Origin of the sequence: Allorhizobium sonneratiae, assembly GCF_023700755.1 — a bacterium.
Lineage (GTDB): Bacteria > Pseudomonadota > Alphaproteobacteria > Rhizobiales > Rhizobiaceae > Allorhizobium > Allorhizobium sonneratiae.
In genome coordinates this window covers 230,686-288,356 of record NZ_JAMKOJ010000003.1, presented here as the reverse complement: position 1 = coordinate 288,356, position 57,671 = coordinate 230,686, and the positions used below count along the sequence as shown (strand labels likewise).

52 protein-coding genes (2 of these 52 only partly in view) are annotated in these 57,671 nt (G+C 57.0%); 31 read left to right on the top strand and 21 right to left on the bottom strand.

Annotated features, from left to right (window positions below):
- Together NAC44_RS06970 and NAC44_RS06965 are read right to left on the bottom strand one after the other, a co-directional pair.
- Positions 1-74, bottom strand: the 5' end (the start) of a protein-coding gene (locus NAC44_RS06970; protein WP_250939467.1) for a DNA polymerase III subunit chi. Its footprint begins 376 nt before the window's first position; only the first 74 of its 450 coding nucleotides appear in the window; it begins with the start codon at positions 72-74; the stop codon falls past the left edge of the window.
- A gap of 6 nt (positions 75-80) precedes the next feature.
- Positions 81-1,571: a leucyl aminopeptidase gene (locus tag NAC44_RS06965; RefSeq protein ID WP_250939465.1), complete on the bottom strand. Its 1,491-nt coding sequence runs from the start codon at positions 1,569-1,571 to the stop codon at positions 81-83.
- Between the two features lie 395 nt (positions 1,572-1,966).
- Between NAC44_RS06965 and NAC44_RS06960 the strand changes: the two genes are divergently transcribed.
- The 7 genes from NAC44_RS06960 to rsmA all read left to right on the top strand — a co-directional run bounded on the left by NAC44_RS06960 (position 1,967) and on the right by rsmA (position 10,821).
- Positions 1,967-2,740, top strand: coding sequence for a phosphatase PAP2 family protein (locus NAC44_RS06960; protein ID WP_250939463.1), 774 nt, complete (start codon positions 1,967-1,969; stop codon positions 2,738-2,740).
- A 114-nt stretch (positions 2,741-2,854) separates the two neighbouring features.
- On the top strand, positions 2,855-4,018 hold the full coding sequence (lptF, locus tag NAC44_RS06955; protein ID WP_250939460.1) for an LPS export ABC transporter permease LptF: 1,164 nt from the start codon (positions 2,855-2,857) through the stop codon (positions 4,016-4,018).
- A complete protein-coding gene (gene lptG, locus NAC44_RS06950; RefSeq protein WP_250939916.1) occupies positions 4,015-5,103 on the top strand; it encodes an LPS export ABC transporter permease LptG in 1,089 nt (362 codons plus the stop codon). Before lptF ends, lptG begins: the two co-directional genes overlap by 4 nt.
- Positions 5,103-7,430 (top strand): LPS-assembly protein LptD, encoded by a 2,328-nt coding sequence (locus NAC44_RS06945; RefSeq protein ID WP_250939458.1) that lies wholly within the window; start codon positions 5,103-5,105, stop codon positions 7,428-7,430. Before lptG ends, NAC44_RS06945 begins: the two co-directional genes overlap by 1 nt.
- Before the next feature lie 585 nt (positions 7,431-8,015).
- Positions 8,016-8,963 carry a SurA N-terminal domain-containing protein gene (locus NAC44_RS06940; protein WP_250939456.1) on the top strand — a complete coding sequence of 316 codons (948 nt, stop codon included), beginning with the start codon at positions 8,016-8,018 and terminating at the stop codon, positions 8,961-8,963.
- Positions 8,964-8,971: 8 nt separating this feature from the next.
- Positions 8,972-9,994, top strand: a complete 1,023-nt coding sequence (pdxA, locus tag NAC44_RS06935) for a 4-hydroxythreonine-4-phosphate dehydrogenase PdxA (protein WP_250939454.1) — start codon at positions 8,972-8,974, stop codon at positions 9,992-9,994.
- A complete protein-coding gene (gene rsmA / locus NAC44_RS06930; RefSeq protein ID WP_250939452.1) occupies positions 9,994-10,821 on the top strand; it encodes a 16S rRNA (adenine(1518)-N(6)/adenine(1519)-N(6))-dimethyltransferase RsmA in 828 nt (275 codons plus the stop codon). The genes pdxA and rsmA overlap by 1 nt, the downstream gene beginning before the upstream one ends.
- A 96-nt stretch (positions 10,822-10,917) precedes the next feature.
- On the opposite strand, the gene NAC44_RS06925 is transcribed toward rsmA, so the two are convergent.
- From NAC44_RS06925 to fabD, 8 genes are all read right to left on the bottom strand, one after another.
- Complete coding sequence (locus tag NAC44_RS06925; RefSeq protein WP_250939450.1) at positions 10,918-12,225, bottom strand: methyl-accepting chemotaxis protein; 1,308 nt, start codon at positions 12,223-12,225, stop codon at positions 10,918-10,920.
- Positions 12,226-12,740: 515 nt separating this feature from the next.
- Positions 12,741-13,403, bottom strand: a complete 663-nt coding sequence (gene gmk, locus NAC44_RS06920) for a guanylate kinase (protein WP_250939448.1) — start codon at positions 13,401-13,403, stop codon at positions 12,741-12,743.
- Between the two features lie 3 nt (positions 13,404-13,406).
- The gene (locus NAC44_RS06915; protein ID WP_250939446.1) at positions 13,407-14,297 is read right to left on the bottom strand and encodes a YicC/YloC family endoribonuclease; all 891 of its coding nucleotides are present in this window, start codon (positions 14,295-14,297) and stop codon (positions 13,407-13,409) included.
- A gap of 326 nt (positions 14,298-14,623) precedes the next feature.
- On the bottom strand, positions 14,624-15,820 hold the full coding sequence (gene mltG / locus NAC44_RS06910) for an endolytic transglycosylase MltG (protein ID WP_250939915.1): 1,197 nt from the start codon (positions 15,818-15,820) through the stop codon (positions 14,624-14,626).
- Between the two features lie 278 nt (positions 15,821-16,098).
- On the bottom strand, positions 16,099-17,361 hold the full coding sequence (gene fabF / locus NAC44_RS06905) for a beta-ketoacyl-ACP synthase II (protein WP_250939444.1): 1,263 nt from the start codon (positions 17,359-17,361) through the stop codon (positions 16,099-16,101).
- Positions 17,362-17,571: 210 nt separating this feature from the next.
- Complete coding sequence (locus NAC44_RS06900; RefSeq protein ID WP_250939442.1) at positions 17,572-17,808, bottom strand: acyl carrier protein; 237 nt, start codon at positions 17,806-17,808, stop codon at positions 17,572-17,574.
- A 270-nt stretch (positions 17,809-18,078) separates the two neighbouring features.
- Complete coding sequence (gene fabG / locus NAC44_RS06895) at positions 18,079-18,816, bottom strand: 3-oxoacyl-[acyl-carrier-protein] reductase (protein WP_250939440.1); 738 nt, start codon at positions 18,814-18,816, stop codon at positions 18,079-18,081.
- A gap of 28 nt (positions 18,817-18,844) precedes the next feature.
- Positions 18,845-19,789 carry an ACP S-malonyltransferase gene (gene fabD / locus NAC44_RS06890; protein WP_250939438.1) on the bottom strand — a complete coding sequence of 315 codons (945 nt, stop codon included), beginning with the start codon at positions 19,787-19,789 and terminating at the stop codon, positions 18,845-18,847.
- A 204-nt stretch (positions 19,790-19,993) separates the two neighbouring features.
- Between fabD and NAC44_RS06885 the strand changes: the two genes are divergently transcribed.
- The 6 genes from NAC44_RS06885 (at position 19,994) to rplI (ending at position 24,940) form a co-directional block, all read left to right on the top strand.
- On the top strand, positions 19,994-21,037 hold the full coding sequence (locus NAC44_RS06885; RefSeq protein WP_250939436.1) for an aldo/keto reductase: 1,044 nt from the start codon (positions 19,994-19,996) through the stop codon (positions 21,035-21,037).
- A 291-nt stretch (positions 21,038-21,328) separates the two neighbouring features.
- Entirely contained in the window at positions 21,329-22,237 is a 909-nt protein-coding gene (locus tag NAC44_RS06880) for an RTX toxin (protein ID WP_250939434.1), read from the top strand.
- A gap of 265 nt (positions 22,238-22,502) precedes the next feature.
- Positions 22,503-22,952 (top strand): 30S ribosomal protein S6, encoded by a 450-nt coding sequence (gene rpsF / locus NAC44_RS06875; RefSeq protein WP_250939432.1) that lies wholly within the window; start codon positions 22,503-22,505, stop codon positions 22,950-22,952.
- Between the two features lie 12 nt (positions 22,953-22,964).
- Positions 22,965-23,213 carry a 30S ribosomal protein S18 gene (rpsR, locus tag NAC44_RS06870; RefSeq protein ID WP_250939430.1) on the top strand — a complete coding sequence of 83 codons (249 nt, stop codon included), beginning with the start codon at positions 22,965-22,967 and terminating at the stop codon, positions 23,211-23,213.
- 144 nt (positions 23,214-23,357) lie between these two features.
- Positions 23,358-24,341 carry a DUF2232 domain-containing protein gene (locus NAC44_RS06865; protein ID WP_250939420.1) on the top strand — a complete coding sequence of 328 codons (984 nt, stop codon included), beginning with the start codon at positions 23,358-23,360 and terminating at the stop codon, positions 24,339-24,341.
- 23 nt (positions 24,342-24,364) lie between these two features.
- The gene (rplI, locus tag NAC44_RS06860) at positions 24,365-24,940 is read left to right on the top strand and encodes a 50S ribosomal protein L9 (RefSeq protein ID WP_250939418.1); all 576 of its coding nucleotides are present in this window, start codon (positions 24,365-24,367) and stop codon (positions 24,938-24,940) included.
- A gap of 206 nt (positions 24,941-25,146) precedes the next feature.
- On the opposite strand, the gene NAC44_RS06855 is transcribed toward rplI, so the two are convergent.
- The 3 genes from NAC44_RS06855 to NAC44_RS06845 are packed head-to-tail and all read right to left on the bottom strand — an operon-like array spanning position 25,147 to position 28,174.
- A complete protein-coding gene (locus tag NAC44_RS06855) occupies positions 25,147-25,947 on the bottom strand; it encodes an ABC transporter ATP-binding protein (RefSeq protein ID WP_250939416.1) in 801 nt (266 codons plus the stop codon).
- Positions 25,944-27,020 carry a FecCD family ABC transporter permease gene (locus NAC44_RS06850; RefSeq protein WP_250939414.1) on the bottom strand — a complete coding sequence of 359 codons (1,077 nt, stop codon included), beginning with the start codon at positions 27,018-27,020 and terminating at the stop codon, positions 25,944-25,946. Before NAC44_RS06850 ends, NAC44_RS06855 begins: the two co-directional genes overlap by 4 nt.
- Before the next feature lie 11 nt (positions 27,021-27,031).
- Positions 27,032-28,174: an ABC transporter substrate-binding protein gene (locus NAC44_RS06845; protein WP_250939413.1), complete on the bottom strand. Its 1,143-nt coding sequence runs from the start codon at positions 28,172-28,174 to the stop codon at positions 27,032-27,034.
- A gap of 351 nt (positions 28,175-28,525) precedes the next feature.
- Here NAC44_RS06845 and NAC44_RS06840 point away from each other — a divergent pair, with 351 nt between their 5' ends.
- Positions 28,526-30,022 carry a replicative DNA helicase gene (locus NAC44_RS06840; protein ID WP_250939411.1) on the top strand — a complete coding sequence of 499 codons (1,497 nt, stop codon included), beginning with the start codon at positions 28,526-28,528 and terminating at the stop codon, positions 30,020-30,022.
- Positions 30,023-30,281: 259 nt separating this feature from the next.
- On the opposite strand, the gene NAC44_RS06835 is transcribed toward NAC44_RS06840, so the two are convergent.
- Positions 30,282-31,211 carry a DMT family transporter gene (locus tag NAC44_RS06835; RefSeq protein WP_250939409.1) on the bottom strand — a complete coding sequence of 310 codons (930 nt, stop codon included), beginning with the start codon at positions 31,209-31,211 and terminating at the stop codon, positions 30,282-30,284.
- 340 nt (positions 31,212-31,551) lie between these two features.
- On the opposite strand from NAC44_RS06835, the gene NAC44_RS06830 reads away from it, so the two are divergent.
- The 5 genes from NAC44_RS06830 (at position 31,552) to NAC44_RS06810 (ending at position 35,691) form a co-directional block, all read left to right on the top strand.
- Positions 31,552-32,235, top strand: coding sequence for a LysR family transcriptional regulator (locus tag NAC44_RS06830; protein WP_250939407.1), 684 nt, complete (start codon positions 31,552-31,554; stop codon positions 32,233-32,235).
- 559 nt (positions 32,236-32,794) lie between these two features.
- The gene (locus NAC44_RS06825; protein WP_250939405.1) at positions 32,795-33,517 is read left to right on the top strand and encodes a GntR family transcriptional regulator; all 723 of its coding nucleotides are present in this window, start codon (positions 32,795-32,797) and stop codon (positions 33,515-33,517) included.
- Positions 33,514-34,302 (top strand): transporter substrate-binding domain-containing protein, encoded by a 789-nt coding sequence (locus NAC44_RS06820; protein ID WP_250939404.1) that lies wholly within the window; start codon positions 33,514-33,516, stop codon positions 34,300-34,302. Before NAC44_RS06825 ends, NAC44_RS06820 begins: the two co-directional genes overlap by 4 nt.
- Before the next feature lie 61 nt (positions 34,303-34,363).
- The gene (locus NAC44_RS06815; RefSeq protein WP_250939402.1) at positions 34,364-35,035 is read left to right on the top strand and encodes an amino acid ABC transporter permease; all 672 of its coding nucleotides are present in this window, start codon (positions 34,364-34,366) and stop codon (positions 35,033-35,035) included.
- The gene (locus NAC44_RS06810) at positions 35,032-35,691 is read left to right on the top strand and encodes an amino acid ABC transporter permease (RefSeq protein WP_250939400.1); all 660 of its coding nucleotides are present in this window, start codon (positions 35,032-35,034) and stop codon (positions 35,689-35,691) included. Before NAC44_RS06815 ends, NAC44_RS06810 begins: the two co-directional genes overlap by 4 nt.
- Before the next feature lie 22 nt (positions 35,692-35,713).
- On the opposite strand, the gene NAC44_RS06805 is transcribed toward NAC44_RS06810, so the two are convergent.
- Positions 35,714-36,583 carry an AraC family transcriptional regulator gene (locus NAC44_RS06805; protein WP_250939398.1) on the bottom strand — a complete coding sequence of 290 codons (870 nt, stop codon included), beginning with the start codon at positions 36,581-36,583 and terminating at the stop codon, positions 35,714-35,716.
- A gap of 164 nt (positions 36,584-36,747) precedes the next feature.
- On the opposite strand from NAC44_RS06805, the gene NAC44_RS06800 reads away from it, so the two are divergent.
- From NAC44_RS06800 to NAC44_RS06745, 12 genes are all read left to right on the top strand, one after another.
- Positions 36,748-37,446: a hypothetical protein gene (locus tag NAC44_RS06800; protein ID WP_250939396.1), complete on the top strand. Its 699-nt coding sequence runs from the start codon at positions 36,748-36,750 to the stop codon at positions 37,444-37,446.
- 108 nt (positions 37,447-37,554) lie between these two features.
- Positions 37,555-38,955: a DNA repair protein RadA gene (gene radA / locus NAC44_RS06795; protein WP_250939394.1), complete on the top strand. Its 1,401-nt coding sequence runs from the start codon at positions 37,555-37,557 to the stop codon at positions 38,953-38,955.
- 90 nt (positions 38,956-39,045) lie between these two features.
- Complete coding sequence (locus NAC44_RS06790) at positions 39,046-39,660, top strand: CvpA family protein (protein ID WP_250939393.1); 615 nt, start codon at positions 39,046-39,048, stop codon at positions 39,658-39,660.
- 345 nt (positions 39,661-40,005) lie between these two features.
- Entirely contained in the window at positions 40,006-41,496 is a 1,491-nt protein-coding gene (gene purF / locus NAC44_RS06785) for an amidophosphoribosyltransferase (RefSeq protein ID WP_250939391.1), read from the top strand.
- A gap of 10 nt (positions 41,497-41,506) precedes the next feature.
- Positions 41,507-42,247 carry an SDR family NAD(P)-dependent oxidoreductase gene (locus tag NAC44_RS06780; protein WP_250939389.1) on the top strand — a complete coding sequence of 247 codons (741 nt, stop codon included), beginning with the start codon at positions 41,507-41,509 and terminating at the stop codon, positions 42,245-42,247.
- Positions 42,248-42,935: 688 nt separating this feature from the next.
- The gene (locus NAC44_RS06775; RefSeq protein ID WP_250939381.1) at positions 42,936-43,691 is read left to right on the top strand and encodes a class I SAM-dependent methyltransferase; all 756 of its coding nucleotides are present in this window, start codon (positions 42,936-42,938) and stop codon (positions 43,689-43,691) included.
- A gap of 250 nt (positions 43,692-43,941) precedes the next feature.
- Positions 43,942-45,003, top strand: coding sequence for a hypothetical protein (locus NAC44_RS06770; protein ID WP_250939379.1), 1,062 nt, complete (start codon positions 43,942-43,944; stop codon positions 45,001-45,003).
- Positions 44,996-46,258, top strand: a complete 1,263-nt coding sequence (locus tag NAC44_RS06765; RefSeq protein ID WP_250939377.1) for a KpsE/RkpR family capsule polysaccharide export protein — start codon at positions 44,996-44,998, stop codon at positions 46,256-46,258. The genes NAC44_RS06770 and NAC44_RS06765 overlap by 8 nt, the downstream gene beginning before the upstream one ends.
- 10 nt (positions 46,259-46,268) lie before the next feature.
- Positions 46,269-46,922, top strand: a complete 654-nt coding sequence (locus NAC44_RS06760; protein ID WP_250939375.1) for an ABC transporter ATP-binding protein — start codon at positions 46,269-46,271, stop codon at positions 46,920-46,922.
- Positions 46,923-46,941: 19 nt separating this feature from the next.
- Positions 46,942-48,207, top strand: coding sequence for a KpsE/RkpR family capsule polysaccharide export protein (locus tag NAC44_RS06755; RefSeq protein WP_250939374.1), 1,266 nt, complete (start codon positions 46,942-46,944; stop codon positions 48,205-48,207).
- Positions 48,208-48,320: 113 nt separating this feature from the next.
- Positions 48,321-49,061 carry an ABC transporter permease gene (locus NAC44_RS06750; RefSeq protein ID WP_250939372.1) on the top strand — a complete coding sequence of 247 codons (741 nt, stop codon included), beginning with the start codon at positions 48,321-48,323 and terminating at the stop codon, positions 49,059-49,061.
- Positions 49,062-49,063: 2 nt separating this feature from the next.
- On the top strand, positions 49,064-51,262 hold the full coding sequence (locus tag NAC44_RS06745) for a glycosyltransferase family 2 protein (protein ID WP_250939370.1): 2,199 nt from the start codon (positions 49,064-49,066) through the stop codon (positions 51,260-51,262).
- Here the strand turns inward: NAC44_RS06745 and NAC44_RS06740 are convergent.
- The 6 genes in view from NAC44_RS06740 to rfbC are tightly spaced (at most 54 nt apart) and all read right to left on the bottom strand, a layout consistent with a single transcriptional unit that may run on beyond the window.
- Entirely contained in the window at positions 51,200-52,267 is a 1,068-nt protein-coding gene (locus NAC44_RS06740; protein WP_250939368.1) for a glycosyltransferase family protein, read from the bottom strand. The genes NAC44_RS06745 and NAC44_RS06740 overlap by 63 nt on opposite strands.
- Positions 52,264-54,186 (bottom strand): glycosyltransferase family 2 protein, encoded by a 1,923-nt coding sequence (locus NAC44_RS06735; protein ID WP_250939366.1) that lies wholly within the window; start codon positions 54,184-54,186, stop codon positions 52,264-52,266. Before NAC44_RS06735 ends, NAC44_RS06740 begins: the two co-directional genes overlap by 4 nt.
- Before the next feature lie 54 nt (positions 54,187-54,240).
- Positions 54,241-55,104 carry a glucose-1-phosphate thymidylyltransferase RfbA gene (gene rfbA, locus NAC44_RS06730; RefSeq protein ID WP_250939364.1) on the bottom strand — a complete coding sequence of 288 codons (864 nt, stop codon included), beginning with the start codon at positions 55,102-55,104 and terminating at the stop codon, positions 54,241-54,243.
- Positions 55,105-55,127: 23 nt separating this feature from the next.
- The gene (gene rfbD / locus NAC44_RS06725) at positions 55,128-56,030 is read right to left on the bottom strand and encodes a dTDP-4-dehydrorhamnose reductase (RefSeq protein ID WP_250939354.1); all 903 of its coding nucleotides are present in this window, start codon (positions 56,028-56,030) and stop codon (positions 55,128-55,130) included.
- The gene (gene rfbB / locus NAC44_RS06720; protein WP_250939352.1) at positions 56,027-57,088 is read right to left on the bottom strand and encodes a dTDP-glucose 4,6-dehydratase; all 1,062 of its coding nucleotides are present in this window, start codon (positions 57,086-57,088) and stop codon (positions 56,027-56,029) included. Before rfbB ends, rfbD begins: the two co-directional genes overlap by 4 nt.
- Before the next feature lie 38 nt (positions 57,089-57,126).
- A protein-coding gene (gene rfbC / locus NAC44_RS06715; protein ID WP_250939349.1) for a dTDP-4-dehydrorhamnose 3,5-epimerase crosses the window boundary here: on the bottom strand, positions 57,127-57,671 show its 3' portion. Its footprint extends 13 nt past the window's final position; 545 of the gene's 558 nt are visible here — the last part of the coding sequence; the start codon falls outside the window, past its right edge; it ends in the stop codon at positions 57,127-57,129.

Below are 57,671 nucleotides of genomic sequence, written 5' to 3'. Positions count from 1 at the left end.
CTCTTTTCCAACAAGGCTGGAAGCGCATCTTCCAGCCTTGTTTCCGTCAGATGGTAGAACAGGACGTCGGTCAACGTCGCTTAGCCTTCCAGCGTGTCGCGCACCAGCCGGTCGAGCAGGCGCACGCCAAAGCCGCTGGCCCAGGACTGGTTGATCTCATCCTTCACCGAGCCCATGGCCGTTCCGGCAACATCGAGATGCGCCCAGGGCGTTGTGCCAACGAAACGCTTGAGGAACTGCGCCGCCGTGATCGCGCCGCCATAACGGCCGCCGGTATTCTTCATATCGGCGAATTTCGAATCGATCATCTTGTCGTATTCCTCGCCGAGCGGCATGCGCCACAGCTTTTCCTTCGTCGCCGCACCGGCCTTGAGCAGATTGTCGGCCAGCGTGTCATCATTGGAGAAGAGACCGGCGTGATGGCTGCCCAGTGCCACCATGATCGCCCCGGTGAGCGTTGCCAGATTGATCATGAAGGCGGGCTGGAAGCGCTCGCTGCAATAATAAAGCGCATCGCACAGCACCAGACGGCCTTCGGCATCGGTGTTGATCACCTCGATAGTCTGACCGGACATGGAGGTGACGATATCGCCCGGACGCTGGGCATTGCCGTCGGGCATGTTTTCCACCAGCCCCAGCATGCCGATGGCATTGACCTTTGCCTTGCGGGCGGCCAGCGTGTGCATCAGGCCGGTGACGGCGGCAGCACCGCCCATATCGCCCTTCATATCTTCCATGCCGGAGGCAGGCTTGATGGAAATGCCGCCGGTGTCGAAGACCACGCCCTTGCCGATAAAGGCCACCGGCTGCTGGCCTTCAGCACCGCCATTCCAGCGCATGATGGCAAGGCGAGGCGGACGCACGGAGCCCTGCGCCACGCCGAGAAGCGCGCCCATGCCAAGCTTGGCCATCTGCTCTTCATCGAGGATTTCCACCTCAACGCCCAGCGCCTCCAATTCCTTGGCACGAGCGGCAAATTCCACCGGACCCAAAGCATTGGCCGGCAGATTGACCAGATCGCGAGCGAGGACTACGCCATCAGCCACCGCCTTGCCATCACCGGCAAAATGCGCGCCTGCGGCCTTGGCCTTTGCCGTTACAATCGTCACGGCAATCGCGGCTGCCGTTTCGTCCTCGTCTTTTTTCCGGGTCTTGTAACGATCGAAATCATAGGCGCGCAGCACCATGCCAAGAGCAAAATCGCTGGCGGCCTCGGCCGTCACCTCAAGCCCTTCGGCATCGAGAAACACGGTTACCGCACTCTCTTTCTTCAGCTTAGAGGCGGCCACCCCACCAAGACGCAGCCAGTCATGGCCGCTCAGATCGGCGGCCTTGCCGGCGCCGATGACGATCAGCCGGTCGGCCGGCGAGCCGGACGGAGCCAGAATGTCGAGAACAGCCATGGATTTGCCGGTGAAATGCGCTGCAGACGCCGCCTTTGCGTAAATGCCTGCCGGATCGACCGTGCCGCCTCCCGCCGGTGCCTTTGCACCGGATTCGACGAGACTGAGAACGAGACCGCCCGAGACGGACGCGGTTTCGGCAAAGGAAATTTCCAGCTTGGCTGACATGATGCACTCCGGCAATTGACGAGACGATGTCGCACATCTCATCCGGTCTGGCGACGGGATCAGGAGACGTGCCGCGCCAGCAGACATAAACCCGATGGGCGCGCCTGCTTCGCTTGAAGGCCGATCATGTCGGTTTTACGCATGAATGCAACAGCCGCAGAAGTGTATTCCGCAGGATCGCACTTTCCGCAACGTCCAAAACATCCGAAAACCGCTTCACACTTTTCGGTCCGATGAGTTTCCTCACGCATCGGATGATCCGAAAACCGCTTCACACTTTTCGGTCCGATGCTTTTTCCTCGCATCGGATGATCCGAAAACCGCTTCACACTTTTCGGTCCGATGCTTATAACCCATCCACTCCGCACAAGACCGGTTTTCTGATGATGAACTTCATGCACCTCTCCAACCGGCCTTTGCCGCCGTCCCGTCCCTGGCGCTTTGCGCCTATCCCGCAGGCGCCCTTGCTCTGGTCGGTGGCGCTGTCGATTCTGTGGATTGCGCTCCTGAAACTGTTTTATCTGCACCCGCAGATCGATCTTGCCGTTGCCGGATGGTTTTTCGACCGCGTCACCTGTTCTTCTGCCTCTGGCAAGGTCTGCGGTCTGTTTTTCCTCGCTGACCAACCGCTGCTCGGCGTGTTGCGGAAAATCCTGTTTTACCTTCCGCATTTGGCCGCCGTCATTCTGATCGGCGTCTGGGTCGTCAAGGCACATCACCCGCACCCCTCAGCGAGAGAAAGGCAGATGATCGGCACGATCAAACTGGCGCTCTTGTCGCTGCTTCTCGGTCCCGGTCTTCTGGTCAATGGCGCGTTGAAGGAATGGTCGGGCAGGCCCCGGCCCTATCAGACCGATCTCTTCGGCGGACATGACGCTTTTGTCGCTGCCGGAGATTTTTCCGGAAGCTGCGGCCACAATTGTTCCTTCATCTCCGGTGAAGCGGCCGGTGCGGGCTGGCTGATCTGTCTCGTGCCGCTTCTGCCCGTGCGGTGGCGCCGATGGGTCGGGCCGCCATTGATTGCGCTTGCGCTTCTCACGCCCCTTCTCAGGGTCGCTTTCGGCGGCCATTATCTGTCCGATGCCGTGCTGGGTTTTCTTTCCTCACCATTGGTTTTTGCCCTGGTCTTTGCCCTGCACCGGCTTTTCAGCCAGCTGCGATATTTCTGACACATTGGTGACGAAGTTGACGTCCTGTCACTCCTCCTCAACAGGGGATTGACGACCAGGCCTTGTGTTTTTTCGGGACCACGGGCAAATAGAACACTCTTGGCAGGGTCAGGTATGAAAAGACTAGAATATTACATATTGCGGCGCGTGACGCAGATGTTCCTGACAGCCCTGCTGCCGGTTCTGGCCATCATATGGACCACCCAGGTTCTGGCGCGAATCAATCTGGTGACCGATACCGGCCAGTCGATCGGCTCATTCGCCACGCTGGCAACCCTCATTCTGCCGACCATCATCCCCATCGTCATGCCATTCGCCATCGTCATTGGCATCACCCAGACGCTGACGACGATGAACAATGATTCGGAACTGGCGGTGATCGACGCTGCGGGTGCGCCGCGCTCGGTGATCCTGCGGCCGATTCTCACCCTGGCCATTGTCTTGAGCCTGATCACGCTGGTCATCATCAATGTGGTGCAGCCCAAGGTGAAAACCGAAGCACGACAGATGATTGCCAATGCCTATGCCGATCTTCTGTCCACCGTCATTCAGGAAAAGACCTTCCGCAAGGTCGAAGACGGGCTTTATGTCGAGATCTCGCAGCGTTTGGCGGGACGGGTTCTCAAGGGACTGTTCGTTGCCGATTATCGCGATCCGTCCGCGTCACTCATCTATTATGCGCGTGAGGGCGCGGTCGATCCAAGCGGAACGGCGCTGATCATGCATGACGGCGAGGTCCAGCGCAAAGCGCCTGGCGGGACCGTGTCCATCGTGCATTTCGATTCCTATTCCTTCGATCTGGCCACGCTGACGCAAAGCCGCGGCAAGGCCAATCTGCGCCCCAGCGACCGCAGCCTCGGCTTTCTCCTGCATCCTGATCCCAATGACGACGACTATAAAGCCCATCCCGGCGATTATCGTGCCGAACTGCACAAACGCCTGTCGGAATGGATGCTGCCTTTTGCCTTTGCGCTGATGTCGCTTGCCATTGCCGGTGATGCCCGCTCCCATCGTGAAGGCCGCATTCACCCCATGGCCTCATCGCTGATTCTGGCACTTTTGTTGCGCTGGATGTCTTTTTATGTTGGCAACAAGGCCGAGACCAACGGGCATTTCGTTATTCTGCTCTATGCCGTTCCGGTCGGAACCGCCCTGATCGCCAGCCTTATCATGTTGCGTCGCAAGTCATCCCTGATGCAGTCAGGCTTGAGGAGCCGCCTGCAACAGCTTAAGGCCCGGCTGCAACGGCAGGGCGCCAGCAGCGGAGGGCGCGGCTGATGTTCAAGACCCTCAACCGCTATTTTCTCAAACGCTATGGCCTGACGGTTCTGTGGTTTGTCATCGGTGTGGCGGCCATCATCTTCCTCATCGATTTCAGCGAGATGAGCGGACGGTTTTCCGACGCCAAAGGCGCATCGGTTCTGGCCATCGTCGGGCTGACGCTGATGCGCCTGCCCCAGCTTCTGCAACAGACTGTGCCTTTCATCAGCCTGTTTGCCGGCATGACGGCGCTGATTGCGCTGAACCGACGCTCTGAACTTGTCGTGGCACGCGCTGCCGGGATTTCGGTCTGGCAGTTCATGTTTCCCTTCCTGCTCGGTGCCTTCCTCTTCGGCATGCTGACCATTCTGGTGATCAATCCGCTCGCCGCCTATGGGCAAAGCGAAGCGACCCGGATCGAGGCAAGCTGGTCCGATCAGGATCAGCCCAGCGATGCCGGAACCGCCATTCCATGGATGCGGCAGATCTCCAGCAATGACGACATGATCATCGGCGCAACTGCCGTGCTCGAAAACGGCACATTGCTGTCCCAGGCCGTCTTCATTCACTTCGACAGTCAGAACCGGATCAGACTGCGCGAAGATGCACGCACAGCAAAGTTGCAAGATGGTTACTGGTTGCTTAAAGACGTTTTGATCACCCGTCCTGGCGAAGTCTCGCGCCGGGTGCCGGAGCTGAAAATACCCACCACGCTGAAACGCGAATTCGTACAGGAGCGCCTATCGCAGCCGGATACTGTTGCTTTTTATGATATTTCTAAGAAAATTGCGGTGGCGCGCAGTTATGGCATCTCAACCAACGGGCTGGAAACACAGATGAATTCTCTTCTGTCCACGCCACTGCTTTTGATTGCCATGACATTGATTGCCGCAACCGTTTCCCTGAAATTCAGTCGGTTCAATCAGTCCCGTTCGGTGATTCTGGGTGGAATCATTTCGGGCTTCGTGCTTTATGTGACGACAGTGCTCGTGAAGGCGTTCGGAAGCAGTGGCGTTGTGCCTCCGCTCGTTGCCTCCTGGTTGCCTGTCTTTGTTGCGACGGCGCTGGGAGCGACGATCCTGCTTCATCAGGAGGATGGTTAGTGGCGGCAAAAGACCGCAAGAATTTGAGACGGCTTTTCACGGCTCTGCTGGCGGGCGCTGCCTTTGGCGCACCTTCGGTATCCGCTGTGCCGGTGTATGCCCAGCAGGCGGCGATGAAGGGGCGTGAACTGCCCCAGAACGCCAAGCTCATGCTGGCCGCAAACGAATTGACCTATAATAAAGATGCGCAGGTGGTGACGGCGCTCGGCGGCGTCCAGATGAATTACGGCGGCTATCAGATGGTGGCCGAAAAGGTGGAGTACGACCAGAAGACAGGTCGGATGATGGCTTATGGCAAGATCGAACTGATCGAGCCGGACGGCAACCATATCTTCGCCGACAAGCTTGACGTGACCAATGATTTTGCCAAGGGCTTCATCGACAGTCTGCGCATTCAGACCCTGGATGCAACGAGTGTGATCGCCCGCAAGGGCGAGCGCATCGACAAGGATACGATGGTCCTTTACAAGGGCGTTTACACCGCTTGTCTGCGCTGCACCGAAGATGGTCACACACCGCTCTGGCAGATCAAGGCCGAGCGGGTGATTGAAAACGGCAAGACCCATACGATTCGTCTGGAACATGCCCAGTTTCAGCTTTTCGGTCGCTCCGTCGCCTATATTCCGGCGATGGAAGTGCCTGACAGCACGGTGAAGCGCAAATCCGGCTTCCTGTTCCCGACGATGAGCACGACCCAGAAGCTGGGCTTCGGTGTGACCGTGCCCTATTACTGGGCCATCTCGCCGCAAACCGATGCCACGATCAAAATGAGCGGCTACACCGCTCAGGGCGTGCTGATGGACACCGAAGTGCGTCACCGTTACGAGAACGGACAGGCGACCTTCCGCTTTGCCGCCATCGACCAGACCAATCCGGGCAAGTTCGACTCGGGGACCTCCGATTCGGAACACAAGTTTCGCGGCATGGTCAGCACGACCGGTCTGTTCAACATCGCACCTCGCTGGACCTTCGGCTGGAATGTGATGGCCCAGACCGACAACAATTTTTCCCGCACCTACGATCTGGAAGGGCTGAGCGATCAGACCATCACCGATCAGGTTTTCCTGACCGGCTTGGGCGAGCGTAACTTCTTCGATATGCGCGCCTATTATTTCCAGGTTCAGGATGCAGACACAAGCAATGAGGCAACCCACCAACAACCGATCGTCGGCCCGGTTGTCGATTACAGCTATTATGCGCCTGAACCCGTTATGGGCGGCGAATTGTCGGCGAAGATGAACTTCACCTCGTTGACGCGCTATAATGACGATATCCTGACACTGGATAACGGAAAACAGCGCTTCGACGGCCTCAAGGGCAATGACAACCGCCTGACCAGCGAAGTTCAGTGGAAGCGGACATTTGAAACCCCGCAGGGCCTGCTTCTGACGCCGATATTCGATGCGCGCGGCGATCTTTACAACGTCAACATGCGTGCTCCGAGTGGTTATGACGGCGACTACAATGATTCTGCCGCCATCGCTCGCTCGATGGTCACGGCCGGTCTCGAAATGCGCTATCCCTGGCTGCTGAGCACGCCGGGCGGCAGCCATGTGATCGAGCCGATTGCCCAGATCTTTGTCCGTCCGGATGAGCAGGATGCTGGCGGTCTGCCGAATGAAGACGCCCAGAGCTTCGTCTTCGATGCCTCGAACCTGTTCCAGATGGACAAGTTCTCCGGTTACGACCGGGTTGAAGGCGGCACCAGGGCCAATGTCGGCCTGCGCTACACGGGTTCGCTGGACAATGGCTATACGATGCGCAGCATTTTCGGCCAGTCCTACCAGCTTGCCGGCAAGAACTCCTTCGCAACCTCCGATCTTGTCTATGCCGGCAATGAATCCGGCCTTGAAGATGCGGTCTCCGATTATGTTGGCATGGTCGGGCTCGATACGCCTTATGGTGTGTCCTTCTCGCTCAACGGTCGCTTCGATCACAAGGACTTCACGGTCAAACGGACCGATTCCGATGTCGGTTATCGTAACGACATCTTCAAGACCGACATGATCTTCAGCCAGATCGCGGCCCAGCCGGATTATGGTTATGACACGGACCGGCAAGAGTTGCAGAATACCACCTCGGTCAAGATTGCCGATTCCTGGTCGGTGTTCGGTTCGCTCGCATGGGATATGAAAAACCATTATATCAGCCGCTACGGCGCCGGTTTTTCCTATGACGACAAATCGACCATCTTCTCTCTGGTCTATAAATACAAATATGACCCGACCAGCGAAACCGCCAATGACTGGTCGATCGGTGCCCGCCTGACCTTCCGCACCCTTGGCGACGTGCGTGTCGGCGACACCGATGTGACCACCTATAACTGATAGGCGGATGCACAATCGACACTCCGTATCCTCGGGGCAACAGGTTCATTCCAGTTGCCCCGATGGAGGTTGACAGCGCAAGCGTGAAGAGCGGATCGAAGAAAAGCCGAACCGCATGGATGGCTTTGCCCCAAACCAGCCCCTCACGGTCTTCCAGCGCAGACGAGAAGCGATAAGATGCTCTATCCCAAGCATAATGTCCTGCCGAAATAGTCCCGTCTTCAAGGAATAATGCACAAGGCCATTGTTTCGCCGCATGGTTTGTGCAATCGGTCATGGTTAAGACAATGGCTTTCGGCAAACGCGCGACAGCCTGCCGTTGATCCTTGAAACGCTGAGGTCGGTGATGCCGGGCCTTGTTGCGTCAGAGGCCATGATGGCTCTGTGAGAAAGACGTTACAAGAGTTTGTCAGGGAAAGTGGAAACCTGTTTTCCAGATCAGGACAAACGCAAACACAGAAATCCGGAGTGTGTCTGGTTCTATGTGAACCTGACAGATTCGGGTCTGGCTGCCGGCAGGACAGTCGGTCATGCCGGGAGATTTGGGGCAAGCATGAGAATGCAGTGCTTAAAAGGGTGAGGTTGATGACCTTCGGGATTAAAACTGTTCGGGCTGCGCTCTTGGGCGCCGCCATTCTTTCCTCCGCCATTGGTTTGCCGCCTCTGATCGGTCAGGTGGCGCATGCGGGAACGGATGTTGTCGCGGTTGTCAACCGTGTCCCCATCACCAGTACCGATCTTGCCCATCGAATCGCCTTTTTGAAATTGCGGCATGAAAAGGGTGATCTGGCCAAGATGGCCAAGGAAGAGCTGGTCGATCAACAGTTGAAACGTCAGGAAATTGCCCGTGTTGGCTTGTCAGTCAGCACCGATGACGTTGACCGCGCCTTTGCCCGCTTTGCCCAGTCGAACAAGCTCACTGTCAAGCAGATGAGCGAAATCCTCGATAAGTCCGGCGTTGGCGTCGATCATTTCAAGGCCTATATCGCTGTCCAGATGAGTTGGCCGCGCGTGGTCAATGCACGCTATCACTCCAGCGGACAAATGAGCAATCAGCAGATGGTGACCCGCCTGCTGGAGACCAAGGAACGCCCCGTCACCACGGATTACTTCCTCAAGCAGGTTGTATTCGTCGTGCCGGCAGACAAGCGTAACGCCATACTGGCCAGGCGTAAGGCGGAAGCGGATGCCTCGCGCGCCAAATTTCCCGGCTGCGATCAGGCCATGCAGTTTGCCGCTGGCTACAAGGACGTTTCTATCCTCACTCTTGGCCATGTCCTCTTGCCGGAAATCCCACCGGACTGGAAGGATCTGATCATAAAGGCCAAGGGCAATACGACCGAAACGCGCGTTACACCGCGCGGCGTCGAATATCTCGCGATCTGCAGCCAGAAACAGGTGTCAGACGATATGGCCGCCAAAGCCGTGTTCGAGGAGCAGGAACTGAACAAGGCCGAGAAGGAAAACCAGAATCCGGATTCGGTCAAATTCCTCAACGAGCTGAAAAAACAGGCCGTGATCATTTATCCTTAAGGCGCGTTATGACCGGTTCTTCCTCTCTTCAGCCGCTGGCGCTCACGCAGGGCGATCCTGCTGGCGTCGGCCCCGATCTGTCGCTCACAGCATGGTTGGAGCGCAAATCGCTCGGACTGCAGCCTTTCATTTATCTTGGTGACGCGGCCGTGCTTAGCCAGCGCGCCCGGATGCTGAACCTTGATGTGCCGATCAAAGAAACCGATGCGGCGGGCAGTCTTTCGGTGTTTGCAGACGCTTTGCCGGTTCTGCCGGTGCCAACAGGTGCCGTTGTTGCTGTTGGTCTGCCGCATGTCGCCAATGCCCGCAGCACCATTTCGGCAATCGAAACAGCGGTCGCCCTGTGCCTGTCCGGTCAGGTGCGCGCTGTCGTTACCAATCCGATTGCGAAATCGGTGCTGTATGAGGCTGGCTTCGGCTTTCCGGGCCACACGGAATTTCTTGCCGATCTCGCTATCAAGGCCACTGGCCAGCCAGTCATGCCGGTGATGATGCTGGCAGGTCAATCGCTGAGAGCCGTACCAGTCACAATCCATATCCCCCTGAAGGATGTTTCAACCCGGCTGTCGACCGATCTGATCGTGAAGACAGGCCGGATTGTCCATCACGATATGAAACACAGATTCGGTCTTGAAGCCCCGCGCCTTGCCGTATCCGGCCTTAATCCTCATGCCGGGGAAAACGGCACCATGGGGCGCGAGGATCTGGAAATCATCGCCCCGGCCCTGGATCTGTTGCGCGCCGAAGGCATCAATGCGTTCGGGCCGCTCTCGGCAGACACCATGTTCCATGAAGAAGCCCGCCGCCGCTACGATGTCGCCATCTGCATGTATCACGATCAGGCGCTCATTCCGGCCAAGGCGCTCGACTTTGATGGTTCCGTCAATGTCACCCTCGGCCTTCCCTTTGTCCGGACATCCCCGGACCACGGTACGGCCTTCGGCATTGCCGGACAGGGTATCGCCAAGGCAAATAGTCTGATCGCGGCCTTGCGGATGGCCAACCAGATGAGCCTGAAGGGCGCGGCCTGATGGCGGCGCTGGATGGCTTGCCGCCGCTGAGAGACGTCATTGCACGCCATGGACTGGACGCCAAAAAGGCGCTGGGACAGAATTTTCTTCTTGATCTCAACATCACCCAGAAGGTTGCCCGCAGCGCTGGTGATCTGAGCGATGTCACCGTGTTTGAAGTCGGTCCCGGTCCGGGCGGCCTCACCCGCGCGCTTTTGGCGCTTGGGGCCAAAAAGGTCATCGCCGTCGAACGTGACAGCCGTTGCCTGCCCGCCCTTGCCGAGATTTCCGCCCATTATCCGGGACGGCTGGAGGTGATTGAGGGCGATGCGCTGAAAACGGATTTCGAAAGCCTGGCCCCGGAGGGTCCTGTCCGCATTGTCGCCAATCTGCCCTATAATATTGGCACGCAGTTGCTGATCAACTGGCTGATGCCCCGGCAATGGCCGCCTTTCTGGCAATCGCTAACCCTGATGTTTCAAAAGGAGGTCGGGGAGAGGATCGTTGCGCAGGAAAATGACGATCATTATGGCCGTCTCGGTGTACTCTGTGGCTGGCGAGCCGAAGCGCAGATGGTTTTCGACCTCTCGCCGCAGGCTTTCACCCCGCCGCCGAAAGTCACCTCGACCGTGGTGCATCTGACCCCGAGGGTCTCGCCCCTGCCCTGCGATCTGGCGAAACTGGAAAAACTGACCCAAGCGGCTTTCGGCCAAAGGCGCAAGATGCTGCGTGCCAGCCTCAAGAGTCTTGGCGGCGAAGCTCTGCTCACCCGCGCCGGGATCGATCCGGCACGTCGGGCTGAAACCCTGTCCGTCGAAGAATTCTGCCAACTGGCCAATCTTCTGTAAGACGATTTTTCATCACACTTTAGAGCATCGTGCCGAAAATCAGAATCGGCACGATGCTCTCAGTTTTCCTCTACCGATCCGGATTGTTCCAGATCATCAGGCCGCATAGCGCATAGGTGCAGCGAAGCCCTGACCGCTCAGCGAGAAGCGCTGGATCAACCGCGACAGTTCCTGGGTGCGGTTGTTCATTTCGGCCACAGCCGCCGTCGATTCCTCGACCATGGCTGCGTTCTGCTGGGTCACCTGATCCATCTGGTTGATCGCGCTGTTGATCTCTTTCAGACCGTTGGCCTGTTCCTTGGCCGAGGTCGAGATCTCGCTGATCAGCCTGTCCATTTCCGCAACCTTGCCGACGATGGCACTCAGGGTCTGGCCGGTATTTTCCACCAGATTGACACCACGCTGCACCTGTTCGGAACTGGTGGCGATCAGGCTGCGGATTTCCTTGGCTGCCTCGGCAGAGCGTTGCGCCAGCGCCCGGACTTCGGATGCGACGACGGCAAAGCCCTTGCCTGCATCGCCGGCACGCGCGGCCTCAACACCGGCATTCAGCGCCAGAAGATTGGTCTGGAAGGCAATCTCATCAATAACCGAGACGATTTGGGTAATCTTGCTGGAGCTGTCAGCAATTTCCGCCATCGCTGCCTGCGCTTCTTTCATGATTTCGCCAGAGCGCGTTGCTTCCTGGCGTGCACCTGATGCCGCTTTTGTAGCTTGAACCGCGCCGTCTGCGGTGCGCCGCACCGTTTCGGTAATTTCATCGAGAGCCGCCGCCGTCTCTTCCAACGAAGACGCCTGCTGCTCGGTACGGCGGGACAGATCTCCGGTCGAAGAGGAAATCTCGTCCATGCCATGATGGATATCGTCCGCCGTTTGGGCAATTTTCAGCATCGCCTGCTGCAAGGCATCGGCTGCCTGGTTGAAATCGCGGCGGGCAGATTCAGCTTTCTCCGGAAACGCCTCGGTAATGCGAATACCAAGCTGACCACTGGCAAGATTGCTTAGTGCCTGGCCCAGAATGGCCATGGCGCGGCTATCGGCCTCACTATCGGCAGCACGGCGACGGTCGAAGTCCTGCCGCTGTTGTTCCGCCTCCATCGACATGTCGCTGAGAATATGATGAAGCGCTACAGCAACATCCGTATAGAGACTCTGCATCAGGCTGCGAAGATAAGTTTCGCGCTTGGCACCACTCCAGCGGGTTTCCTTGAGGAGCGCCAGCGTCCATTCTGCGGCATAAATCGAGCAGGCTTCAACAACGAACCGGTTGAGACCGATACTGCTGTTGATATCACGGATGACCTTGCCCTGTGCATCGAAGTATGTTTGGCTGAAGTTTCCTTCGCAAAGCATCCGAAACTTGATTTCTTCGCTTTTCAGGATCTGCTCCGGCACGATTTTCATGTCCGGGTTGAAAGACAACAGACATTTTGTGCCGATATCTCGAACGTATTTCTGAAGTAATCCATATAATTCTTCGCCAATTTTCCGCTTTTCACCGGTCCATGGCTGTATTTCTTCTTCAATAGCGCCCATTTCCAAAACACCCCAAACATAAAATTTTAAGCGCACCCTAAAAAAAAATCCTTTAAAGTTTCTAAATTACTATTTATAATATATATTTCTAATATTTTATGAATAAGTATTCACTCTTAACCTTTATCTATCCATTCAGAATTTGATTTAAGGCAAGTACAATTCTGCACATGCCTCCATCGGAGGCTACTGCACAATTCCTTAAACCGGAATCGGTTTAAGGAGAAAATTATGCTGAAAATTCAAACTGCTACAGCATCCTTTGTGCGTTTTACAAAACGCACGGCGCTGTAAGTTTCGTTCAGATCAACGGCCCGCACATATGAACCGGCTCATGAAAAAAGCGAAACCATCATGCATCCGCGTTGAAGGCTACGGATCCATCACAGATCCGGCTCTTCCGTGACAAGTTTTTCGACAAAATCGAAGAGACCGTGACGACGGTCGCGGCGTACCCGCTCAGCCTTGACGATCGACTGAACCGCATCGAAGGCGGCGTTGAGATCGTCATTGACGATGACGTAATCATATTCCCGCCAGTGACTGATCTCAGCGCGGGAATTTTTCAACCGTGTCTGGATCACCTCTTCGGTATCTTCAGCGCGGCGATGCAGCCGCGATTGCAGTTCCGTCATGGTTGGCGGCAGGATGAAGATCGAGACGACATCGGCCGCCATCTTCTCCTGCAATTGCTGAGCGCCCTGCCAGTCGATATCAAAGAGCATGTCACGGCCCTCGGCCATGGCGTTTTCCACAGGCTCACGCGGCGTGCCGTAGAAATTGCCATGCACCTCCGCCCATTCCAGCAGAGACTCGCTATCGCGCAGCCGTTCAAATTCCCGTTGCGAGATGAAATGGTAATGCACACCTTCAATTTCGCTGGGACGCCGCTTTCTGGTGGTGACGCTGACGGAAATTCCCATCTGCTTGTCGATATCGAGCAGATTTCTGGCAATGGTCGATTTTCCCGCACCCGAGGGTGAAGACAAAACCAGCATCAGGCCACGACGGGCGATGGCGATGGGCGAGGCGGTCGTTTTTTGCATCGATCACTCCAGATTTTGGACTTGCTCACGAAACTGATCGATGACCACTTTCAATTCTATCCCGGCAGCCGTGACGGCGGCACTGTTGGATTTCGAGCAGATTGTATTGCTTTCCCTGTTAAATTCCTGGGCCAGAAAATCAAGCTTCCGTCCCACCGGCCCCCCCACCGACAACAGATCCCGGGCCGCCTGGCCATGGGCAATCAGCCGGTCGATTTCTTCTCTGAGATCGGCCTTGGTGGCCAGCAGAGCGGCCTCGGCATGAAGACGCTCCCGATCGAGCGAAGCGCCTGTCTGTATCAGGGCGGCAATCTGCCCGGCGAGCTTGCGGGCAATTTCTTCGGGCTGACGTGAAGGATCGGCTTCCACGGTTCGCGCCAGCCGCTCGATGGTCTCGACATGGCCCAGCAAAACCGTCTTCAACGCCTGCCCTTCTGTCTGCCGCATGGCGACCAGAGACTTGGCGGCAAGGTCAAGGCCATCGAGAAGCGCAGCATTGCGCTCGCTGATGATGTCTGGCCCCTCTTCAGCCTCGCGAAACTCGACCAGACCGCGGATGGACAGAAAGCTGTCGAGAGACATAGGACCTGTGGCGATCACTTCCGGTCCGAGCCGCGTACGCAGGGCCAGCACCGCCGCCAGCGCATCCTCGTTGATCACGGCTTCGACGCGATTTTCGGACATGCTCAGGCTTAGACTGACCTGCAGATTGCCACGCGCCAGATGATGGGACAGTCTCGTCCTGACCGCACTTTCCAGCCCCTCATAACCTGAGGGCAAACGCAGACGGATATCGAGCCCCTTGCCATTGACCGAGCGCAGTTCCCAGACAAAACGGCAGCCCGCTGCCATGCCCTCTGCTCTGGCAAATCCCGTCATCGACTGCACAGTCATCCGTTTCGATCTCCCTGCATTCTGCCGCATCGCGCGCTCTACACTTTTCAATGGCGCTTAATGCACATGCACTCTGATAAACCGACTGTAGAATGGCTTAATCCACAATCGGTTTAAGCCATTCTACAGTCACCGGCAATCAAAGCATGTTGCGTTTCCTTGTCTCAATAAAACGACTGCGTCTACGCGGCAAAAAACAAAAATGAGAACTTTTCAGCGTTTTTGTGTAACACTGAAAAGCTCTCACTGTTTGTTATTACGTCTTACCAGACGGAAAACCGTTTCACACTTTTCCTGGAACTGCTCTAGCTGATGCCTGATCGGCCTCACTTCTGTTGCGGCACAGGCACGCTTTCCGGGTCTGGCACGACATCGCCGGTCGTGTCATCATTCTTCCCCTGCTCGGCCTGGAGCTTTCGCCATTGCCGAACATTGGCATTGTGCTCCTGCAAGGTGGCAGCAAAGACATGCCCACCCGTACCATCGGCAACGAAATAAAGATCCTTCGTCCGCCAGGGATTGGCGACGGCTTCAAGGGCAGCGCGCCCCGGATTGCAGATCGGCCCCGGCGGCAGCCCCTTGATCAGATAGGTGTTGTAAGGCGTCTGTTTTTGCAGGTCAGACTGATAGATCGGCCGGTCGGCAGGCTTGCCATCACCGCCGAACAGGCCGTAAATCACCGTGGGGTCGGATTGCAGACGCATGCCCTTTTCGAGCCGGTTGAGAAAGACCGAGGCGACATGAGCCCGCTCATCATCCTTGCCGGTTTCTTTTTCCACAATGGAAGCCAGCGTCACCAGTTCCTCCGGCGACTTCAGCTTGAGGTCGGCGGCGCGATTGGTCCAGATTTCCTGCACCAGCTTCTTCTGGGCCGCCAGCATCTGATCGACAATATCCTGACGCTGAGTGCCCCTGGTGAATTTATAGGTATCGGGACGCAGACTGCCTTCAGGAGGCAGCACCTTTGGCAAATCACCTTCCAGCATCGGATCGGCGGCAAGCTTGTCGAACATCTGCTTGACCGTGAAGCCTTCGGGAAAGGTCACCGCATAAAGAATCGATTTTCCCGATTGCAAAAGATCGAGAACATCTTTCATCGAAGACCCGGCCTTGATCTCATATTCGCCAGCCTTGAGCGTCTTGCCCTCACCGAGATAGGTACCACCGACATAGCGGAAGATGCGCGCATCGGAAATGATACCGTTGCGTTCGAGGCTGGCTGCAATTTCAGTCATGCCCGCACCGTTGCGCACGATGAAGTCGGCATTGGTCTTCAAGGGACCCGTCGCCTGAAAGACGCTCAGGGCGTAATAAAAACCGCCTATGGCCAGCACCACGGCAAAAATCACCAGCGTCATGACAAAATTCAGGAATGTCACCAGCTGACTATGAGCATGGCGTGAGCGGCGCGGCGGTTCCGGCACTTTTTCCGGTCGCAGGGCTTCGTTCGGTGATTTGGGAACAAGGGGGGATTGCGGTTGAGATGCGGCATGTCCAGCAGCATCCGTCTCCCGCTCATCAATCTTCTCGCTCACCGGCTCTCCTTCTGTTCAGCTTTCGCAGCCTTTTGAATCGACAATGCGGCGAAAGCGGGTCAGGCCCTGACTTCAGTCATCGCAATGCGCAAAACCTGAAGCAGGCACCCGGACAAGAGACACCGGTTCTGGCACATCCGATGTTACATTCATTGCAGCAGACCGTTTGCATATGGCCATGCCAGCAGGTTCATCGCGCCTATCAGCACAAAGTCCGGGCGACCCAAGGGAAAAGCTGGAGGCGGCAGGACGCCGCCTTTATTGGCTCACGCTTCGTAACGGCGCAGCACCAGCGATGCATTGGTGCCGCCAAAGCCGAAGGAATTCGACAGCGCCACCTTCACATCACGTTTGCGCGCCTTGTGCGGCACCAGATCGATCTTCGTTTCCACATCCGGGTTGTCGAGATTGAGCGTCGGCGGCACGATGCCATCACGAATGCTGAAGGCGGCAAAGATCGTCTCAACCGCACCGGCTGCACCAAGAAGATGGCCAATAGCCGACTTGGTCGAGGACATGGAAATTTTCGGCGCCGCATCACCGACAAGCCGCTCAACCGCGCCAAGCTCGATCGTATCGGCCATAGTCGATGTACCGTGCGAGTTGATATAATCGATATCGTCCGGCGTCACTCCGGCGCGCTTCAGGGCCATGGCCATGCAGCGATAGGCGCCCTCGCCCGTTTCCGAGGGTGCGGTGATATGGTAGGCATCACCCGATAAGCCATATCCCACGACCTCGGCCAGAATTTTCGCCCCACGCGCCTTGGCATGTTCCAACTCTTCCAGAACCACGATACCGGCCCCTTCCCCCATGACGAAACCGTCACGGTCACGGTCATAGGGACGCGATGCCTTTTCCGGACTGTCGTTATGCTGCGTGGAGAGCGCCTTGCAGGCGGCAAATCCGGCAATGGAAATACGATTGATCGGCGATTCGGCACCGCCAGCCACCATGACATCAGCATCGCCCAGCGCGATCAGACGGCTGGCGTCACCGATGGCATGCGCGCCGGTGGAGCAGGCGGTCACAACCGCGTGATTAGGACCGCGCAGCTTATGGCGGATGGAGACCTGGCCGGAGGCAAGATTGATCAGACGACCGGGAATGAAAAAAGGGGAAACCCGGCGTGGCCCCTTGTCGCGCAGGGTGTAACCAGCCTCAACAATGCCCTCGATGCCACCAATGCCGGAGCCGATCATCACGCCTGTGGCAATCTGGTCCTCATCGGTTTCCGGCTTCCAGCCGGCATCGGCCAGGGCCATATCGGCAGCCGCCATGGCATAAATGATGAAAGCATCGACCTTGCGCTGCTCCTTAGGCTCCATCCAGTCGTCGGCATTGAAGGTGCCATTCGACCCGTCGCCAAAGGGAATGCGGCAGGCAATCTGAGCCGCAAGATCATCGACCTCGAATTCGGTAATTCTGCGTGCGGCGCTCTGACCAGCAAGAAGATTGGCCCAGGTCAGTTCAGAACCGCAACCCAAGGGTGATACCATGCCGGTACCGGTGATAACGACACGCCTCATGCGCCAACAAACCCCGCAAAATATCGACAACAGAGCATATCCGGCAAAACACCCAAGGCGTCACCTCAGGATATGCATCACAACTTCAAGTGAGCTGGTTTCTTCTTCAAAACCATGCATCACCGCTTCAGACACAGGACCGGGAAAGCGGACCTTTGCGGAGCAGGAAAACCCGCTCCGCAACCGGATGACTGAAAATCAGCCTTGAGATCAGCCCTGGGCCTTCTCGATGAACTTCACCGCATCGCCAACCGTGAGGATGGAGTCAGCAGCGTCATCGGGAATTTCCACGCCGAATTCTTCTTCGAAAGCCATGACGAGTTCCACCGTATCCAGCGAATCCGCACCAAGATCATCAATGAAACTTGCGCCTTCGACAACTTTGTCTGCTTCCACGCCCAGGTGGTCAACAACGATCTTCTTCACGCGTTCTGCAATATCGCTCATGTCGGTTTTCCTCGACCTCTTGTCTTGAAAAGGGACGCTTTGACAACATCCCACCCTTATTGAACCGATGGACCATTGGTGGCCACCGGCAATTCCGTTGAACCGGCTTTTCAAGCGTTTTTCTGCGCCCTTCGCCAGGACCGGGCCTTCCGCATCCGGAACAACGGCTCACAGTCCTCGCCCGATTAACATGGTTTCAGGCCGCCGGAAAGTCTCAAAATGGAAGACTTGCCCCTTGTCCCTCACTCGTTTAAGCCGATTCGGCCTCTTTCAGATCATCGCCATGCCGCCATTCACATGCAGTGTCTGGCCGGTGACATAGCTTGCCTCAGAGGAGGCCAGATAGAGAACGGCAGCAGCGATTTCCGCTCCCGTTCCCATGCGTTTCATGGGAATGGCCCCCATGATAGTCTCTTTTTGCTTGTCGTTCAGCTTTCCGGTCATCGCGCTCTCGATGAAGCCGGGAGCGACGCAGTTGACCGTCACATTGCGGGCGGCAATCTCCTGGGCCAGCGATTTGCTGAAACCGATCATGCCCGCCTTGGAGGCGCAGTAATTGGCCTGGCCCGGATTGCCCGTCACGCCGACAATCGAGGTGATGTTGATGATGCGGCCATAGCGGCGGCGCATCATCGGATGGGTCAACTCGCGCGTCAGGCGAAAGGTCGCCGTCAGATTGACTTCGAGAACGCTGTCCCAATCGGCGTCGGACATGCGCACGAACAGGCCGTCCTTGGTGATGCCAGCATTGTTGACGAGAATATCGACACCCTCAAGCTCGGCTTCGGCCTTTTCGCCAAGCGCCTTGACCGCATCGCGGTCGGCCAGATTGGCCGGGAAAATCTTCACCCGCTCACCAAGCTCGGCGGCCAGCGCCTCAAGCTTTTCGGCCCGAGTGCCATGCAGGCCAACGACAGCGCCCCGGGCATGAAGGGTTCTGGCGATCTCTTCGCCAATGCCACCGGTCGCACCCGTCACGAGAGCCTTGCGGCCAGTCAAATCAAACATCGCGATGATCCTTGTCTTGTGGAAATGGTCACGCCAGAAGCGCCGTCAAGGCCGCTTCGATATCGGCAGGCGAATTAACGGCCGTTCCGGTGATATTCTTGTCGATACGGCGTACGAGACCGGTCAGCACCTTGCCCGCACCAATTTCATAAAGAACGGAAACGGCGTTGCGACCGAACCATTCCACCGTTTCGCGCCAACGGACCTGACCCGTGACCTGTTCCACCAGAAGCGCCCGGATCTCATCGGGATCGCTCACGGGGGCGGCGCGCACATTGGCAATCAGCGGCACACAGGGCGCCTGCATCTTTACCTGCGCCAGCGCCTCGGCCATCGCCTCTGCAGCGGGCGCCATCAGCGCCGAATGAAAAGGCGCCGAAACCGGCAACATGATGGCGCGTTTGGCGCCTTTTTCGCTGGCGAGAGCAGCAGCCGCTTCGACGGCGGCTTTTGCGCCGGAAATCACCAATTGGCCACCGCCATTGTCATTGGCGATCTGCACCGGACCAGCCTCAAGCGCCTGCTTGCACACCGCCTCGACATCGTCATGCTCCAGGCCGAGAATGGCAGCCATCGCCCCTTGTCCCACCGGAACAGCATTTTGCATGGCATTGCCGCGAATGCGCAAAAGCTTCGCCGTATCAGCAAGCGACAGGCTACCTGCCGCACAGAGCGCGGAATATTCACCGAGCGAGTGACCGGCAACATAGGAACAGCGGCTGGTCAGGGCAAAGCCCTGGGATTCCATCACCTTCAGCACAGCCATGGATACGGCCATCAGGGCAGGCTGGGCATTGGCCGTCAGCGTCAGGTCTTCCGCCGTGCCGTTCCACATCACATCTGACAGCTTCTGTCCAAGCGCCTCGTCAACTTCCTCGAAAACGGCGCGTGCCACATCAAAAGTTTCCGCCAGATCCTTGCCCATTCCGACAGCCTGGCTGCCCTGGCCCGGAAATGTAAATGCCACACCCATCGGGTACTCCCTTGAATTTTTAACGCTTCAATCCACAAAGTCACTGGCGGAGTCAAGTCATGGGCGCCTTCGAGCAGGCGAACAAAAGGGCAAGAGCGCTCTATATAAGCAATTCCAGTGACTTGTTTCCTGTCAATTTCGGCCTAAATTGCGCCCGTCCTCCCGACTGTCTTTCACCAACAATCAACTTTGAGACGTGATCTTATGAAATATAAGCAACTTGGCCGAACGGATATTTCCGTTTCCGAAATCTGCCTCGGCACCATGACCTGGGGCAGCCAGAACAGCGAGGCGGAAGCCTTTCAACAGATGGATTACGCCCTTGAAAAGGGTGTGAATTTCTTTGACACCGCCGAACTTTACCCGACGACGCCATTGTCTGCCGACACCTATACCGACACCGAAAAGATTATCGGCCGCTGGATTGCGGCGCGCGGCAAGCGTGACGATATCGTGCTGGCAACCAAGGTGGCGGGTGCCGGTCGCGATTATATCCGCGGCGGCGCACCGATCAATGCCGACACCATCCGTCAGGCTGTGGATGCAAGCCTGAGCCGCCTCAACACCGATTATATCGATCTCTACCAGATCCACTGGCCCAATCGCGGCCATTATCATTTCCGCGGTGTCTGGGGCTATGATCCGTCGAATCAGGATCGCAACCAGGTGCTCGACGAGATCACCGAAAAGCTCGAAGCGCTTGAGGACTGCGTCAAGGCCGGGAAAATCCGCGCCATCGGCCTTTCCAACGAAACCTGCTGGGGCACGCAGACATTCCTCTCCATCGCCGAGAAAAAAGGCCTGCCGCGCGTCGCCAGCATCCAGAACGAATATAATCTGCTCTACCGGCCTTACGATCTCGATCTGGCGGAACTGTCTCATCATGAAGAGGTCGGGCTTCTGGCCTATTCGCCGCTTGCCGCCGGTATCTTGAGCGGCAAATATCTGGGTGGCGCTGTGCCTGCCGGTTCGCGCGGCTCAATCAACGGCAATCTCGGCGGGCGGCTGACGCCGCATCAGCAGGAGGCGACCCGCGCCTATGTCGATCTGGCGAAAGAGCACGGCCTCGATCCCAGCCAGATGGCGCTGGCTTTCTGCCTGACACGGCCCTTCATGGCTTCGGTCATCATCGGCGCGACGACAATGGAGCAGCTTCAGACCGATATCGGCGCAGCCGATGTGACACTGTCCGATACCGTGATGAAGGGCATTGCCGATATTCACCGGCGCTATCCGATGCCGATCTGATCGTCTCGCATCCCCCCCATCATGCCCCTGCCTTACTGCATAATTCCTTAAATCGGAATCGATTTAAGGATAAAATTATGCAGCAAATTTAAAGTGCTACAGCGCCGTGCGCTATATATGGCGCACGGCGCTGTAGCCGGGGCATGATATTTGGCACAGGCCTCTCAAGCAGGGCGCTGACCATATGCAGAAAAAGCCAGGGAACCGCCCTCGTTAACGCATCGCTTACCGTGCCACCCATTCGCATTCGCCATTTTCTGTATGTCTTATATAATGAAATAATATAGGGCGATGAACACAATGGGACGCATGACCAGCATCAACAGCTTTTATCTCAATCCCAATGCGGCACGCTATGCCGAAACCCTTTTTGCGCGCCCGGCCGCAAGCGTGTCATCCTCTTCGTCCTTCTCCGCAGAAGACAGATCCGCAACAACAGAAACGGCTGGCCAGCGGGCGCTCTCGCGCATCATCGCCATTTTGAGCCTGAGCGGACCGGATGGCAGCGGCAACAGTGCCACGGTGGATGAACGCCTCGGCTATGTTACCACGGCTTCCGGCACGGACGGAAACGACAGCCTGACCTTTTCCGCCCGTGGCCTTTTCGATGTCGAAACCGGCGCCGGCGATGACAGCCTGACGGTCAAGGCGGGTGCAGTGAATGCCGTTTCGACCGGCGACGGCAAGGACACAATCAAGGCCCAGGCGCGCGCGATCACCGATATCGACGGCGGTGCCGGCGATGACGACATGCAGTTCATCGGCACGCTTTTGATGGGCATTCAGGGCGGCGAGGGAAACGACACGATCAAGGCCTCGGGTCAGGCGCTGATCGGCATCGATGGCGGCGCGGGCAATGACACGCTGTATCTCGAAGGCAACCGGATTTTTGCCAGCGGCGGCACAGGCGACGATGTCATCGACATTCATCAGACAGGCACTAACCCCTTGGCCGAGCTTGGCTTTGCCGCAGGCGACGGCAAGGACAAGGTCACAACCGACGGCGCCTTGTCGATCCGCCTCAGCGGCTATACGGCAGACGACGCCATGGTCTCGACGGCAAACGGCAAGCTGACACTCACCTTCAAGGGATCGAGCGACAGCATCACCGTATCGCTGACCGGCAAGGACCAGACCGGATCAGCGCCGTCCTGGCATTTCACCACGGATCAGGGGCAGACTGTTCTGCGCATCGGTTGATTTTTGCCGTTTGCACCTTGCCTTTCCGTCAAAAACCTCTATAAGCGCCCCGTTCACAACACCCGGTCATTCGGCTGGTGGCTGAACGGAGGGCCGGCAGACTTGTTCTGCCGACAGGATCGACAAGCGATCCGGCCTCCCGTGTCTCCGCTCTCGACCGTCTCGGAAAACGCTTTTCTTGCTTTGGCCCCGGCCGATCAGGAGCAGTCGTTGAGGCTTGGCGCCGCTGCCGGGTGACGACAAAAGCAAGAAAGGCAAGCTTACCATGGCTCTTTACGAACATGTATTCCTTGCCCGACAGGATATGTCCGCACAGCAGGTCGATGCCCTCGTAGAACAGTACAAGGGCGTTATCGAATCCTTCGGCGGCAAGGTCGGGCGCGTAGAAAACTGGGGCCTCAAGTCCCTCACCTACCGCATCAAGAAGAACCGCAAGGCACATTACGCCCTCATGGACATCGATGCTCCGGCAGCCGCGATCCATGAAGTCGAGCGTCAGATGCGCATCAACGAAGACGTTCTGCGCTATATGACCATTGCCGTCGAGGCCCATGAAGAAGGCCCCTCCGCAATGATGCAGAAGCGTGACCGCGACGACCGTCCGCGCCGTGACGGCGACCGTCCGGACCGTGGCGATCGCGGTGACCGTGGTGATCGCGGCCCGCGTGAAGGCTTTGGCGACCGTCCGCGCCGTCCGCGCGAAGACCGTGCATAAGGAGATTTGACTATGGCTGACGTATCCTCTTCTCCGGCTCGCCGTCCTTTCCATCGCCGTCGCAAGACCTGCCCCTTCTCCGGCGCCAACGCCCCGAAGATCGATTACAAGGACGTGCGTCTGCTGCAGCGTTACATTTCCGAGCGCGGCAAGATCGTTCCTTCGCGTATCACCGCCGTTTCGCAGAAGAAGCAGCGTGAGCTGGCCCGCGCCATCAAGCGCGCCCGCTTCCTCGGTCTTCTGCCTTACGTCGTCGCGTAAGTAACAGACGGAATGCGAGGCTCCCGCGTCTGCGGGGGCCTTTTCCCTTTCGCGGCGGGCGCGGATCGGATCGTGAATTTTGACCCATGTTGAGGATAGAAGGCAAACGCCGTTCCTCTAACTGCGAGACGCAGGACAGCGACCTTGAAACAACCGGATGTGAAATTGCTGCTGACCGGCATATTGGCCGGAGTGACCGCCATCTTCCTGGCTTTGGCGGCCAATGCGCAACCGTCCTTTTCCTCCATGCTCTATGCAGCCTCGGCCATGCCGGTCATGATTGTCAGCCTGCGCTGGGGCAATCTGCACGCCATCATCGCCATCGTCACCGCCATTATCATTGGCGCGCTTGCCGTCTCGCCGCTCTTTGCGCTCGCCATGGCGATTTTCACTCTGCTGCCCGCAGGCTGGATCAGCCATCTGGCCAATCTGGCGCGCCCGGCCTCTGAAATCGGCGGTCCGGACAATCTGATGGCCTGGTATCCGCTGTCCGACATTCTCATGCATCTGTGCATGATCGTCTCCTTCGCCGTCATCTTTCTTGGGGTGATGATCGGCTATGGGGCCGATCTGGTCGGCAGCATGGTCGATGCGCTGGTGCAGGCGCTGTCGCTCAACGATCCGGCCACCGCGGCAGCCATCGGCAGTTCTGACCGGCTCAAGCCGATGCTGCTCCTTGTTCTGCCGATCATGCAGGGCGCCATGTGGGTGCTGATGCTGTTTGCCGCCTTTTATCTGGCGGGACGCATTGTCTCGGCCTCCGGCCAGACGACCCGCCCGCGCGAGGATGTGCCCTCCGCTCTCAGAATGAACCGCAACGCGCCGTTCATGTTTCTGGCCGGCATCATCGCCTGCTTTATCGGCGGCATTCCGGCGCTGATCGGCGCAACGGTCTGCGGGGCCTTTGGCGCAGGCTTCCTCATGGGCGGCTTTGCCTCGATCCATGAGCGCACACGCGGCAAGGAATGGCGTCTGCCGGCGCTGATCCTCTGTTACATGGCCGCCATCCTGGTATTCCCTGCACTGTTCATCATGATCCTCGGCCTGATCGACACAAGACGAACCGTCGCCCTGACGCCGCCGCGTCCCGGTGACACCCCTCCGAAACAACAAGACAACAAACAATAAGCAAGACTTGAAAGGATAAGACAATGGAAGTCATTCTGCTCGAACGCATCGCAAAGCTTGGCCAGATGGGCGAAGTGGTGAAGGTGCGCGATGGTTACGCCCGTAACTACCTTCTGCCGACCGGCAAGGCTCTGCGCGCCAATGCCGCCAATAAGACCCGGTTTGACGCCGAGCGCGCCACGCTCGAAGCCCGCAACCTTGAGCGCAAGTCCGAAGCCCAGAAAGTGGCCGAGGCTCTGGAAGGCAAGTCCTTCATCGTCGTGCGCGCTGCCGGCGAAACCGGCCAGCTTTACGGCTCCGTTGCTGCCCGCGACATTATCGACACTCTGGCTGGCGAAGGCTTCAACATTGCCCGCAATCAGGTGGAACTGAACAACCCGATCAAGTCCATCGGCCTGCACAAGGTCACGCTGCACCTGCATTCGGAAGTTGAAATCGCCGTTGAAATCAACGTTGCCCGCTCTGCCGAAGAAGCCGAGCGTCAGGCCAAGGGCGAAAGCCTCACCTCCGCTGACGCCATCTACGGCGTTGACGAAGATGCGCTGCGTCCGGAAGATTTCTTCAATCCGGAAGCCGAATACGAAGACGAAGAAGCATAAGCAGACCATCTCTGCCCGCTTCACGCCCGGCCTCGTGCCGGGCGTTTTCATTTGATAAGCCTTTATAAGGGGTTAGCCGCCAGACTTACAGCGCCGTGCGCCAAATATGGCGCACAAAAAGGTCGCTGTAGCGCGCCATTCGATGTGATGGATTCACATCCGTGCGATAAACTCTTGTTTTGCGCAATTCTTACCGCAAAACCGTGTTACAGATTTGCAGGAGTTTCTCTCGCGCGGACCGTGAGCGGATAAATCGCCCGGAAGCCGCCCTCCTCCAGTTCGATCAGACGACATTCGACGCCATAAATTTCGGCGATCATCTCCGGTGTGAGCACATCGGCTGTACGACCTGCCCGCTGGATCACGCCCCGATGCAGGATGACCGTCTTGTCGGCATAGCGGGTGGCCAGATTCATGTCATGCAGAATGGCAAGCGTCACGATGCCGTCCTGCCGGGTAAACGCCTGCACCACATCGAGCATATGCAGCTGGTTGGCAAGATCCAGCGCCGAGGTCGGTTCATCCAGGATCAGCAGCTCCGGTTTGCGCACCAGCGCCAGCGCGAGAGCGATCATCTGCCGCTCGCCGCCGGAAAGACGTGACGGCTGCATCCGGGCAAAGCGCATCAGACCGAGACGCTCCAGCATCTGTTCGGCACGATGAAAACTGTCTTTTTCCGTCTTCCAACTATGGCGTCCGCCATTTTGCGCCAGAAGCATCAGCTCAAACACGCTCATCTGCACATCGAGATGGGCAAGATCCTGCGCCACATACCCAACCTTGCGCGCACGCTCGGCGGGCGATGCGGCAATCAGATCAAGCGCGCCGAGCTTTGCATTGCCGCTTGCCTTGCGCAGCCCGCACAGCCCCTTGACGAAGGTGGATTTGCCTGCCCCGTTCGGGCCGAGAATGGCGACGATCTCTCCGGGTTTTGCCGTCATGCCCGCGTCGTGCACGATCGGCCTGCCATTGATGGTTACGGTATATGTCTCAAGGGAAAGGCTCATGCGAGGCTTCCCCGCGTATTGCGCAGCACCAGAAAGATGAAGAAGGGCAGACCGGCCAATGATGTCACCATACCGAGTGGCAGTACGGCGCCGGGCAGTATGACCTTGGTAAGCAGCGAGGCCGCCGTGGCAAACACCGCCCCCACTGCCATGGTCGCAGCAATGGTGAAGCGATGGTCCTCACCCGTCAGCATCCGCGCCACATGCGGCGCGACCAGCCCGATAAACCCGACAATGCCGACCACCGCCGTGACCGAACCGGCCAGCAGGGCTGAGAGCACCAGCATGATGGTGCGCAGACGCCGCACCCTCACCCCGAAAACCGTCGCCTGTTCGCCAAAACTGCGCAAGGCCGTCAACTGCCAGGCATGAAACAGCACCACCGGCAAGACGGCCAGACAGACCGCACCGGAAATCGACACTTTCAGCCAGGTCGCCCGTTGCAGCGAACCCATGAGCCAGAAGACAATGCTTTGTAACTGATCGACACTGGCCGTATATTGCACCAAGGACAGAAGCGCGCTGAAGACGAAATGCAGCGCAATGCCGAGAAGCGTAATGACCTGAACATTGCGCGCGCCCTGTGACAGCCCGAGTACCAGCAGTACCGCCAGCAATGCGAAGATGAAGGCATTGAGCGCCGTCATCAGTTCCGGTGGCAGAAAGGGCAGAAAGCTGGAAAAGGCAAAGCCTGCCCCCAAAGTCAACGCCGCGCCGAAACCGGCGGCGGACGACACGCCCAGCGTAAAGGGCTCGGCCAGCGGATTGTCGAGAATGGTCTGCATCAAGAGCCCTGCCAGCGACAGGCTGATGCCGGTGATCACCGCCATCAGCGTCATCGGCATGCGCAGATCCCAGACGATGAACACCGAAGCCTTGTCCGCCGCTGCCGGATCGAACAGGGCTGCCAGCACCCTGGCAAGGGTCAATGTTCCCGAACCGATCATGATGTCGAGAATGGCAATCATCACGGCTGCAAGAACAAGCCCGCCAATAACGGCAAGACGCCACCATAAGGTGGCGTCATACCCATAACCCGGTTTTTGCGAGGGTTCCGCAAGGCTTGCCGACATGGGAGCCTGCATCACTTGGCGTCAAGTTTGGCGCCGAAAATCACCTTTTCATCGCCAAGCCCGGTCATCTTCGTCAGGATTGTGTTCAGATCGGCATCGGGATCGACCGCCTTCATCGCCTCGGGATGGAAAGCCTTGGCCATGTATTCGATGGCATAAATATTCCAGACGCTGGAATAGAGCTGGTGGTAAAGCCCATAGACATTGCCGGATTTCACTGCCTTGATATTGCTGAAGCCCGGGCGTGCGGCAAGCTTTGCCATGGCCGTCTCAATGCCCTTGCGATCGGCATCGAAACCGAAGGCAGGAGAAACCGCAGCAGGATCGGCAAAAGGCGTGCCGCTCATCATGTAGAAATCAGGCTCCGCTCCGATAATGCTTTCGAGCGTTACATCGCCGGTGCGACTGTTCAGCATTTTCGTACCGAGATTGTCGCCGCCTGAAGCCTGCACAAGCTTGCCCCAATAGACATCGCCATGGGTGAAGCAGCAGAATTCCGGCCCCTTCTTGCCCGCCAAAGCCTCAAAAAAGACTTTCGGCTTTTTCAGCCCGGCAATGGCGTCATTGACGGTTTTCTGATGGCTGAGATAGAAATCGACATAGTCCTTGGCTTCGGATTCACGATTCAGCACCTTGCCAAGCAGCTCGACGCTTTTCACCGCATTAACGGCGGGCTCCATCTCGCTGTCGATCATCACCACCGGAACGCCCAGGCTTTTCAGGCTTTCCAGAACATGGGCGTCTTCCAGCGCCTGCTTCACCCGCGCATGGACGATGACCAGATCCGGCTTGGCGGCGACGATCTCCTCCATATTCACCTGACCGTCATCGCCAAATTTCATGTCGATCGGCTTTGCTGCCGAAGTCGGCCATTTCTTTTCAAAGGCCGCCCAGCCCTTGCTGTCAGAGCGGGCCAGAATATTATTCCACACCACCACACGGCTCAGCGGATCCTGCCGGTCGAGCAGAGCCAGGGTGAAGAGGTCGCGTCCATCCTGAAGAACAATGCGTTTCGGCTCGGATTTAATCTCCACTTTGCGTCCGGCGAGATCGGTGACGGTCACCGGATAATCGGTGGCCTGTGCATAAACAGCAGGCAGGGCAAAGACGGCGGCAAGGACAGCCAGCCGAAGACGCGAAAACAGACGTATCATTACAAGGTCCTTGAAAACGTGAACGCAAGAGGTTCAGCGGCATTGAAAAGAATGGGCCGGTTTTCGCGCCATAACATGAGCTTGTCAATCATATTAAACTGCATACACACGAAAACGTGAGAACTCTATCGCCGCCACCTTCGTCAGGCGGTCGATAGACCCTTCAAAGCCTTTCACTGTATCATCTGCGAGGGACCAAACTGATTCGCAGCATGCAACAGTCAACCGAATAATTCCCCTTATGTTATGGGGGCTGTGAATCACTGTGTGAATCACAATGAGCCATTTATCGGCCCGGTGGCGACCGTTAAAGTCAGGAACAAGCCCTCAAGATGAAATGGATGATGACCGATGAATGACGTTGCGCGCAGGCTCAACCCTGCCCAGCAGGCCGAGCCGAATTACCGCGAAGCCCCGAACAATATCGAGGCGGAACAGGCGCTGCTCGGCGCGATCCTGGTGAATAACGACGCCTTTTATCGTGTCTCGGATTTTCTCAAGCCCCTGCATTTCCACGAGGGTCTGCATCGCAAGATCTTCGAGGTGGCGGGTGACATCATCCGCATGGGCAAGACCGCCAATCCCGTGACCATCAAGACCTTCCTGCCCGCCGACCAGAAGGTGGGCGATCTGACGGTGGCGCAATATCTGGCGCGGCTGGCCGCCGAAGCCGTCTCCATCATCAATGCCGAGGATTATGGCCGAGCGATCTACGATCTGGCGCTGCGGCGCGCGCTGATCCAGATCGGCGAGGACATGGTCAATATCGCCTATGATGCGCCGCTCGACATGCCGCCACAGGCGCAGATCGAGGATACCGAACGGCGCCTCTTCGATCTCGCCGAAAACGGTCGCTATGACGGCGGGTTCCAGTCCTTCAATGATGCCGTGGCGCTGGCCGTGGACATGGCGGGGGCGGCCTTCGAGCGCGACGGCAATCTTTCCGGCATCTCCACCGGCATCGTCTCGCTGGACAGCAAGATGGGCGGTCTGCAACGCTCCGACCTTATCATCCTTGCCGGACGTCCAGGCATGGGGAAAACCTCGCTCGCCACCAATATCGCCTGGAATATCGCTGCATCTTACGAACCGGAAGTGATGCCGGACGGCTCGTTCAAGGCGAAAAATGGCGGCGTGGTCGGCTTTTATTCGCTGGAAATGTCGTCTGAACAGCTCGCCACCCGTATCATGTCGGAGCAGACCGAGGTGTCGTCCTCGAAAATCCGTCGCGGCGACATCACCGAGCATGAATTTGAAAAGCTCGTGGGCTTTTCCCAGACCATGCAGAAAGTACCGCTCTATATCGACCAGACCGGCGGTATTTCCATCGCCCAGTTGGCAGCCCGCGCCCGCCGCCTGAAACGCCAGCGCGGTCTCGATTGCCTGGTGGTCGACTATGTGCAGCTGATGACCGGCTCAAAGAAATCCGGCGAAAACCGCGTGCAGGAAATCACCGAAATCACCACCGGCCTGAAAGCGCTGGGCAAGGAACTGAACGTGCCGATCGTGGCGCTCTCGCAGCTCTCCCGTCAGGTGGAAAGTCGCGACGACAAGCGTCCGCAGCTTTCGGACCTGCGTGAATCAGGCTCGATCGAACAGGACGCCGACGTCGTGCTCTTCGTCTTCCGCGAGGAATATTACGTGAAAAACATGGAGCCGCGCGATCCCGCCGATCCGAAATATACGGAATGGGAAGCGCAGATGGAGAAGGTCAAGGGCACGGCGGATGTGATCATCGCCAAGCAGCGTCACGGACCGACCGGAACTGTCAAACTCGCCTTCCAGGCCGAGTTCACCCGCTTCGCCGATCTCGCCGACCCGAGCTTCATTCAGTATGAGGAACCGTGATATAAAGGCATATCGGCATAATTTTCCATTGAAAGCATGTCGCGTTTTATTGTCTTGAATAAAACGATAACGGACATGCGACACATCAAAGACTTAAGGCACGTTGGCTGAGACTGATAAGCAGCAACGTGCTTTAGAGCATTGTCCCGAGAAAAGGGTGAAACGGTTTTCCGTCTGGAAATGCCGATCACCGGCTGGCTTCAGAGGTGGATGATAGACTTCCATTTCAAGGGAAGACTTATAGACCATGACGTCACGCTCACGACTGTTTGGCAGGTGAGTTTGATAGGTTCTTTATAACGGTGGCACGGTGATCGTGCTTCGAACAAAGATACACACCGATAACGATCCCGATGACGCTGACAATATGATAATTTTCAAGCCGAACACCCAGGAATGTGATGGAGAGGAGTCCGGCAGAAAGCGGGATGAAATGTGTGAAAATTTCACCTCTAGTTGCACCAATCTCTGCTATTCCCTTGCTCCAGAGCAAATAGGAAAGCCAGGAGGGAAAAATAACAAGGTAAGATAGGCCGATCAGCGTGCCCCATTCGAGTTTCAGTTCCATGGCTGCCCCGTTTTGTGCAGCAACAAAGCAGAACGGCATAAGAACAACGGCTCCGACAATCGCACAGACCGTGACAAACACATTGCCCTTCAAATCTTTGGGTTTTGTCCGGAGAAAAGAGCAGTAGGTGCCCCAGCTAACAGCAGAGACCATCGTCCAGAAATCACCAATATTGATGTTTTCCAGGAACCGCAAGTTCGTGACATCGCCTTGGGTCACAAGCCAGACAACACCCAATGTACTGATGATAACGCCTAAAATATTCGACTTGGATATATAGTCTTTAAAAAATATCCAATTAAGAGAAAGAACAATCGAAGGTGTTGCCGATAGATAAATGGCTGCATTGAGTGGTGATGTATATTGCAAGCCAACATATAGGGTAACTGGAAACAGAACCTGACCCAAAACACCAAGAGCGATGATTGTTTTCTTGCTCTTCCTTATAATCGGGAGTGCCTGTTTCAAACTCCGGAAATTAAATATCAAAAGCAGGCAGCTTGTGAGAGACCATCTGAGTTCAGAAAGAAGGATGGGGTCAACCTTTCCCACCATGAGCTTTCCAACAACATAATTACCTCCCCAGAAAACAGCAGCGAGGGCGAGAGACAGATAGGCCATGATCCTTATTGTCCTCTCTGAAGAAGAACGTAGCGTTCGTACTTAAAATGGACGTCACAACATTTCCTGAGACGTCCATGACTCATTTCCTTGAACTCACTGCGGGCCAGCGTATCGAGAACAGCCGCTTTCAGAGGGATTGAAGAGCCAGGCAGGGACACAAGGTATAGTCTTGTATTCATGTCCATGCATTTTAAATTACTTGTGCATGTTTTTCCGCGATAGAGCATGGCTTAATCCTTTCATGACTAAAATTCTGCAATCTTAGACAGGGCTGCTCATGTTGCATCGCAAAATTGTTAACGCAGAAATATAGACTATCAAAACGAGTAATTTTAATATGGGTATCGAAAAATTCGATGGCCGCGCATTGTCATTCTTTCCGGCCCTCTCCACCAAGAATATGGTTCACCATATGACTATTTTGGAACTTGAAGCATTTATCGCGGCCGTCGAGACAGGCAGCCTCAGCCAGGCGGCGTCCCGCCTCGGCAGGGTTCAATCCAGTATCTCTCTTAGAATAAAACAACTCGAAACCGAATTAGGCGTTACAATACTGGATCGCAGCTACGACGGAATTGTTCCGACAGAGGCAGGAAAAGATTTATATCGACGAGCATCTGACATTATTTCCAGAATCAACGAAATAAAAGAATCTATAGCAACAATGAAGGAGGATTCAGATATAAAGATTGGCCTCATCGAAGTTGTTCCAACCGACAAGGTTAATCAAATAATAAAAAAATTGAAATCCGCAAACATCCGATACGAAATCAAGTTTGGAATGACAGAGAATCTTATAAATATGATCGAGAATGACGATCTCGATTTTGCCATTATGGGCAGTGGATATACGTCTCCATCGTTAATTCATATTCCACTCTATACTGAACAGCTTGTCTTGATATCATCCCCAGGCATTCAAGAAACTGACGTCCTGTCCACACTTGATCATTATGATTTTTATGTGCATAGCAAAAAAGTATATCAAGACGTAATATTGACCTCTTGTTTCAACAATTAAAACGCCGTCCAAAGAGTATAATGGAATGCGGCTCCTATCATCATTTATTTTCGACGATACATGAAGGCCATGGCATTTCTATGGTCGCAAAATCTGTCATCGCCGAATATGGAGAACGTTATAATTTAAAAATACATGCGTATCATGGACCTTTTTCAAATTTAAACATAGAATTATCCTACAAAAAAAATATTGAAATTAAAAGACATAAACATCATTACAAAATCCATCACGGATTCACTCAAAATCGGATAGGTGATTGAAGTCATTTTTTTAAAAGATAATACAAAAAACAAAATGCCAATTCATATTTTTATATAATGCACACTGACCCTCATTTTTAGACAGCCTCCATCAATCAGCCTATTTTTTAATCAACTTCATCTCATGCCGAGCGAAGGGACAAGTTTAAGCCCCCGTCCCTTAACGTGAAAGATAAAACCGCATCAGCACTGAAAACTATTGGATTTCAGTGGTATAAATTACATTGCTAACCCAGTTGGCTCTATCAGCGTCTTGATTAATTCGATCTGGCACATCACTTGCTTACCAATCTTGTATGCAAGATGAAAAGACACAGAACGGCACAACACCTGAGAGCATCGACACCGCGATCCTGAACAGCATCCTGTCGGCGCGGATCAAGCCTGGCGCACGGCTGGGAGAGAGCCAGCTGGCGGAACTCTTCTCCGTGTCGCGCACCCGTGTGCGCGAGGCGTTGATGCGGCTTGAGGCGCGCGGCATCGTCCATGTCAGCCCCAAGCGCGGCTGGTATGTGCATGAGCCTTCCGCCACCGATGCCATGCAGGTTTATGCGGCACGCCGCGTGATCGAATTTGGCCTTCTGCGTCATATGACGCCGCTGACGGATGCGCAAAAACAGGTGTTGCGCGACCATCTGGCTGATGAAAAACATGCCATTATCGAAGGCGATCGCCAGCGGCTGACCTTTCTGATGGGCGATTTTCATATCCGCATCGCAGAACTTGCCGGCAATCCGATCCTGACCGGCATGCTACAGACGCTGACGGCACGCACGATCCTGATTTCCATGCTCTATCAGTCGGACCTGCAAGCGCTGCAATCGCATGAAGGTCATTGCCGCATTGCCGAGGCAATCGAGCGTGAGGATTTCAGCGCTGCTGCCGAGCTTTCCATCCAGCATCTCGACGATGTCGAAACCGGGCTCGATCTGACCCGTACCCCCGATCCGCTGGCCGATCTGCGCCAGTCACTTTCCCTTCCCGCCCACCCTTCCAGGAAAAAAAGGACCATGCCATGAATTTTGCCCGTCGCGCCTTTCTTGCCGCGTCCCTGATCACCGCCGCCATCGGTTTTGGCAGCGCAGCCCATGCCGATGCGCTGAGCGACATTGCCGCGCGCGGCACTCTGCGTGTTGCCGTGCCTCAGGATTTTCCGCCCTTCGGCAGTGTCAACTCCGATATGCAGCCGGAAGGCTATGACATCGACACCGCCAAGCTGATTGCCGACAAGATGAAGGTGAAGCTGGAACTGGTGCCGGTCAGCAGCGCCAACCGCATTCCCTATCTGCAGACCAACAAGGTCGATCTGGTGATTTCCAGCCTCGGCAAGAATGCAGAGCGCGAAAAGGTCATCGACTTTTCCGATGCCTATGCGCCCTTCTATAACGGCGTTTTCGCGCCTGCCGATGTGAAGATCAAGGATGCAGCCGATCTTGCCGGCAAGACGGTCGGCGTTACCCGCGGCGCCATCGAGGATCTGGAACTGACCAAGATTGCCCCTGCCAGTGCCACCATCAAGCGCTATGAGGACAATAACGGCACGATTTCCGCCTTCCTCTCCGGTCAGGTCGATGCGATTGCCACCGGCAATGTCGTGGCCGCCGCCATCATCGCCAAGCACCCGCCGAAAATGCCGGAGCCGAAATTTCTGATCAAGAACTCGCCCTGCTATATCGGCCTCAACAAGAATGAGCCGGCACTGAAGGCCAAGGTCAACGAGATCATCAAGGCGGCGATTGCCGACGGTTCGCTGAACAAGATTTCGCAAAAGTGGCTCGCCATGGCCCTTCCGGCCAAGCTTTAAGATCGTGAGCGTCTTAGCCCCCGCCTGACATCATCAGGCGGGGCGCGGACTGGAGTGTTCCATGCATTACGTGTTTCATTTCGGCTGGATTAGCGAATATTACCCAATCATTCTCAAGGGCATCGGCGTCACGGTTGAACTGACGCTGGTGGGCGGCCTGATCGGCATCAGCCTCGGCATGGTTTCGGCCTGGTGCCGCACGCTTGGACCGAAATGGCTCTCCGCACCCGTTGGCGTCTATGTGGAGCTGATCCGCAACACGCCCTTCATGATCCAGTTGTTCTTCATTTTCTTCGGCCTGCCCTCCATCGGCTTCAAGCTGACGGAAATGGAAGCGGCCAATCTGGCGATGGTGGTCAATCTGGCGGCTTACGCCTGTGAAATTATCCGTGCAGGTATTGAGGCAACGCCGAAAGGCCAGTTCGAGGCCGGTGCTGCGCTGGCGCTGAAGCCGCTGCAAACCTTCCGGTTGATCATTCTTATTCCGGCGCTGCAGCGCATCTGGCCAGCACTGTCGTCGCAACTGGTCATTGTCATGCTGGGGTCCGCCGTGGTGTCGCAGATTGCCGCGCAGGATCTGACCTATGCCGCCAATTACATCCAGTCGCGCACCTTCCGCGCCTTCGAGGCTTACACGGTGTCGACCGTACTTTATCTGCTGCTCGCCATTCTCCTGCGTCAACTGCTGGCACTGATCGGCAGTCATCTTTTTCCGAAGGTCACGACACGATGATGCAGTTCACCCTCTGGGACATTGTCCGCAATCTCCTGCTTGCCGCCCGCTGGACTCTGCTGCTGTCGCTTGTCTCCTTCATCGGCGGCGGCATTGTCGGCCTGATCCTGCTGATGCTCAGAATTTCAGCCGCAAAAGCGGCGAGGCTGTTTGCCAAGGGCTTTATCGAATTCTTTCAGGGCACGCCGCTTTTGATGCAGCTCTTCATCGCCTTTTTCGGCCTTGGCCTGTTCGGCATCGACGTTCCGGCCTGGCTGGCGGCGGCCGTGGCGCTAACCCTGTGGACAGCGGCTTTTCTCGCCGAAATCTGGCGCGGCTGCGTCGAAGCCGTGCCGAAAGGCCAGTGGGAGGCGGGCAAAAGCCTGGCCCTCACCTATGCCCAGCAGATGCGGCTGATCATCCTGCCGCAGGCGCTCCGGATCGCCATTCCGCCGACAGCCGGCTTTTCCGTGCAGGTGGTTAAAGGTACGGCGCTCACCTCGATCATCGGCTTTGTCGAACTCTCCAAGGCGGGCACCATGGTCACCAATGCCACCTTCCAGCCCTTTACCGTCTATGGCGTGGTGGCGCTGATCTATTTCGCCATCTGCTATCCGCTGTCGCGCACGGCAAAATATCTGGAGCGTAAAATGGCGGCAGCGCCCGTCGGGCATTGAGAGGAACACGAGAGATCACCGATTAAATCACCAGAACCGCCCGGCGATACTGTCCGGGCGTGAGCCCGGTGCGCGTCTTGAACTGGCGCGTCAAATGCGCCTGATCGGCAAAACCGCAGAGAAAGGCCACCTCGGCAATCTCCCTACCCTCGCCCATCAGTTTTTTCGCCTGCCTGACCCGAAGATGCGTCTGATAAGCATGCGGCGTGATATTCCAGCAGGCGCGAAAAGCCCGGATCATATGAGCGCGACTTAGATCGACGCTAGCGGCCAAGGCTTCAAGACTGACCTCCTCGGCGAAATGGGCATCGAGATAATCGCGCAGCCGCCTTGCCGCCCGATGATCGCGATAGGGCCTGACCTCGACGCCGCTTTGCCCATGACGGCGAAAAATCATGGTCAGCAAGGAAAACATCCTTTCACCCGCTTCCAGATCGGACACCCCTGCCTGCAACTGGCGATGGGTCTGCAAAAAGGCCATGGCCAGTCCCGGGTCCGACAGCAATTGCTTGGCAAAGAAGGGTGTGCCGGAAAAGCACTGCTCACCGGCATCGTTCAAGATTGAGCGCGCCAGCGAAACAGACGGATAAATCATCCGGTAACGACAGCCGCCTGTATCCACGGCAGCATCGTGCATTTCCTCCGGATTGATCAGATAAAGATCGCCGGGGCCGGCCACATCCCGGCAACCGCGAATGGTGGCGCGTTTGCGTCCCATCTCCATCGCGCCAATACCGAAATGCTCATGGGCGTGCGGGGCAAAGCGATGGGTTAAAAAACTGGCCGTCATACACTCCATACCCGACAGCCGCTCATCACGCCAGAACTCCACCTCCTCGCGCAGAGGAGGTGACGTATCGCGATACAACCGGGTAAGGAAATAGCTGTCCATCCATTGAAAATAACAGGGGCAGCTGCTTCTTGTCTTGAAGAAAAGTGACAGTGACACACAGGTCACCGTCTGTATCAGATGGTACAGAATTCAATCCTTGATTGGTGCATCATTCAGAACCAAAGCGACCGTGATCGGCTCGATACAGAAACAAGGATTGATCAATGACAATTTTGCAAACACTGCATGAAAAGGCGGATTTACAGCCTGAGCAGCATGGCAACGACAGCCTGATCGGTTATTGGAACCAGACATGGTGCACCTGCACGCCACCATCAGGCGCCAATGCAGGCATTGCCTTCAGTGGCTGGGCCGATACGACGCAAGCCCTGCTCAGCAGCAATCCGGTCGCAGCTCAATTGCAGGGCACGCCCTATATCTGCTTCGGCGGCGGCAATAGCAACGGGGCCTTCACACCCGAGGTTCTGGAAGAAATCAATTCGGCTATTCAAAGCGGCCAATGCACGGCCTTCAAAGGCATTGCCTATGATGTCGAAGAAGGTGACAGCGGACTGGAAAGTGCCTTCGCGCAATCCTTCGCCATTGCCAAAGCGGCAGGCTTGAAGGTTCTGGTCACCGTCAGCCATTCTGCTCCCTATGGCATCACCGATGCGGCGAGCCTGATGCAAAGCTTCTTTGCCAATGAGGATATCGATTATCTCTCGCCGCAGCTTTACACCACCGGCACCGAAAGCGAAAACAACTGGGAAACCTCGGCTGGCGTCACCTGGGACGAGTATGCCACGGCCAAGGCCGCCATTGTGCCCAGCATCGTCTATGCCTCCTATTACGCCAATGCTCAGGAAACCTTCGCCAGCTACGGCGTCACCACCGGCGGCTATGTCGTGTGGAATTGTTACTGACACATGATCTCATAAGGGTTCCCGCCCGCCCCTTGCATCCGGTCAGGTTTTCAGGTACCCAGAACAATATTCACTTTTTGTTCTGGTTTCAAACCCCAAGGTTGATGCATGGCGCGGGCGAAAACCCAGTTTATCTGTCAGAATTGCGGCACGGCGCACAGCCGCTGGGTCGGCAAATGCGACGGGTGCGGCGCGTGGAACACGCTGGTCGAGGAAGATCCGATGGGTGGCATCGGTTCAGGCCCCGGCAAGGCGGCGAAAAAGGGCCGACCGGTGGCGCTGACCTCGCTTTCGGGCGAGATCGAAGAGGCCCCGCGCATCCCGACCGGCATTAACGAACTGGACCGGGCCACCGGCGGCGGCTTCGTGCGCGGCTCTGCCGTGCTGATCGGCGGCGATCCGGGCATCGGCAAATCCACTTTGTTGATGCAAGCGGCAGCGGCGCTATCGCGCCGAGGACAGCGGGTCATTTATGTCTCAGGCGAAGAGGCGGTGGCGCAGGTCCGCCTGCGGGCCCAGCGCCTTGATGCCGCCGAGACCGACGTGCTTCTGGCCGCCGAAACCAATGTCGAGGATATTATTGCCACGCTGTCGGAGGGCAAACGGCCCGACCTCGTCATCATCGATTCCATCCAGACATTGTGGAGCGACACCGCCGATTCCGCCCCCGGCACAGTAACGCAATTGCGCACCGGCGTGCAGGCGATGATCCGTTTCGCCAAACAGACGGGCACGACCATGGTTCTCGTTGGACACGTTACCAAGGAAGGCCAGATCGCCGGTCCGCGTCTGGTTGAGCATATGGTCGATGCCGTGCTCTATTTTGAGGGCGATCGCGGCCATCATTACCGCATTCTGCGCACGGTGAAGAACCGTTTCGGCCCGACTGACGAGATCGGCGTGTTCGAAATGTCGGACAAGGGCCTGCGGGAAGTGGCCAATCCCTCAGAACTTTTTCTCGGCGAGCGCAATGCCGCCTCTCCCGGCGCTGCCGTCTTTGCCGGTATGGAAGGCACAAGGCCGGTTCTGGTCGAGGTGCAGGCACTGGTCGCGCCCACCTCGCTCGGCACCGCGCGCCGGGCCGTGGTCGGCTGGGATTCCAGCCGTCTTGCCATGATTCTGGCCGTGCTGGAGGCCCATTGCGGGGTGAGGCTTGGGCAGCACGACGTTTATCTGAATGTCGCTGGCGGCTACAGGATTGCCGAACCCGCCGCCGATATGGCCATTGCCGCAGCACTTGTCTCTTCGCTTGCCGGTGTGGCACTGCCCGCTGACTGCGTCTATTTCGGTGAGGTCAGCCTGTCGGGCGCAGCAAGACCTGTGGCTCATACGGCCCAGCGCCTCAAGGAAGCGGAAAAGCTCGGCTTTGCGTCCGCCGTGCTGCCGTCGTCTTCTCCCGACCTGCCGAAAGGCGGTCGCGGCCTCAGCCAGATGGAGAGCCTGCCCGATCTTGTTGCGCTGATTGCCGGATCAAAGTTAAGGCAAGGTCAACAGGAGGCAGCGGAATGATCCTTTTACTTGACGAATTCGTGGTGTATGGAGTGCCGCCAGAAGCGGACGCGGGAAGGATCGCGGCGGTCTGAGAGTGAGAGGTTGGCCATGCCCATAACCATATTCGATATCATCGTCATTGGCGTTGTGCTGTTTTCAGCGCTTCTGGCGATGATCCGCGGATTTTCCCGGGAAATCCTGTCGATTGCGAGCTGGGTCGGCTCGCTGGCAGCCGCTTATTATCTCTATCCTTTCATCCTGCCTTTCATCGAGAAACACACGACCGATCACCGCATCGCCATGGTCGGCGCGATCGGCGCGGTATTTCTGATAGCCCTGATCATCATTTCGATCATCACGTCCCGCATTGCCGATTTCATCATCGACAGCCGCATCGGCGCGCTGGACCGTACATTGGGCTTTCTCTTCGGTGCCGCACGCGGCATTCTGCTTCTTGTCGTGGCGGTCGCCTTCTGGAACTGGCTGGTCGATGCCAAGCAACGGCCGGACTGGGTGAACGACGCCAAGTCGAAGCCTTTCCTCGATGCGCTGGTACTGAAGCTTGAAGCCGTTCTGCCGAAGGACATTGCTCCGGAACTGCGTGACCGCATTCTTGGCAAGACGAGCAAGGAAAGCCCGGCACAGACGCAAAACCAGAGCGAGACGCCAAGCCCGAGCGAGACCCAGAGCCAGCAGAATGCGGCCCCCGCCACGGGCAATTGAGGGCTGAACGGAGCAGAGAGTGTGAACGCTCTGTCACTTGAACGGTACCGCACTGGACATGAGGCATCAGCGTTCCCATTTCTTCCGGAACTGGTAATATAGATTGAATGTTGAGGCGGAATGGATGACGCTTTGTTCACCCATCCCGAGAAAAGACCCGTTCCGGCAGCAAAGCCATTTGACGCGTGGCGCTGAATAAGGCATGGGCAGGATCGGAACGATGGCAGGCCGATAGGGTCCAGACCATCGACTCTATCCTATGATGATGAGATCGGATGCCGGAAAGCCAATGACTTTCCGCATTCGCAGAGTTTTTAGCCCTGTCTGGAACAAAGGCTTGCTGCAATGACCCACTCTCTCTCCTCTTCCTTCCTCGAAGACATCGATGGCGATGCGCTGCATGAAGAATGCGGCGTTTTCGGCATTCTGGGTCATCCGGACGCCGCAACGCTGACGGCACTCGGCCTGCACGCATTGCAGCATCGCGGCCAGGAAGCCGCTGGCATCGTCTCCTTTGACGGACGCCAGTTCCATACGGAAAAACATATGGGGCTCGTCGGCGATCATTACACCAATCCGGCAACCCTGGCCAAACTGCCGGGCTCGGCCTCGATCGGTCACACCCGCTATTCGACCACAGGCGAAGTGGCGCTGCGCAATGTGCAGCCGCTGTTTGCCGAACTGGAGGAAGGCGGCATCGCCATTGCCCATAACGGCAACTTCACCAACGGGCTGACGCTGCGCCGCCAGATCATTGCCACCGGCGCCATCTGTCAATCCACCTCGGATTCGGAAGTGGTGCTGCATCTGATCGCCCGCTCGCGTCATAGTTCAACCGCCGACCGCTTCATCGACGCCATGCGGCAAATGGAAGGCGGTTATGCGATGATCGCCATGACCCGTACCAAGTTGATTGCCGCCCGTGACCCGATCGGCATCCGGCCCCTTGTCATGGGCGAGCTGGACGGCAAGCCGATCTTTGCCTCCGAAAGCTGTGCACTCGACATTATCGGGGCGAAATTCATCCGCGACGTGAAAAATGGCGAGGTTGTCATCTGCGAAATCCAGCCGGACGGCTCGATCAGCATTGATGCCCGTGCACCTGCCAGACCGCAACCGGAACGCCCCTGTCTGTTCGAATATGTCTATTTCGCCCGTCCCGATTCGGTGGTCAGCGGTCGCAATGTCTATCAGACGCGAAAAAATATGGGCCATAATCTCGCGCTGGAAGCCCCATGTGACGGCGATGTCGTCGTGCCGGTGCCCGATGGCGGCACACCGGCAGCGCTGGGCTATGCCCAGGCAAGCGGCATTCCCTTTGAATACGGCATCATCCGCAATCACTATGTCGGGCGCACCTTCATCGAGCCGACCCAGCAGATCCGCGCCTTTGGCGTCAAACTGAAGCATTCGGCCAATCGGGCGATGATCGAAGGCAAGCGCGTCATTCTCGTCGACGATTCCATCGTGCGCGGCACGACATCGCTGAAAATCGTGCAGATGATCCGCGATGCCGGCGCGAAGGAAGTGCATATCCGGGTTGCGAGCCCGATGATCTATCATCCGGATTTCTACGGCATCGACACGCCCGACGCCGACAAGCTTCTCGCCAATCAATATGCCGACGAGGCGGCGATGGCGAAGTTCATCGGTGCCGATTCGCTGGCCTTCCTGTCGATCGACGGGCTCTACAAGGCTGTCGGGGGCGAAGCGCGCAATCCCGACAATCCGCAGTTCACCGACCATTATTTCACTGGCGATTATCCGACCCGGCTTCTCGACAAGGAAGGCGAGAAAATGGGCCGTCGGGTCTCGGTTCTGGCGAGCAACGGCTGAGGCAGGTGCGATGACGACGGAGGTGGACCTGAAAGGCCGGATCGCGCTGGTGACCGGCGCATCGCGCGGCATAGGCTATTTCACCGCACTGGAACTGGCAAAGGCAGGCGCACATGTGATTGCCTGCGCCCGCACGGTCGGTGGCCTTGAAGAGCTGGACGATGCGATCAAGGCCGCAGGCGGCAGCGCAACGCTGGTACCCTTCGATCTTGCCGACATGGCGGCAATTGATGCGCTGGGCGGCTCGATTTTCGAGCGCTGGGGCAAGCTCGACATTCTTGTCGCCAATGCCGGTGTGCTCGGCGTCATCTCGCCGCTGGCCCATGTCGAGGCCAAGGTGTTTGAAAAGGTGATGACCATCAATGTGACGGCCACCTGGCGGCTCATCCGTTCGCTCGAACCGTTGCTGACAAAATCAGATCAGGGCCGCGCCCTGATCCTGTCATCGGGAGCGGTGCGCAAGTGCCGCCCCTTCTGGGGCCCCTATTCCATGTCGAAGGCAGCCGTCGAAGCCTTGGCGCGCACCTGGGCGGCAGAAACGCAGCGCCTGCCTTTGCGGGTGATTGCGATCGATCCGGGTGCCACGCGCACCGCCATGAGGGCACAGGCCATGCCGGGCGAAGACCCCGATACCCTGCCGCATCCATCTGACATAGCCCGAAGCCTGCTGCCCCTTGCCGGGCCCAACCAGAAGGACACCGGCAAGCTCTTTATTGTACGGGAAAACCGGATGGTCGATTACGACCATTAAAGCATGTCGCGTTTTATTGCTCTTAATAAAACGATAACGTCCTTACGAAAAAACAAAGGCTTAACGCATGTTGACTGAGGCTGATAAGCCGAAACATGCTTTAGAGCATTGTCCCGCGAAAAGTGTGAAACGGCTTTCCGTCCGGAACTGTCTAAAAACAAAGAGTTAGAGCGTTACAGCATCTTATGTGCGATTGATAAAACGCACGATGCTGTCGTGTTTATCATGGATGCAGTGCAGAGCACATAATCACGCTTTTGTGTGGTGTCAGGCCTTTTTTGCTGCAATGCACGCTCTATGTGAGTGTTGTTGCAATCATTGCCTTTGCGGTGCATACCATGCCATGCTTTGCCCACTTTATGAACTTAACAGGGGATGTCACTGGAAAATGATATCGGACCCTATCGCTTTTGTGGGATAAGTGCAGGGTGGCTCTGTGCCGTCTGATCTTATCGCGCCAAAAGGACCGGATGAGCTGAAACGGATTGTATGGAATGCGATCAATGAGCGCCTCGCTTTCGCTTTTATCATGCCGCATGGGGTATCTTCTTCTTGAATGCAAAGGCACCCACCATGCTCCGGGCTCTTTAGACAGGAATTGCAGATGAGTATCATCAATTTTTTTCAAAAGCCGTCCCGGCATGCGAGCCGCGAGAGCAAGGGCAACTTTGATCAATATGTGCATCAGATGCCTGATCCGCAGAATGCTATCGACATATTGGAAGGCTGGAATTCCTGTTTTCCGCAAGAGCTCGGGCTGACGGCAGGAACGCATCCTCTCTTCGCCGACCAGCGCATTGTCGAGGCACTGGACCGTTTCGGTCCGCTGGACGGCAGGACGGTGCTGGAAGCTGGTCCGCTTGAGGGCATGCATACGCATATCATCAACGCCAGAGGTCCGGCGCGCATCGACGCGATCGAGGCCAACAAGCTTTGCTTTCTGCGCTGCCTCGTCACCAAACAGATTCTGAACATCGATCGGGCCAACTTCCTGCTTGGCGACATTCAGGAATGGCTCGCCCGGCACGAGGAAACCTACGATCTGGCCTTTGCCTGCGGCGTTCTCTATCATATGCACGACCCGGCCCTTTTGCTGCAGAGACTGGCGAAGCGGTCGAAGGCATTGTTTTTGTGGACCCACTATTTCTCCGAGACCGCCATGCCGGAAAAGGATATCCGGCGCGGCCCATTCAGCGGCAAGGTGCATGACCACAATATCGATGGCCACACAGTGCGCTATTATGAACGCAGCTATTATATGGCCAACGCCAATGCCTCCTTCTGCGGCGGCATGAAGGATCGGCACTACTGGATGCATCGTGACGATATTCTGATGCTGCTCAAGGCATTCGGTTATGATGAAGTGACCATTCTTCAGGAAGAACCAGCCCATTCCGGCGGCCCTTGTTTTTCCGTTTTCTGCCGCAAGACCGACGAGATGTGAAAAACAGGCGTAACGGCATTGCACGCCCTCCGCCACCATGGCATGTAGTCTGTTGTTTTATCTACTATACTCTCGCACAGGCCCTCAATTCAATCGCATTTGACGGGGCTTGAGCAGAGCATGATATCGGTCTCAGCGGATCGGCAGGATTTCAGGTGAAGAGCCGTTGGCAGGTTAAAGGTGCCACAGCCTCCTTTGTGTGTTCATCCAACGCACGGCGTTGTCTGGAAGAGCGAAAACAGGTGAACATGTGCTTTTCAACATAGAATACGATCAGGGCGATCGTCTTGAAGGCTATTTCATCCCCGATGGCTTTTCCGAACAGCCAGTTATTATCGTTTATGATAGAGACCAGCCGATCGCCGAAGTGATATGCGACCAGGAAAAACCCGCAGTGGTCGTCTCAGGCCGGCATCAGAGCGGGTTGGTCGGTTTTCTTCTGACAGAAGAGCGGATTGCCGGTCTTGCCGCCATGGACAGCCTGATGATAAGGGACAAGGCGACCGGCATCCTGATCTACCAGCGCAGCCGTCCCGATGCGGTGAAAGATATCAAGCTCATCCGGCTGGAGACGCGGCTCGTGCCATTCGACAAGCTCGACCGCTATATGGCGCGACATTTTGATTACGGTCTGGCCTCGGTCGAACGCTATGGTCATGAAACTGCCTTGCAAGCCTTTCATCTTTCGAATGTGAGTTCGATCTATCTGAGCGGGCGGCTTTTGATGCGCAATTATGAAGAGTTCCTCGATAGCGGGTTCAAGGCCGCCATTCATATATGCGATCCCTATTACGAGATGGCGACCCGTCTCTTCATCCTGAAACGTCTGCCGCAATTGCCCACGGGCTTTCTCGGCGAGCGGGACCGGATGATCCTGTCGCAGGCTGCCGATCTTTTTCAGGAGGTCGATCTCGAAAATTCGGCACGCCTCAACATGCTGATCAAAAAGGCGACACCGGCGCTGCGCAATGTGCTTGCTTCGCCGATGACGCGGCAACTGGCAACCAACACGCCGGAACAGCTCACCGGTCGCATGGATGTGGCACCAGCCATCGATCTTCTGTCACGCTTTGCCATCGTGGCCAATGACGCCCATGATTTCAATGAGAGCCTGTCGGAACTGACGGGTCTCGGTGGCGACGACATGCCCGTCTGGACGCAGCACACGCCGCTCCAGGCACTGGCCGATCGATTGCGGGCGCTACCGGCGGCGGAACATCTGATCGAACAGGATCTTATTCTCTACCATTATGTCAATGAGGCCATCGCCGACTCCATGAAAAGCCAGACAGGCATCGACGCCCATGCGTGACAAATATATCGATGACAGCCGCCTGAAGGAGACGCGCGGCAAGCTTCCGGGCCTTGGTCTGCTGCGGTCCATTTTTCCGGTCCATCGCGGCGATCTTGCCCGCGCGCGTTCAAGCGATGTCACCTATGAGCGTATTGCCACATCGGATACAGGCGGCAGTCCGCAGCCGAAGGGATCTCCGCCCTATCGGCTGATCTCTTTTGTGCTTCTGGTTCTGGTACCCTTTTTTGTCAGCGCCCTTTATTTCGCTTTCATCGCCTCTGACCAATATACCGTCGAGGCGCGTTTTGCCGTGCGCTCCATGGATCACAACGACACGAAAATGTCGGACAGCAACACGCTGAGCATGTCGGCGGCAACGCAGGATGCGCAAATCGTTGCAAGTTTCATCGAGTCGAATGAGATGCTGGACCGGCTGCAGCCAAAGATCGATTATCGGGCGATTTTCGACCGTCCCGGCGTAGACTTCCTGTCACGCATCAGCCGCAACGAAACACGCGAGGACTTTCTTGACGACTGGAAACAGCAGGTCAAAGCCTATATTGACGCCTCATCCGGCATCATCACCCTGAAAGTCAGAACGTTTTCGCCGCAGGACTCATTGAAACTGGCCAATGCCGTAATCGCCGAGAGCGAAATCCTGATCAACCAACTGTCGCTGCGCGCCCGTGAAGACGCCCTGAAGGGCTATCAGGACGAAGTCAAACAATCCGGCGCAAAATATCAGGCCTCCCTTGAGGCACTCAATCGCTTTCAGACCGAATCCGGCCTTTACAGTCCCGAAATCCAGGCCCAACAGATCGGCAAGCTGATGACCGGGCTAATTGCCAAGAAACTGGATGTGGAAACGCGCGAATATGTCGCCAGACAATCGAATGCGACGAAGGGGCCAGCCTTCGAGCAGCTTGAACTGACCCGCAAAAGTCTGGACAAGCAGATTGAAGATCTGAAAGCCCAGATGACCGGCGGCAAGAATGAAAGCCTTTCGCGTGTTCTTTTAACCTTCAGCCGGCTTGAAACAGACCGAATGGTGGCGGAAAAGCTTTATGAGGCGTCGCAGCAGCTCTACAGCCAGGCGCTGGCCGATAGCCTGCGCAAGTCGCTTTATGTGGTTGTGTTCGTGCACCCGGCGCTGCCGGAGGAATCGCTTTATCCGCTCCGTATCTTCTCGCCCTTCATGGTGTTCCTCACGCTGGCAATCACCTGGTGTACGGCCATGTTGATCTGGGCCTCGGTTGAAGACCACCGTCTTTGAGGGAAAAAACATGATCCGGTTTACCAATGTATCGAAACATTTCAAAACCCAGGACCATAAGAAGATCATCCTCAACAATGTGTCGATCGAGTTTCTCGCCGGCTATTCCTATGGACTGCTCGGCGTGAACGGCGCTGGCAAATCGACGACCATGCGGATGATCTCCGGCTCGATGCTGCCCAATAGCGGCCGCATCCGCAAAAACTGCCGGGTGTCATGGCCGCTGGGCTTTGCGTCAGGGTTTCATTATAATATGAGCGGGCGCGACAATCTGCATTTCGTCGCCCGCGCCTATGGCGAAAATGTTCGTCGGGTTTCGGAATTCGTCGAGGATTTTGCCGAGCTTGGCGATTATATCTATGCGCCGGTACGCACCTATTCCTCTGGCATGATGGCGCGTCTGGCCTTCGGCCTGTCCATGGCCATCGAATTCGACTGCTATCTCGTCGATGAAATCACCGCAGTCGGCGACGCCCGGTTTCAGAAACGCTGTCAGATCGCCTTTGAAAATCGCCGTCAGAATGCCGATATCATCATGATATCCCATGGTATGGAAACCATCGAGAATTATTGCCAGAAAGGCATGGTGCTTGTTGATGGCAGACTGATCGTCTTTGACAAGGTTGGAGATGCAATCGCGGCCTATTACAGGCTCAACCGATAACCGGAAGTGTAAACGGCCCATGGCAGAACCCTTCAAGCATCAGACCGATGGCGAGCCGCTGACCCGCAGTCAGGATATTGCCGCGCGGCTTTCGGTCGCGGCGCGCAAATTGCGGTTTTCCACCTCCAACCGCAGCAAGCTGTTCAAGGCCGCAGGGCTGAGGCCGCGCCCGCTGGAGGTGTTGCTCAATCGGCTGAACATGGCAAGCGTTGCCATACTGCTGGTGCTGCCGATTCTGTTCGGACTTGTCTATTACGGCCTGATCGCCTCCGACAAATATGAATCGGAAACCCGCTTTACCCTTGGCACCTCCTCGATTGCGCTCGGCCGCGACCAGATCGGCAAGGCCACCGGCATTCCCTCGGCGATGATCGCCCAGGACACGATGATCGTTGCCGAATTCATCACCAGCCGGGAAATGGTCGACGCACTGCAAAAACGAGTCGATCTGCACAAGATCTACGGCAATTCCTCCATCGATCCGCTATCGCGTCTGGAAGACGACGCGACGGCGGAGGAGATGACCAAATACTGGGATAAAATGGCCTCGGCTTCGATCAACGCCACCAGCGGCATCATCACCGTCAAGGTGGTGGCCTTCAGCGCCAAGGATGCGCAAAACCTGCTGAAGCAGGTGGTGGCAATTTCCGAAGACAAGATCAACGAGATCAATGACCGGATCTGGCGGGATGTTACCAACACCGCTGAAACCAATGTGCAGCGGGCAACCGAACGGCTGAAGACGGCACGCGCTGATTTGCAGCAGGCGCAAAATGCCTCCGGCGTGCTGTCCGTCGGTGCATCCTCGACGGTGTTGTCCACCCTCATCGCCACAGCGCAGGGGGAATTGTTGAGCCTTCAGCAGAAATATCAGTCGCAAAGCCGGTTCGTCTCTGCCAATGCGCCGCAGATGAAGGTGCTGAAACAGGCCATCAACAGCAAACAAAAGCAAATCGATGAACTCAACCGGCAGATGGCCGGCACCGGCGACAGTGATAGTAAACAGCGCAGTCTGGCGGATGTCTCCTTCGATCTGTCGCAGAAGGAGCTGGAGGACAAGCTGGCTGCCCAGGATTTTGCCGCCAGTGTGCAAACGCTGGAACAGGTGAAATTCACCAGCAAACAGCAATTGATGTATCTCGACACTTTCGTGCAACCCGATCTGCCCGACAAGCCGCGCTATCCGCACCGTTTTTTGATGATCGTCGGTATCGCTGCCGCAAGCCTCTGCCTCTGGGGCTTAAGCTTGCTGGGCATTGGCCATTTGCGAAAGAAGATCATTTGAGACGGAATGAGACGGCTGCGGTCTTGGGTTCAGGAAACACGCCATCAGCAGGAAGAACGATGACACCGGAAATGTCGAGCATTGTGTTTGCGTTGAAATCGAAAAAGAACAGCATGATGGCTGTTATTCTGCGCGATATGCGCACGCGCTTTTTCGACCACGGCATCGGTTACCTTGTCGTGGCACTCTGGCCGCTCACCCATATGCTGGCGCTTCTGGTGATCAACGGTCTGCGTCACGGTCAGGCACCTTATGGCGACAGCATGTATATCTTTCTCGCCACCGGGCTGATCCCGACACTGCTCTTCATGTATGTCTCGCGCTTCATGAGTCTGTCGATCATTCTCAACAAGCCGATGCTTGCCTTTCCGCAGGTGCAGATCCTCGACATTCTGATGGGCCGCGCCGTTCTGGAAGTGGTGGCCGCCCTTCTAACCCTGTTTTTTTTCGTTATCATCCTGCTGGTATTGGGCGAAAATCCCTGGCCCTATAACCCGGTTCAGGCTCTGGAAGCCTATTCTGCCAGCGTTTTATTGGCCGTGGGTGTCGGCATCGTCGCGGGTGTCATCACAGCCATTCTCCCCATTTTTGCCACCGCCTATGCCCTGTTCATGATTCTCATCTATCTCTCCTCCGGCATGTTGTTCGACACGTCGAAACTGCCGGATCAGGTGACGAAAATCCTGGCCTGGCTGCCGGTGTTCCAGACGGTGGAATGGATGCGGGTGGCCTATTTCCCAACCTATAGCGACAAGCTGCTCGACCGCCAGTATGTGTTGATGTGGGGTCTCTGCTCGCTGTTTTTCGGTCTTGTGCTGGAGCGGATGGTCCGGCGGCTGGCATTGGAGTCGTAATCATGGCCCTTACGCTTCGCACCAGTGACGATCTGTCTTTCTCCCGGGATCAGAATGACGGTTTTTCCCAATGGGATGCCACAGGTGATGACGGCCATTTCGTGCTGTTTTTTCCGCTGCTCCGTCATCCCTATCTGTGTCTGGAGCTTGAGGCTGATCATGAGATTGATCCCAAGCTTTATCTGCCGACCATGACTGGATTTCGCGAGAGCAAGACGATCCAGCTTCCCAAAGGACGACGGTTTTGCATCACCGTCCATGTCGGCGCGTTTGGCAATATCCGCAACATCCGGCTTGATCCCAGTTCGTTTCCAGCTCGCTTCTCCTTTCGCGCAACAAGCGTCAAACAGGCGAAAATCGCAACGCCCCCGGAGGACGACATCGTTCTTCGCACGATCGGCAATTTTCCGCGGTTTCATCTGCCGATTCCGCGCTTTCTGCTGGGACGCGGCGGTGCAAGGAGCCTGAAAGCCTTTCTCAGCACCTCCGACAAACTGGCACAACACTTTACCGCTCATGAAACGCCTACCTCAGACTGCTGGCTCAGCCTGATCGTGCCGGTCTACAACACGCCTGTGCGCTATCTCGATGACCTGCTCACCTCCTTTGTCAGTCAGAAGGCAGGCGGGGCCGAGCTTATCCTCGTCGACGATTGCTCCACCGATGCCGCAACCCGCGCCTGGCTGGAAAAGAACAGGACGACACCGCAGGTCCAATGCCTGTTCAAAACGGAAAACAGCGGCATTGCCGAGACCACCAATGTCGGGCTTGCAGCCGCACAGGGCCGCTGGATCGGTTTTCTCGATCATGACGACATCATCGCGCCTTATGCCCTGAAGCTCATTCACCGGGTGCTGCGGGAGCATCCCGAATTGATGTTTGCCTATACCGATGAACTGATCATCGGTGATACCAACAAGCCGAAGGGGCTGATGCTGAAACCGGCCTATGATCCGGTGCTGTTGAGCGGGGTCAACTATATCAATCACTTCTCGCTTTATCGCCATGACCGGCTGAAGGAGCTGGGCTATCTGCGTCAGGGTTATGACGGCTCGCAGGATTACGACATGCTGCTGCGCTATCTCGACGGGGTGGCGGAGGACAGGGTCGCGCATATTCCCTATCCCGCCTATCACTGGCGGCAGACGGGCAAAAGCTATTCCAGCACCTTCATCGACAAGGCCACCGCCAATGCCCGTCAGGCGATTGTCGACAGTTTTGCCCGCAAGGGCGTGGAGTGCACGGTGGAACCGGCTCTGGCCGATTATCTGCACCGGCCGCAATTTGCCGGCGAGGACAAGGATCTGCCGCTGATTTCAGTGATCATTCCGAGCCGCAACGGCTATGACCTGATCAAGCGGGTGCTGCACGGACTGCTTCACGAGACCGATTATCCGAAGCTCGAGGTCATCGTCATCGACAATGGCAGCGACGACAAGACAGTTCTCGATCTTTACGAACATCTCAGGCGTCTGCATGGCAATCTGCACATTCTGATCGAAAAAGAGGCGTTCAATTTCGCCCGCTCGATCAACAAGGGTTTGCGTCTGGCGAAGGGTGAGCATTTTCTGCTGCTCAACAACGATATTGAAATCACCGATCCGGGCTGGCTGAAGGAAATGGTCGGCTGCCTGTCTTATCCCGGCACCGGCATTGTCGGCGCCAAGCTGCTGTATCCGAACGGAACGGCCCAGCATAACGGCGTCATCATCGGCTTTGGCGGACTGGCGGGACATTGGTATCTGAACACGCCCGAGGATTTCGGCGGACCGATGAACCGGCTCAAGGTCCGAAACGGGCTGACCTGTGTGACGGGTGCGGCCATGCTGATCTCCGGTGACTGTTACCGCGACATCGGCGCATGGGACGAAGAGACCTTCGCCATCGCCTATAATGACGTCGATTATTGCCTGAGAGCACGAAAAGCGGGTTTCCGGGTGATCTGGACGCCCTTTGCCGCACTCACCCATCACGAATCGGCCTCGCGCGGGTCGGATGAGGTGCCGGAGAAAAAGGCCCGCTTCGACCGGGAAAAGGCTGCCCTGCAAGAACGCCACGCCACGCTGGGCTTCGACGATCCCGCCATCAATCCGTGGTATACGAAAACCCATTCCGATCCGAGGCTCGACCCGGAAGGGCTAAAGGAGATCGCTCCCCGGTTCGGTACCCTGACGCAAAAGGCCCTGCACGATAAAGCGTGAACGCTCGGCTTGCGCGGCCCGTTCCGCGACATCGTCGATCAGCGTGACAATGGCCTTGACCCAGAGCCCGGGGTCATTCGGCAGGATAAAACGGGACGGATCAGCCGGCCCATAGGCGGCGGAGGCGGAAAAAATGCCCGCCGCCCCCATCCGTGCCGCATCGATATGTTTGGTCGGCGAGCGGCTTGCATTCTCGCGCGACGCCATCAGCGGCACCAGCAGGATATCAGCCGATTGCGCTTCGTCCATCGCCAGATAATCCGTCCAGGATACGGGCGCAAAGAGCTGCACCCGATCAAGCCCGGTCCAAAGCCTTTGCGCCTTTGGACCGGCAAAGATTTCAACGCGGATCTCGGGCCGCAGCGCCAGAAGCTGCTCCACCACCGGCCGCAGAAAACGGTGTTCGCTGACATGAATGCCGGTGGCGTGATAGGCGATCACCACGGCATCGCCCTGTTTTCGGCCATCATGCCCTTGCCAGAAGCGCGGGGCCGGACAGGGCGGCAGGACCTTTGCCCCCGGCTCTCCCAGCGCCTGTTTCAGGCCCGGTGTCGACAGCCACAGCCAATCGAGATGCCGGTTCAGCCGGTAAAGCGGCCAGACGGCGCGATACCAGAGGAAAAACCGGTAGCCGGGATCAGCCTCCCGGCCGGTGATCACCGCGGCGATGTCGTCATCCAGCAAAAGGCCGACACCGGCAAGCTTCTCATCCTGTGCCGCAATCCAGCGCAGCAGGGCTGGCGAGGCATAGCGGACGATGATCACCAGACTGCCCTCTGCCTCAAGCGTTTCAGGATCAAACCGGCGAATGTCATGCACCTCGAAAGGTGGCATGGCCTCGGCCTCAAGTCTGGCCGCCAGATAATAATCGAAGGTCGGATTGGGCATTCGGCCAAAAACCAGAATGCGGGCCACCGCTGACATCGCTATGATACGGGGATGCGGCTTGCGTTTTGGCCTTGGCAACAGCAGTTGGCGGAATGTCTGCATAAGGCCCATGTTCATCCGCCCCGCCGCGCCACAGGCGGCCTGCCGATCGCTTCCAGCGTATAATCGGCAGCCGACAGCGACAGGCTCGGATGATAGAAGGGATCGTTGCGGAGAATATCCTGCCAGCGTCGCACCATATAGGCTTCCTCACGGGCAAAGCGGGCGCGTTTTTCCGCCGTATCGTCGCGCCCGCGTGAAACGGACTCATGATGGATCAGGCGCGCTTCAGGGGTAAAAAGCACGCGGTAATGCTGCTCGCGCAGTTTCAGGCAATAATCGACATCGTTGAAGGCGACAGGCAGATCGGTCTCGTTCATGCCTCCCACAGCGTCCCACAGGCTGCGGCGTGTCAGCAGACAGGCGGCGGTCACCGCTGACACATCGCGCCGCTCGCCAAGCAGGCCGAAATCCTCGCCACCCTCAGGATGGTGGAAGTGAAAACTGTGCCGGGCAACCGTACCGGCCCCAAGCGTCACCCCGCCATGCTGGACAAAACCATCGGCAAAGAGCAGCAATGCCCCGACAGCGCCGATACGCGGATCGGAAAGCTCCTTGGCCATAGACGATAGCCAATGTGGCTCTGTCGGCTCGACATCATTGTTGAGCAGCAGAACATGCTCATGGCGCGCCTCGGCGACACCCAGATTGCAGGCGCGGGAAAAATTGAACGCGCCCGCCATCGGCAGGTGTCGCAGACCGTGCTCTGCTGCAAACCGGTGCAGCACGTCATGGGTTTCCGCTTCGCAACTGTCATTGTCGATGACGATCACATCGAGTGCATCGGCATCGGTGCGCTTGTAAAGCCCGGTGAGGCAGGCCTTGAGCATATCGGCCCGGTCGCGGGTGGGAATGATGACGCTGACCGGGGGCGCGCGCCTGACCCGCGCTGCGGCGGGCGGGCGTTGCTTTTTCAAAGACGTTCGGCCTCTTGAAACCAGCACCTCCGGCACATGCAGGATCGGCCCTTTTTCAGCGGCTTTCAAGGCGAGATCATGAGCGGGATACGTTGCAGGATCAACATCCTGCGGCAGCATCGACAGCCGGAAGAGACAGGTTTCCAGCGGCAGCCAGCCGGAAGCGGCCAGCGGCTCGTTCCAGGCCGGTTTGAAAAAGGGAGTATGTCGTTTACCATCAGGCGTCAGGCAGTCTTCATCGGTATAGACCCCGGCGGCGTCGGGATGAGCGGCCATCACGGCAATGGTTTTTTCCAGCATATCCGGCTGGAGAACCGCATCGGCAGGCAGACGCAGCCAGAAGACCTCCCTGCCCTCGGCTTGCGCCGCCACCCCTGCCGCAAAAAGAGCATGGGTCTCGACCAGACGATGCGCCGTCACCTGTTGGCTTTGCAGCGCTGCCCGGGCCGCAGGCGTCAGAGCACGATCGCCCTCAACAGTCACCAGCACAAGGGGTAAGAAGACAGGGTCGGCAACAATGTCTGAGGGTGTCGCCACATCGGCCTTAGACAAAGACCGGTCCCTCGCCCAGAGCCAGTCGCCATAGGCAGGCGCGCTCAGGCTTTCATAAGCACGCACCAGGCGATAGGCCACCCCCTTGAGATTGCCGTGACGTAAAAGATCGAACAGGATCAGTGCCATGCGCGGACGCCGCAACAAGACCCGAAGGACCGTTTCACCAAGCGTCAGTCGGCGCAGATGAAACCGGGGAGCCTGTTTCTCCTGCCATGTGCAGTGGCCGGGCAGACGCACCGCCACGAGATCGTCCGGCATGAAGCCGTAAAAACATCCCCTTCCCCGGACAATCAGGGACCGGTCCAGCGCGGATGGTTCGCGTCCCTTCCGGATCAGTTGCAGGCGCGTCAGCGGCGGCAGGACACCAGCCGGATCATGAACTGTCAGCATGAAGGGATGGCCGGAAAGGCCGCGCACCGCCTCCCCAGTCAGGGCGAACACCGTCGCAGCCTCTCCATCCGTCATCTCAGGCCCCTGATCCTGCCCGGGTGATCGATGGTGCGATCCGTTGCGGCACGATCAAAGCAGCAGCCCGGCCAGATAGCGGCCATAGGTGCTTTTGCCATAGGCCTTTGCCAGGGATTCAAGTGCATTGGCATCAATGAAACCAAGCCGATAAGCAATCTCTTCCGGGCAATTGATCTTGAAGCCCTGGCGCCGCTCCAACGTGGCAACGAATTCCGAAGCTTCCAGCAGACTGTCGGGCGTACCGGTGTCGAGCCAGGCATAACCGCGGCCCATCTGTTCAACGCTCAGCTTGCCGCGCTCCAGATAGATGCGGTTGACATCGGTGATCTCCAGTTCGCCGCGCGGCGAAGGTTTGAGATCGGCGGCAATGTCGACCACGTCCTTGTCATAGAAATAAAGCCCGGTCACCGCCCAGTTGGATTTCGGATTTTCCGGTTTTTCCTCGATGGAAATGGCTTTCATATCTTTGTCGAATTCCACCACGCCATAGCGTTTCGGATCGAAAACGTGATAGGCGAAGACGGTGGCGCCTTCGGTTCGTGCGCTGGCACTGCGAAACAGCGCATTGATGCCATGGCCGTAAAAGATGTTGTCGCCAAGGATCAGGCAGGAATTGTCGGAGCCGACGAAATCGGCGCCGATGATATAGGCCTGCGCCAGACCGTCCGGCGAGGGCTGCTCCGCATAACTCAGCGACAGGCCCCATTTCGAACCGTCGCCAAGCAGTGCCTGAAAATTTGGCAGATCCTTCGGCGTCGAGATGATCAGGATGTCGCGAATACCCGCCAGCATCAGCGTCGACAGCGGATAATAGATCATCGGCTTGTCATAGACGGGCATCAACTGCTTGGAGGTGACCAGCGTCATCGGATGAAGCCTCGTGCCGCTGCCGCCTGCCAGAATAATGCCTTTCATATGCTGCTCTCCAACATTGTTGATCAGATGGTTTCAGTCGTGAGCCGCTCGACGACTAGCCGGGTTGAGACCCGCCAGTCCGGCAGTTGCACGCCATGGCACACTGCAAGTTTTGCGCAATCGAGCCTGGAATTCATCGGACGCTTTGCTGGCGTCGGATAAGCGCTCGACGGGATGGGAGAGACCTGTGCCGATGGCCCACCCGCTTCTGCCGAAATCCGGAAAATCTCGGCGGCAAAATCCGCCCAGCTGGCCTCCCCGCTGCCGGTCATGTGGAAGACGCCACGCAGATCCGGCTTGTCGGAGGACAGCAGATTGTCCGCCACGGAAAGAACCGCATCGGCAATATCCAGCGCCGAAGTCGGATTGCCATGCTGGTCGGCGACGACATTGAGCCCGTCGCGGGTTTCCGCCAGCCGAAGCATGGTCTTGAGAAAATTCTTGCCGAAAGGGCTGTAGACCCAGGCCGTGCGCAATATGACATGATCGGCATTGGCGGCAGAAACCAGCCTTTCGCCGGCGAGCTTGGTACGACCATAGGCCCCGAGCGGCGCGACCGGATCGGTTTCGAGATAGGGCGATGTTTTTTCCCCGTCGAAGACATAGTCGGTGGACAGATGCACGATGGGAATGGCGCGCGCTGCCGCAATGCGCGCCAGTTCGCCCGGCCCCGCACCATTGACGACAAGCGCCTGTGCCTCTTCGCTTTCTGCCTGATCGACCGCGGTATAGGCGGCCGCCGAGACGATGAGATCAGGATTTACCCTGTCAACGGCAGGCGCGAGGCTTGAAATTGAGGCGAGATCGAGATCGGGCCGACCAAGCGCGATCAGTTCGATGTCTGCGCGCGCCTTTGCCTTTTCGATCAGCGCCTGCACCACCTGGCCTTCGCGTCCGGTGACGAGAATGCGCCTTACGCCGCTCATCGGCCCGTTCCCGTCTTCAAAAGACCAAGACGGCTTCCGTCATAGCCTTTGCGCAACGGGGCCCACCACCACTCGTTGTCCAGATACCATTTCACCGTCTTTTCAATGCCGGTCTCGAAGGTTTCCTGAGCCTTCCAGCCCAGTTCCGTTTCCAGCTTCGTCGCATCGATAGCATAGCGGGCATCGTGGCCGGGCCGATCGGTGACGTAGTCAATCAGACTGTTATGCGGTGCGCCTGCCGGATGCAGTTTATCCATCAGAGCGCAGATACGTTTCACAACATCGATATTGCGCCGCTCGTTGCGGCCACCGACATTATAGGTCTCGCCGATGCGTCCGCGCTCGACGATGATATCAAGCGCGCGGGCATGATCCTCGACAAAGAGCCAGTCGCGGATATTCTCGCCCTTGCCATAGACCGGCAAAGGCTTGCCCTCCAGCGCATTGAGGATCATCAGCGGAATGAGCTTTTCGGGAAAATGGAAAGGCCCGTAATTGTTGGAGCAGTTCGACACCAGAACCGGCATGGCATAGGTGCGCGCCCAGGCTTTGGCCAGATGATCAGAGGCAGCCTTCGAGGCCGAATAGGGCGAGCTTGGATCGTAAGGGGTGGTTTCACTGAACAGGCCATCGTCACCCAGAGAGCCATAGACCTCATCGGTGGAAACATGCAGGAAGCGGAAGCGCGCCTTATCCTCGCCCTCCAGCCCCTGCCAATAAGCGCGCGCGGCCTCCAGCATGGTGAAGGTGCCAAGCACATTGGTTTCGACGAAATCTTTCGCGCCGGTGATGGAACGATCGACATGGCTTTCGGCGGCCAGATGCATGATCCTGTCCGGGCGGAAGCTGGCGAGAGCGGCGCTGACGGCGACGCCATCACAGATATCTGCTTTCAGGAAGCGATAGAGCGGATTGGTCTCGACCGCGGTCAGCGAGGTCAGCGTCCCGGCATAGGTGAGCTTGTCGAGGTTCAGCACCTCATATCCCTTGTCGAGCACCAGATGGCGTACCAGCGCCGATCCGATAAAACCGGCGCCGCCGGTGACCAATACGCGCATCCACATCTCCTTTGAAACCGTTGCAAAAAAGCAATCACTCAAAATTTGAAATTGGTGTCCAGCTCGGCAAGCCGGGGTTGGATCTTATCCTTATCGGACAAAATGGCCTTTTCAGCGACAACCGGCCAGTCGATACCGATCTCCGGATCGTTCCACAACAGGCCGCGATCATGGTCGGGACTGTAATAGTCGGTCACCTTATAGCTGATCACTGTATCGGGGCTTAGTGTGCAAAACCCATGGGCAAAGCCAGGGGGCACCCAAAGCTGGCAGCCATTCTCCGGTGTCAGCTCCACCGCGACATGCTGACCATAGGTGGGCGAGCCCTTGCGAATATCCACGGCGACATCAAGCAGCGCACCTGCCGTGCAGGAAACGAGCTTGCCCTGCGCCTTGGGATTGAGCTGGAAATGCAGGCCCCGCACTGTGCCTTTCTCGGCGGAGAAGGAGCGGTTGTCCTGAACGAAGTGGAAGGGACCAGCTTCTTGCTCAAACAGGCTGGCGCGAAAGGTTTCCATGAAATAACCGCGCGCATCGCCAAACTTTTTCGGTGTGATCAGCAGCACACCGGGCAGTTCCGTTT

Coding starts and splice junctions, on each gene's coding strand:
- NAC44_RS06915 (WP_250939446.1), bottom strand. CDS start 14,297: ATGACTGTGCAGTCGATGACGGGATTTGCCAGAGCAGAGGGCATGGCA.
- NAC44_RS06825 (WP_250939405.1), top strand. CDS start 32,795: ATGCAAGATGAAAAGACACAGAACGGCACAACACCTGAGAGCATCGAC.
- NAC44_RS06960 (WP_250939463.1), top strand. CDS start 1,967: ATGCACCTCTCCAACCGGCCTTTGCCGCCGTCCCGTCCCTGGCGCTTT.
- rpsF (WP_250939432.1), top strand. CDS start 22,503: ATGGCTCTTTACGAACATGTATTCCTTGCCCGACAGGATATGTCCGCA.
- NAC44_RS06745 (WP_250939370.1), top strand. CDS start 49,064: ATGGCCCTTACGCTTCGCACCAGTGACGATCTGTCTTTCTCCCGGGAT.
- NAC44_RS06845 (WP_250939413.1), bottom strand. CDS start 28,174: ATGATACGTCTGTTTTCGCGTCTTCGGCTGGCTGTCCTTGCCGCCGTC.
- gmk (WP_250939448.1), bottom strand. CDS start 13,403: ATGCAAAAAACGACCGCCTCGCCCATCGCCATCGCCCGTCGTGGCCTG.
- pdxA (WP_250939454.1), top strand. CDS start 8,972: ATGACCGGTTCTTCCTCTCTTCAGCCGCTGGCGCTCACGCAGGGCGAT.
- rsmA (WP_250939452.1), top strand. CDS start 9,994: ATGGCGGCGCTGGATGGCTTGCCGCCGCTGAGAGACGTCATTGCACGC.
- rpsR (WP_250939430.1), top strand. CDS start 22,965: ATGGCTGACGTATCCTCTTCTCCGGCTCGCCGTCCTTTCCATCGCCGT.
- NAC44_RS06835 (WP_250939409.1), bottom strand. CDS start 31,211: ATGGCCTATCTGTCTCTCGCCCTCGCTGCTGTTTTCTGGGGAGGTAAT.
- NAC44_RS06855 (WP_250939416.1), bottom strand. CDS start 25,947: ATGAGCCTTTCCCTTGAGACATATACCGTAACCATCAATGGCAGGCCG.
- NAC44_RS06880 (WP_250939434.1), top strand. CDS start 21,329: ATGAACACAATGGGACGCATGACCAGCATCAACAGCTTTTATCTCAAT.
- NAC44_RS06925 (WP_250939450.1), bottom strand. CDS start 12,225: ATGAAAATCGTGCCGGAGCAGATCCTGAAAAGCGAAGAAATCAAGTTT.
- fabF (WP_250939444.1), bottom strand. CDS start 17,361: ATGAGGCGTGTCGTTATCACCGGTACCGGCATGGTATCACCCTTGGGT.
- lptF (WP_250939460.1), top strand. CDS start 2,855: ATGAAAAGACTAGAATATTACATATTGCGGCGCGTGACGCAGATGTTC.
- NAC44_RS06735 (WP_250939366.1), bottom strand. CDS start 54,186: ATGACGGATGGAGAGGCTGCGACGGTGTTCGCCCTGACTGGGGAGGCG.
- NAC44_RS06940 (WP_250939456.1), top strand. CDS start 8,016: ATGACCTTCGGGATTAAAACTGTTCGGGCTGCGCTCTTGGGCGCCGCC.
- NAC44_RS06805 (WP_250939398.1), bottom strand. CDS start 36,583: ATGGACAGCTATTTCCTTACCCGGTTGTATCGCGATACGTCACCTCCT.
- rplI (WP_250939418.1), top strand. CDS start 24,365: ATGGAAGTCATTCTGCTCGAACGCATCGCAAAGCTTGGCCAGATGGGC.
- purF (WP_250939391.1), top strand. CDS start 40,006: ATGACCCACTCTCTCTCCTCTTCCTTCCTCGAAGACATCGATGGCGAT.
- NAC44_RS06740 (WP_250939368.1), bottom strand. CDS start 52,267: ATGAACATGGGCCTTATGCAGACATTCCGCCAACTGCTGTTGCCAAGG.
- NAC44_RS06780 (WP_250939389.1), top strand. CDS start 41,507: ATGACGACGGAGGTGGACCTGAAAGGCCGGATCGCGCTGGTGACCGGC.
- rfbA (WP_250939364.1), bottom strand. CDS start 55,104: ATGAAAGGCATTATTCTGGCAGGCGGCAGCGGCACGAGGCTTCATCCG.
- NAC44_RS06800 (WP_250939396.1), top strand. CDS start 36,748: ATGACAATTTTGCAAACACTGCATGAAAAGGCGGATTTACAGCCTGAG.
- NAC44_RS06755 (WP_250939374.1), top strand. CDS start 46,942: ATGGCAGAACCCTTCAAGCATCAGACCGATGGCGAGCCGCTGACCCGC.
- fabD (WP_250939438.1), bottom strand. CDS start 19,789: ATGGGTGTGGCATTTACATTTCCGGGCCAGGGCAGCCAGGCTGTCGGA.
- rfbD (WP_250939354.1), bottom strand. CDS start 56,030: ATGAGCGGCGTAAGGCGCATTCTCGTCACCGGACGCGAAGGCCAGGTG.
- NAC44_RS06830 (WP_250939407.1), top strand. CDS start 31,552: ATGGGTATCGAAAAATTCGATGGCCGCGCATTGTCATTCTTTCCGGCC.
- NAC44_RS06810 (WP_250939400.1), top strand. CDS start 35,032: ATGATGCAGTTCACCCTCTGGGACATTGTCCGCAATCTCCTGCTTGCC.
- NAC44_RS06765 (WP_250939377.1), top strand. CDS start 44,996: ATGCGTGACAAATATATCGATGACAGCCGCCTGAAGGAGACGCGCGGC.
- NAC44_RS06850 (WP_250939414.1), bottom strand. CDS start 27,020: ATGTCGGCAAGCCTTGCGGAACCCTCGCAAAAACCGGGTTATGGGTAT.
- NAC44_RS06760 (WP_250939375.1), top strand. CDS start 46,269: ATGATCCGGTTTACCAATGTATCGAAACATTTCAAAACCCAGGACCAT.
- rfbB (WP_250939352.1), bottom strand. CDS start 57,088: ATGCGCGTATTGGTCACCGGCGGCGCCGGTTTTATCGGATCGGCGCTG.
- NAC44_RS06820 (WP_250939404.1), top strand. CDS start 33,514: ATGAATTTTGCCCGTCGCGCCTTTCTTGCCGCGTCCCTGATCACCGCC.
- fabG (WP_250939440.1), bottom strand. CDS start 18,816: ATGTTTGATTTGACTGGCCGCAAGGCTCTCGTGACGGGTGCGACCGGT.
- NAC44_RS06790 (WP_250939393.1), top strand. CDS start 39,046: ATGCCCATAACCATATTCGATATCATCGTCATTGGCGTTGTGCTGTTT.
- NAC44_RS06775 (WP_250939381.1), top strand. CDS start 42,936: ATGCCTGATCCGCAGAATGCTATCGACATATTGGAAGGCTGGAATTCC.
- NAC44_RS06750 (WP_250939372.1), top strand. CDS start 48,321: ATGATGGCTGTTATTCTGCGCGATATGCGCACGCGCTTTTTCGACCAC.
- radA (WP_250939394.1), top strand. CDS start 37,555: ATGGCGCGGGCGAAAACCCAGTTTATCTGTCAGAATTGCGGCACGGCG.
- NAC44_RS06900 (WP_250939442.1), bottom strand. CDS start 17,808: ATGAGCGATATTGCAGAACGCGTGAAGAAGATCGTTGTTGACCACCTG.
- NAC44_RS06840 (WP_250939411.1), top strand. CDS start 28,526: ATGAATGACGTTGCGCGCAGGCTCAACCCTGCCCAGCAGGCCGAGCCG.
- NAC44_RS06815 (WP_250939402.1), top strand. CDS start 34,364: ATGCATTACGTGTTTCATTTCGGCTGGATTAGCGAATATTACCCAATC.
- NAC44_RS06885 (WP_250939436.1), top strand. CDS start 19,994: ATGAAATATAAGCAACTTGGCCGAACGGATATTTCCGTTTCCGAAATC.
- NAC44_RS06965 (WP_250939465.1), bottom strand. CDS start 1,571: ATGTCAGCCAAGCTGGAAATTTCCTTTGCCGAAACCGCGTCCGTCTCG.